Source organism: Marinobacterium zhoushanense (genome assembly GCF_014641945.1).
Taxonomy (GTDB): Bacteria; Pseudomonadota; Gammaproteobacteria; order Pseudomonadales; family Balneatricaceae; genus Marinobacterium_D; species Marinobacterium_D zhoushanense.
Map to the genome: position 1 here is coordinate 230,687 of NZ_BMIJ01000008.1, position 57,671 is coordinate 288,357.

The 57,671-nt window shown below is 59.5% G+C and carries 55 protein-coding genes, 4 tRNA genes and 1 pseudogene (2 of these 60 running past the window's edge); 14 read left to right on the plus strand and 46 right to left on the minus strand.

Annotated features, from left to right (window positions below):
* The 11 genes and pseudogenes from thiI to pncC all read right to left on the minus strand — a co-directional run.
* Nucleotides 1-536: the beginning of a tRNA uracil 4-sulfurtransferase ThiI gene (thiI, locus tag IEX40_RS19040; RefSeq protein WP_188751200.1), read on the minus strand. The gene continues 940 nt to the left of window position 1, outside the view; 536 of the gene's 1,476 nt are visible here — the first part of the coding sequence; its start codon is at nucleotides 534-536; its stop codon lies beyond the left edge, outside the window.
* Nucleotides 537-562: 26 nt separating this feature from the next.
* Nucleotides 563-639: transfer RNA gene (locus IEX40_RS19045), tRNA-Arg, on the minus strand.
* A 27-nt stretch (nucleotides 640-666) separates the two neighbouring features.
* Nucleotides 667-743: transfer RNA gene (locus tag IEX40_RS19050), tRNA-Arg, on the minus strand.
* Nucleotides 744-778: 35 nt separating this feature from the next.
* Nucleotides 779-855: transfer RNA gene (locus IEX40_RS19055), tRNA-Arg, on the minus strand.
* A gap of 4 nt (nucleotides 856-859) precedes the next feature.
* A tRNA-Ser gene (locus IEX40_RS19060) sits at nucleotides 860-948 on the minus strand.
* A gap of 61 nt (nucleotides 949-1,009) precedes the next feature.
* A complete protein-coding gene (csrA, locus tag IEX40_RS19065) occupies nucleotides 1,010-1,198 on the minus strand; it encodes a carbon storage regulator CsrA (protein ID WP_188751202.1) in 189 nt (62 codons plus the stop codon).
* A gap of 172 nt (nucleotides 1,199-1,370) precedes the next feature.
* Nucleotides 1,371-2,606 (minus strand): aspartate kinase, encoded by a 1,236-nt coding sequence (locus tag IEX40_RS19070; protein WP_188751204.1) that lies wholly within the window; start codon nucleotides 2,604-2,606, stop codon nucleotides 1,371-1,373.
* Nucleotides 2,607-2,654: 48 nt separating this feature from the next.
* On the minus strand, nucleotides 2,655-5,249 hold the full coding sequence (gene alaS / locus IEX40_RS19075; protein WP_188751400.1) for an alanine--tRNA ligase: 2,595 nt from the start codon (nucleotides 5,247-5,249) through the stop codon (nucleotides 2,655-2,657).
* Between the two features lie 250 nt (nucleotides 5,250-5,499).
* On the minus strand, nucleotides 5,500-5,979 hold the full coding sequence (locus IEX40_RS19080) for a regulatory protein RecX (RefSeq protein WP_188751206.1): 480 nt from the start codon (nucleotides 5,977-5,979) through the stop codon (nucleotides 5,500-5,502).
* 82 nt (nucleotides 5,980-6,061) lie between these two features.
* A pseudogene (locus tag IEX40_RS19085) lies at nucleotides 6,062-6,961 on the minus strand (recombinase RecA).
* A 94-nt stretch (nucleotides 6,962-7,055) separates the two neighbouring features.
* Nucleotides 7,056-7,532 (minus strand): nicotinamide-nucleotide amidase, encoded by a 477-nt coding sequence (pncC, locus tag IEX40_RS19090; RefSeq protein ID WP_188751208.1) that lies wholly within the window; start codon nucleotides 7,530-7,532, stop codon nucleotides 7,056-7,058.
* 147 nt (nucleotides 7,533-7,679) lie between these two features.
* Here pncC and mutS point away from each other — a divergent pair, with 147 nt between their 5' ends.
* Together mutS and fdxA are read left to right on the plus strand one after the other, a co-directional pair.
* Entirely contained in the window at nucleotides 7,680-10,280 is a 2,601-nt protein-coding gene (gene mutS, locus IEX40_RS19095; RefSeq protein WP_229680842.1) for a DNA mismatch repair protein MutS, read from the plus strand.
* 62 nt (nucleotides 10,281-10,342) lie between these two features.
* Nucleotides 10,343-10,666, plus strand: a complete 324-nt coding sequence (gene fdxA / locus IEX40_RS19100) for a ferredoxin FdxA (RefSeq protein WP_188751210.1) — start codon at nucleotides 10,343-10,345, stop codon at nucleotides 10,664-10,666.
* A 53-nt stretch (nucleotides 10,667-10,719) separates the two neighbouring features.
* Here fdxA and rpoS read toward each other — a convergent pair whose 3' ends face one another.
* The 26 genes from rpoS to rpsB all read right to left on the minus strand — a co-directional run bounded on the left by rpoS (nucleotide 10,720) and on the right by rpsB (nucleotide 38,485).
* Entirely contained in the window at nucleotides 10,720-11,757 is a 1,038-nt protein-coding gene (rpoS, locus tag IEX40_RS19105; protein ID WP_229680843.1) for an RNA polymerase sigma factor RpoS, read from the minus strand.
* A gap of 51 nt (nucleotides 11,758-11,808) precedes the next feature.
* Nucleotides 11,809-12,579, minus strand: coding sequence for a peptidoglycan DD-metalloendopeptidase family protein (locus IEX40_RS19110; protein WP_188751212.1), 771 nt, complete (start codon nucleotides 12,577-12,579; stop codon nucleotides 11,809-11,811).
* Nucleotides 12,580-12,609: 30 nt separating this feature from the next.
* Nucleotides 12,610-13,530 (minus strand): polyprenyl-phosphate transporter, encoded by a 921-nt coding sequence (locus IEX40_RS19115; RefSeq protein ID WP_229680844.1) that lies wholly within the window; start codon nucleotides 13,528-13,530, stop codon nucleotides 12,610-12,612.
* A gap of 17 nt (nucleotides 13,531-13,547) precedes the next feature.
* Entirely contained in the window at nucleotides 13,548-14,186 is a 639-nt protein-coding gene (locus tag IEX40_RS19120) for a protein-L-isoaspartate(D-aspartate) O-methyltransferase (RefSeq protein ID WP_188751216.1), read from the minus strand.
* Between the two features lie 26 nt (nucleotides 14,187-14,212).
* Nucleotides 14,213-14,971 (minus strand): 5'/3'-nucleotidase SurE, encoded by a 759-nt coding sequence (gene surE / locus IEX40_RS19125; RefSeq protein ID WP_188751218.1) that lies wholly within the window; start codon nucleotides 14,969-14,971, stop codon nucleotides 14,213-14,215.
* 106 nt (nucleotides 14,972-15,077) lie between these two features.
* Nucleotides 15,078-16,115, minus strand: coding sequence for a tRNA pseudouridine(13) synthase TruD (gene truD, locus IEX40_RS19130; RefSeq protein WP_308421614.1), 1,038 nt, complete (start codon nucleotides 16,113-16,115; stop codon nucleotides 15,078-15,080).
* Nucleotides 16,116-16,121: 6 nt separating this feature from the next.
* On the minus strand, nucleotides 16,122-16,430 hold the full coding sequence (gene ftsB, locus IEX40_RS19135; RefSeq protein ID WP_268235819.1) for a cell division protein FtsB: 309 nt from the start codon (nucleotides 16,428-16,430) through the stop codon (nucleotides 16,122-16,124).
* 129 nt (nucleotides 16,431-16,559) lie between these two features.
* Nucleotides 16,560-17,855 (minus strand): phosphopyruvate hydratase, encoded by a 1,296-nt coding sequence (gene eno, locus IEX40_RS19140; RefSeq protein ID WP_188751222.1) that lies wholly within the window; start codon nucleotides 17,853-17,855, stop codon nucleotides 16,560-16,562.
* Nucleotides 17,856-17,889: 34 nt separating this feature from the next.
* Nucleotides 17,890-19,521, minus strand: a complete 1,632-nt coding sequence (gene pyrG / locus IEX40_RS19145) for a CTP synthase (RefSeq protein WP_188751224.1) — start codon at nucleotides 19,519-19,521, stop codon at nucleotides 17,890-17,892.
* 52 nt (nucleotides 19,522-19,573) lie between these two features.
* On the minus strand, nucleotides 19,574-20,884 hold the full coding sequence (tilS, locus tag IEX40_RS19150; protein ID WP_188751226.1) for a tRNA lysidine(34) synthetase TilS: 1,311 nt from the start codon (nucleotides 20,882-20,884) through the stop codon (nucleotides 19,574-19,576).
* A 20-nt stretch (nucleotides 20,885-20,904) separates the two neighbouring features.
* Nucleotides 20,905-21,864 (minus strand): acetyl-CoA carboxylase carboxyl transferase subunit alpha, encoded by a 960-nt coding sequence (accA, locus tag IEX40_RS19155; protein WP_188751228.1) that lies wholly within the window; start codon nucleotides 21,862-21,864, stop codon nucleotides 20,905-20,907.
* Nucleotides 21,865-21,993: 129 nt separating this feature from the next.
* Complete coding sequence (gene dnaE / locus IEX40_RS19160) at nucleotides 21,994-25,494, minus strand: DNA polymerase III subunit alpha (protein ID WP_188751230.1); 3,501 nt, start codon at nucleotides 25,492-25,494, stop codon at nucleotides 21,994-21,996.
* A gap of 3 nt (nucleotides 25,495-25,497) precedes the next feature.
* Nucleotides 25,498-26,115 (minus strand): ribonuclease HII, encoded by a 618-nt coding sequence (gene rnhB / locus IEX40_RS19165; protein ID WP_229680846.1) that lies wholly within the window; start codon nucleotides 26,113-26,115, stop codon nucleotides 25,498-25,500.
* A complete protein-coding gene (gene lpxB / locus IEX40_RS19170; protein WP_188751235.1) occupies nucleotides 26,096-27,265 on the minus strand; it encodes a lipid-A-disaccharide synthase in 1,170 nt (389 codons plus the stop codon). Before lpxB ends, rnhB begins: the two co-directional genes overlap by 20 nt.
* Before the next feature lie 7 nt (nucleotides 27,266-27,272).
* On the minus strand, nucleotides 27,273-28,043 hold the full coding sequence (gene lpxA, locus IEX40_RS19175) for an acyl-ACP--UDP-N-acetylglucosamine O-acyltransferase (RefSeq protein ID WP_188751237.1): 771 nt from the start codon (nucleotides 28,041-28,043) through the stop codon (nucleotides 27,273-27,275).
* A complete protein-coding gene (fabZ, locus tag IEX40_RS19180) occupies nucleotides 28,044-28,484 on the minus strand; it encodes a 3-hydroxyacyl-ACP dehydratase FabZ (RefSeq protein WP_229680847.1) in 441 nt (146 codons plus the stop codon).
* Nucleotides 28,468-29,529 carry a UDP-3-O-(3-hydroxymyristoyl)glucosamine N-acyltransferase gene (gene lpxD, locus IEX40_RS19185; protein ID WP_188751239.1) on the minus strand — a complete coding sequence of 354 codons (1,062 nt, stop codon included), beginning with the start codon at nucleotides 29,527-29,529 and terminating at the stop codon, nucleotides 28,468-28,470. Before lpxD ends, fabZ begins: the two co-directional genes overlap by 17 nt.
* Nucleotides 29,530-29,535: 6 nt before the next feature.
* Nucleotides 29,536-30,030, minus strand: coding sequence for an OmpH/Skp family outer membrane protein (locus IEX40_RS19190; RefSeq protein ID WP_188751241.1), 495 nt, complete (start codon nucleotides 30,028-30,030; stop codon nucleotides 29,536-29,538).
* Between the two features lie 9 nt (nucleotides 30,031-30,039).
* Nucleotides 30,040-32,355, minus strand: a complete 2,316-nt coding sequence (gene bamA / locus IEX40_RS19195; protein ID WP_188751243.1) for an outer membrane protein assembly factor BamA — start codon at nucleotides 32,353-32,355, stop codon at nucleotides 30,040-30,042.
* Nucleotides 32,356-32,400: 45 nt separating this feature from the next.
* Entirely contained in the window at nucleotides 32,401-33,756 is a 1,356-nt protein-coding gene (rseP, locus tag IEX40_RS19200) for a sigma E protease regulator RseP (RefSeq protein WP_188751245.1), read from the minus strand.
* Between the two features lie 19 nt (nucleotides 33,757-33,775).
* Nucleotides 33,776-34,585: a phosphatidate cytidylyltransferase gene (locus IEX40_RS19205; RefSeq protein WP_188751247.1), complete on the minus strand. Its 810-nt coding sequence runs from the start codon at nucleotides 34,583-34,585 to the stop codon at nucleotides 33,776-33,778.
* Complete coding sequence (gene uppS, locus IEX40_RS19210) at nucleotides 34,582-35,343, minus strand: polyprenyl diphosphate synthase (protein ID WP_188751248.1); 762 nt, start codon at nucleotides 35,341-35,343, stop codon at nucleotides 34,582-34,584. The genes IEX40_RS19205 and uppS overlap by 4 nt, the downstream gene beginning before the upstream one ends.
* 48 nt (nucleotides 35,344-35,391) lie before the next feature.
* On the minus strand, nucleotides 35,392-35,949 hold the full coding sequence (gene frr / locus IEX40_RS19215) for a ribosome recycling factor (protein ID WP_188751250.1): 558 nt from the start codon (nucleotides 35,947-35,949) through the stop codon (nucleotides 35,392-35,394).
* Between the two features lies 1 nt (nucleotide 35,950).
* Nucleotides 35,951-36,697 (minus strand): UMP kinase, encoded by a 747-nt coding sequence (pyrH, locus tag IEX40_RS19220; protein ID WP_188751252.1) that lies wholly within the window; start codon nucleotides 36,695-36,697, stop codon nucleotides 35,951-35,953.
* A gap of 82 nt (nucleotides 36,698-36,779) precedes the next feature.
* Nucleotides 36,780-37,640: a translation elongation factor Ts gene (gene tsf, locus IEX40_RS19225; protein ID WP_188751254.1), complete on the minus strand. Its 861-nt coding sequence runs from the start codon at nucleotides 37,638-37,640 to the stop codon at nucleotides 36,780-36,782.
* A gap of 107 nt (nucleotides 37,641-37,747) precedes the next feature.
* Nucleotides 37,748-38,485 carry a 30S ribosomal protein S2 gene (gene rpsB / locus IEX40_RS19230; protein WP_188751255.1) on the minus strand — a complete coding sequence of 246 codons (738 nt, stop codon included), beginning with the start codon at nucleotides 38,483-38,485 and terminating at the stop codon, nucleotides 37,748-37,750.
* A 190-nt stretch (nucleotides 38,486-38,675) separates the two neighbouring features.
* Here rpsB and map point away from each other — a divergent pair, with 190 nt between their 5' ends.
* Genes map through IEX40_RS19245 form a run of 3 tightly spaced genes read left to right on the plus strand, consistent with a single transcriptional unit; the run spans nucleotide 38,676 to nucleotide 42,565 of the window.
* Entirely contained in the window at nucleotides 38,676-39,521 is an 846-nt protein-coding gene (map, locus tag IEX40_RS19235) for a type I methionyl aminopeptidase (protein WP_505712068.1), read from the plus strand.
* Between the two features lie 38 nt (nucleotides 39,522-39,559).
* Nucleotides 39,560-42,256, plus strand: coding sequence for a [protein-PII] uridylyltransferase (locus IEX40_RS19240; protein ID WP_188751278.1), 2,697 nt, complete (start codon nucleotides 39,560-39,562; stop codon nucleotides 42,254-42,256).
* Nucleotides 42,257-42,268: 12 nt separating this feature from the next.
* Nucleotides 42,269-42,565, plus strand: coding sequence for a DUF1244 domain-containing protein (locus IEX40_RS19245; RefSeq protein ID WP_188751280.1), 297 nt, complete (start codon nucleotides 42,269-42,271; stop codon nucleotides 42,563-42,565).
* Nucleotides 42,566-42,581: 16 nt separating this feature from the next.
* Here IEX40_RS19245 and IEX40_RS19250 read toward each other — a convergent pair whose 3' ends face one another.
* Complete coding sequence (locus IEX40_RS19250) at nucleotides 42,582-43,049, minus strand: LPP20 family lipoprotein (RefSeq protein ID WP_229680848.1); 468 nt, start codon at nucleotides 43,047-43,049, stop codon at nucleotides 42,582-42,584.
* A gap of 28 nt (nucleotides 43,050-43,077) precedes the next feature.
* Entirely contained in the window at nucleotides 43,078-43,791 is a 714-nt protein-coding gene (locus tag IEX40_RS19255; protein WP_188751282.1) for a FlgO family outer membrane protein, read from the minus strand.
* Nucleotides 43,792-43,940: 149 nt separating this feature from the next.
* Here IEX40_RS19255 and IEX40_RS19260 point away from each other — a divergent pair, with 149 nt between their 5' ends.
* From IEX40_RS19260 to IEX40_RS19270, 3 genes are all read left to right on the plus strand, one after another.
* On the plus strand, nucleotides 43,941-45,155 hold the full coding sequence (locus IEX40_RS19260; protein ID WP_188751284.1) for a flagellar assembly protein T N-terminal domain-containing protein: 1,215 nt from the start codon (nucleotides 43,941-43,943) through the stop codon (nucleotides 45,153-45,155).
* 77 nt (nucleotides 45,156-45,232) lie between these two features.
* Nucleotides 45,233-45,427 (plus strand): cell division protein ZapB, encoded by a 195-nt coding sequence (zapB, locus tag IEX40_RS19265; RefSeq protein WP_188751285.1) that lies wholly within the window; start codon nucleotides 45,233-45,235, stop codon nucleotides 45,425-45,427.
* 47 nt (nucleotides 45,428-45,474) lie between these two features.
* Nucleotides 45,475-46,200, plus strand: coding sequence for a hypothetical protein (locus tag IEX40_RS19270; protein ID WP_188751287.1), 726 nt, complete (start codon nucleotides 45,475-45,477; stop codon nucleotides 46,198-46,200).
* Nucleotides 46,201-46,226: 26 nt separating this feature from the next.
* Here the strand turns inward: IEX40_RS19270 and IEX40_RS19275 are convergent, their stop codons facing one another.
* Nucleotides 46,227-46,889: a YiaD family glycine zipper/OmpA-like lipoprotein gene (locus tag IEX40_RS19275; protein ID WP_188751290.1), complete on the minus strand. Its 663-nt coding sequence runs from the start codon at nucleotides 46,887-46,889 to the stop codon at nucleotides 46,227-46,229.
* Nucleotides 46,890-47,119: 230 nt separating this feature from the next.
* On the opposite strand from IEX40_RS19275, the gene IEX40_RS19280 reads away from it, so the two are divergent.
* Together IEX40_RS19280 and IEX40_RS19285 are read left to right on the plus strand one after the other, a co-directional pair.
* A complete protein-coding gene (locus tag IEX40_RS19280) occupies nucleotides 47,120-49,030 on the plus strand; it encodes a beta-ketoacyl synthase (RefSeq protein WP_188751291.1) in 1,911 nt (636 codons plus the stop codon).
* A 29-nt stretch (nucleotides 49,031-49,059) separates the two neighbouring features.
* On the plus strand, nucleotides 49,060-49,464 hold the full coding sequence (locus IEX40_RS19285; RefSeq protein WP_188751293.1) for a hypothetical protein: 405 nt from the start codon (nucleotides 49,060-49,062) through the stop codon (nucleotides 49,462-49,464).
* On the opposite strand, the gene IEX40_RS19290 is transcribed toward IEX40_RS19285, so the two are convergent.
* From IEX40_RS19290 to IEX40_RS19300, 3 genes are all read right to left on the minus strand, one after another.
* Nucleotides 49,455-50,240, minus strand: a complete 786-nt coding sequence (locus IEX40_RS19290) for a TatD family hydrolase (protein ID WP_188751295.1) — start codon at nucleotides 50,238-50,240, stop codon at nucleotides 49,455-49,457. The two genes, IEX40_RS19285 and IEX40_RS19290, sit on opposite strands and share 10 nt — an antisense overlap.
* Nucleotides 50,241-50,300: 60 nt before the next feature.
* Complete coding sequence (locus IEX40_RS19295; RefSeq protein WP_188751297.1) at nucleotides 50,301-51,884, minus strand: peptide chain release factor 3; 1,584 nt, start codon at nucleotides 51,882-51,884, stop codon at nucleotides 50,301-50,303.
* A 90-nt stretch (nucleotides 51,885-51,974) separates the two neighbouring features.
* Nucleotides 51,975-52,154: a hypothetical protein gene (locus tag IEX40_RS19300; protein ID WP_188751300.1), complete on the minus strand. Its 180-nt coding sequence runs from the start codon at nucleotides 52,152-52,154 to the stop codon at nucleotides 51,975-51,977.
* A gap of 70 nt (nucleotides 52,155-52,224) precedes the next feature.
* On the opposite strand from IEX40_RS19300, the gene IEX40_RS19305 reads away from it, so the two are divergent.
* The 4 genes from IEX40_RS19305 to IEX40_RS19320 all read left to right on the plus strand — a co-directional run bounded on the left by IEX40_RS19305 (nucleotide 52,225) and on the right by IEX40_RS19320 (nucleotide 56,147).
* Nucleotides 52,225-52,854, plus strand: coding sequence for an isochorismatase family protein (locus tag IEX40_RS19305; RefSeq protein WP_188751301.1), 630 nt, complete (start codon nucleotides 52,225-52,227; stop codon nucleotides 52,852-52,854).
* Nucleotides 52,841-54,232: a nicotinate phosphoribosyltransferase gene (locus IEX40_RS19310; RefSeq protein WP_188751303.1), complete on the plus strand. Its 1,392-nt coding sequence runs from the start codon at nucleotides 52,841-52,843 to the stop codon at nucleotides 54,230-54,232. The genes IEX40_RS19305 and IEX40_RS19310 overlap by 14 nt, the downstream gene beginning before the upstream one ends.
* Before the next feature lie 110 nt (nucleotides 54,233-54,342).
* Entirely contained in the window at nucleotides 54,343-55,620 is a 1,278-nt protein-coding gene (locus IEX40_RS19315; RefSeq protein WP_229680849.1) for an ATP-binding protein, read from the plus strand.
* On the plus strand, nucleotides 55,617-56,147 hold the full coding sequence (locus IEX40_RS19320; RefSeq protein ID WP_188751307.1) for a response regulator transcription factor: 531 nt from the start codon (nucleotides 55,617-55,619) through the stop codon (nucleotides 56,145-56,147). The genes IEX40_RS19315 and IEX40_RS19320 overlap by 4 nt, the downstream gene beginning before the upstream one ends.
* A gap of 12 nt (nucleotides 56,148-56,159) precedes the next feature.
* Here IEX40_RS19320 and IEX40_RS19325 read toward each other — a convergent pair whose 3' ends face one another.
* The 3 genes from IEX40_RS19325 to IEX40_RS19335 all read right to left on the minus strand — a co-directional run.
* Nucleotides 56,160-56,828, minus strand: a complete 669-nt coding sequence (locus tag IEX40_RS19325) for an energy-coupling factor ABC transporter permease (RefSeq protein ID WP_188751309.1) — start codon at nucleotides 56,826-56,828, stop codon at nucleotides 56,160-56,162.
* A gap of 85 nt (nucleotides 56,829-56,913) precedes the next feature.
* Nucleotides 56,914-57,366 (minus strand): ribosomal protein S18-alanine N-acetyltransferase, encoded by a 453-nt coding sequence (gene rimI, locus IEX40_RS19330; RefSeq protein WP_188751311.1) that lies wholly within the window; start codon nucleotides 57,364-57,366, stop codon nucleotides 56,914-56,916.
* A 19-nt stretch (nucleotides 57,367-57,385) separates the two neighbouring features.
* Nucleotides 57,386-57,671, minus strand: the final stretch of a protein-coding gene (locus tag IEX40_RS19335) for a uracil-DNA glycosylase family protein (RefSeq protein ID WP_188751313.1). Its footprint extends 584 nt past the window's final position; the window shows 286 of its 870 coding nt (coding positions 585-870); the start codon falls outside the window, past its right edge — the gene reads right to left on this strand; the stop codon is at nucleotides 57,386-57,388.

The following is a 57,671-nucleotide window of genomic DNA, read 5'->3' on the forward strand; positions in this document are numbered from 1 at the left end:
GGATAGCCGCCAATCCCCTTATGAATCTGCGATATGATAAACAGCCGATCATCCCGTACCTCGAGATCAACCCAGACCTCAGGCTTATGCACATCGACGCCCGCCGCCTCGGTATGCTGACGCAGGCCTCCGCCGACGTAACGCTCAAGCTCTACGGAGGTAAATTCATGCTTTCCGGAGCGACGCACACGTACCTTGAAGGTCTTGCCCTTGATCCGCTCGGCATACGCCTGCCGGGTCAACTCGTAAACCTGATGAAAATCGCCCAGGGGGTACTGCTCCACCTCTAGAAAGGTCTGGATGCCGGGGATTCGTGCCATGGCTTCGACCAACTCATCACGAACACCGTTATCGCCCTGAACAGCTTCAGGGTCGACAGCGACTTCCAGCTTGTCCCAAAAACTGCTGACCTTCGCGCTAGGCTCGATACGCGCAAGAATGATCTGAATATTGGTTTGCAGGCGTGCAATCAGCCGCTTGCGAACCGGACGGCTCTTGATCGTAATCTCTGGAAACAGCTTGATAATGAATTTCATGAGAAATGTACGCGGGGAGAAGTGAGTGGCGCGCCCGAGAGGATTCGAACCTCTGACCGCCTGGTTCGTAGCCAGGTACTCTATCCAGCTGAGCTACGGGCGCATGCCTGAAAACGGAACGATCAAAGGATGGCGCGCCCGAGAGGATTCGAACCTCTGACCGCCTGGTTCGTAGCCAGGTACTCTATCCAGCTGAGCTACGGGCGCACTCTAAAAAAGATCTTACCGCGTGTTGTCGTCGTTGGCGCGCCCGGCACGATTCGAACGTGCGACCGCCTGGTTCGTAGCCAGGTACTCTATCCAGCTGAGCTACGGGCGCTAAATGGCGGTGAGAGAGGGATTCGAACCCTCGATACCCAGGAGGTATACACCCTTAGCAGGGGTGCGCCTTCAGCCACTCGGCCATCTCACCTCGACAACGGCGCGTATACTACAAGACTGATTTTCAAAATAAAAGCATTAATTTGAAAATCTCAGTCTTCGCTCTCCTGGCCACTCTTTTCGCGCTGAATACGCTGGTAAATCTCTTCGCGGTGTACCGATACATCCTTGGGTGCATTTACACCGATACGAACCTGATTACCTTTTACACCCAGCACAGTCACGGTGACATCATCACCAACCATCAGTGTTTCGCCTACGCGGCGGGTAAGAATCAGCATGGGTGGATCTCCTCAATTACATCCTTTAGGGGCGCTGACCTTGGGCACAACCAGACTTCACCACAGCAGCCTTTTCATAAAAATCCTAACTGTCACTAAAGTCAAGTCAAAGCCGTGCCAAGCTGTTGCCTGACACATACAGAGTATGTGCCAGAATCAACTTATTCGCAGACTATTCGCAGACGGTATCCGCCTTATCCAGGTTGAATGCCGTGTGCAGGGCACGCACTGCGAGTTCCATATACTTCTCCGCGATGACTACAGAGACCTTGATCTCCGACGTCGAGATCATCTGGATATTGATGTTCTCGTTAGCCAGCGCATCGAACATCTTGCTTGCCACACCGGCATGGGAGCGCATCCCCACCCCGACGATAGACACCTTGGCGATCTTGGCGTTACCGGAACAACCGCGAGCCCCCAGCTCGGTCACCACCTGCTCAAGGATGCTTTGCGCACGCTCGAAATCGTTGCGGTGTACGGTGAAGGTAAAGTCGGTTGTCTGGTCGCCACCCACGTTCTGTACGATCATGTCAACTTCAATATTTTCACGACTGATCGGACCCAGAATACGCGACGCCACACCCGGAATATCGGGCACGCCCATAACCGTCAGTTTAGCTTCATCGCGGTTGAACGCTATGCCGGAGATAACGGGTTTTTCCACGGTTTCTTCATCCTCTATGGTAATCAGGGTTCCAGGACCGTCCTGGAAACTGGACAAGACACGTAGCGGTACATGGTACTTGCCAGCAAATTCAACTGAACGTATCTGCAATACCTTCGAGCCGAGGCTCGCCATCTCCAGCATCTCTTCGAAGGTAATCTTATCCAGACGCTGGGCACCCGCAACCACACGTGGATCGGTTGTGTATACGCCATCTACATCAGTATAGATCTGACATTCGTCGGCTTTCAGTGCTGCAGCCAACGCAACACCGGTAGTATCGGATCCACCGCGACCCAGGGTCGTGATACTGCCGTGCTCATCCACACCCTGGAAACCTGCGACGATGACGACCCGCCCCGCCTCCAGGTCAGCCCGCATGCGACTGGTTTCGATATCCTGGATACGCGCCTTGGTATGGGCACTGTCGGTCAAAATGCGCACCTGACCACCGGTATAGGAGCGCGCGTCAACACCGCGTTTTTTCAGCGCCATCGCCAGTAAGGCGATCGTCACTTGTTCACCGGTGGATACCAGCACGTCCATTTCACGACGATCGGGCTGCTCCTGAATTTCATTCGCCAGCCCGATCAACCGATTGGTCTCACCGCTCATCGCAGAGACGACTACGACAATATCGTCACCGCGCTCACGGAAACCCTTCACCTTCTCCGCAACCGCTTCAATGCGCTCTACCGAGCCCACCGAGGTGCCACCGTACTTCTGAACGTATAACGCCATTTCGACTGTTTCCCTAAAACCCCCGCCTCAGGGGCATGATCCGCTAACTTAGAGCGCCTGAGCTACCAGCTCCTGCACCGATGCCAGAGCCGCCGGCATGGCGGCCAGATCGGAGCCCCCGCCCTGTGCCATATCCGGACGTCCACCGCCTTTACCGCCCAACTTCGCAGCCAGCTCCCGCACCAGATCACCGGCCTTGACACGGTCGGTCAGATCCTTGGTTACGCCGGCAGCAACGCTTACCTTGTCGTCCTGAGCCGTCATCAGTACCACGACGCCGCTGCCCAGCTTGTTTTTCAATTGATCGATACTGTCACGCAGGGACTTGGCTTCCACGCCCTCCAGCTGAGCCGCCAACACCTTGACGCCTGCCACTTCGACCACCTGACTGAGCAGGTCGCCGCTGGCGGCTGACGCCAGCTTGGCGGTCAGACGCTCGATCTCCTTCTCCAGCTGACGGTTACGCTCATTGAGGCCTTTAACCTTTTCAACGACCGATTCACGGGTCCCCTTCACCAGCATCGACAGATCACCAACCACCGACTCGCTGTCACGGAACCAGCGCAGCGCGCCGACACCGGTTACCGCTTCGATACGGCGCACGCCGGCGGCAATTCCGCTCTCGGATACGATCTTCATCAAGCCGATGTCACCGGTACGGCCAGCGTGAGTCCCCCCGCACAGTTCGACGGAGAAGCCATCCCCCATGGTCAGCACTCGCACCACATCGTCGTACTTCTCACCAAACAGCGCCGCCGCACCCTTTGCCTTGGCGTCGTCGATCGGCATGATTTCGGTTACTACCGGGCTATTGGCACGAATCTGGGCATTGACGATATCTTCGACCCGCTGTACCTCTTCGGCGCTCATCGCCTCGAAGTGGGAGAAGTCAAAACGCAGGCGCTCGGCATCGACCAGCGAGCCCTTCTGCAGCACATGATTGCCCAGCACTTCACGCAGTGCGGCATGCAGCAGGTGGGTCGCCGAATGGTTCAGCGCAGCGCCACGACGCTTCTCCACATCGATCTGGGTGGAAACGGTATCGCCCAGCTCCAGCACACCCTCGGCAACCTCCCCCTGATGCAGGTGCACCTTGCCCTCTTTGGTACAACCGCTCACCGAGAACAGGCCGCGATCCCAGCGGATTACACCGGTATCACCCACCTGACCACCCGACTCCGCGTAGAAGGAGGTATTGGCCAATACGACAATACCGCGCTCTCCCGCCGACAGCTGCTTGACCGGCTCGCCGTCGCGGAACAGACCGACAACCTCGGCACGATCTTCAAACGCCTCATAGCCGGAAAAACGCGTCTCGCCTTCCACCTTGATACGGGCGTTGTAGTCGACGGAGAACTGGCCGGAGGCGCGAGCCCGCTGGCGCTGCTGCTCCATTTCGGCCTCGAATCCATCCATGTCCAGACTCAGGTCGTGCTCACGGGCCACATCGGCGGTCAGATCGACCGGAAAACCATAGGTATCATACAGACGGAAAACGGTTTCACCGGGCAGCACCTTGCCATCGAGATCAGCGATCGCCTGTTCCAGCAGCGCCATGCCATTATCTAGAGTGCGGGCGAACTGCTCCTCCTCTTTCAGGATCACGCGCTCAACCTGCCCCTGCAGCTCAGCCAGTTCCGGATAGGCCTCACCCATCTCACTGACCAAGGGTGCAACCAGCTTGTGGAAGAAGGTGCCCTTGGCGCCCAGCTTGTTGCCGTGACGTACCGCACGACGCAGAATGCGACGCAGCACATAGCCACGCCCCTCGTTGGAGGGCAGCACGCCGTCCACGATCAGGAAGGCACAGGAACGGATATGGTCGGCGATAACACGCAGCGATTTTGCCGTGGTGTCGGTGACCCCCAACTCCCTGGCGGCAGCGCTCAGCAGATTTTGGAACAGATCGATCTCATAGTTGCTGTGCACGTTCTGCATCACCGCCGAGATACGCTCCAGCCCCATACCCGTATCGATGGAGGGTGCCTCGAGCGGAGTCATCTGACCATCGGCGGCACGGTTGTACTGCATGAATACGATGTTCCAGATTTCGATATAACGGTCGCCATCGTCATCCGGGCTGCCCGGAGGGCCACCGGCCACTTCCGGGCCATGGTCGTAAAAGATCTCGGAACAGGGGCCGCAAGGACCGGTATCGCCCATCGCCCAGAAGTTGTCTTCGTCCAGTTTGGAGAAACGCTCGGGGTCGGCGCCGATCTCCTCTTTCCAGATCTTTTCCGCCTCATCATCGCTGTGGTGTACCGTGACCCACAACTTCTCCTTTGGCAGACCAAGTACTTCGGTCAGGAAGGTCCAGGCGAAACGGATCGCGTCGCGCTTGAAGTAATCGCCGAAGCTGAAGTTACCCAGCATCTCGAAAAAGGTGTGGTGACGCGCGGTGTAACCGACGTTTTCCAGGTCATTGTGCTTACCGCCCGCGCGTACGCAACGCTGCGAGGTGGTGGCGCGGCTGTAGTTGCGCTTGTCGCTACCCAGGAACACATCCTTGAACTGAACCATGCCGGCGTTGGTGAACAGCAGGGTCGCGTCATTGCCCGGAATAAGGGGGCTGGACGGCACAATCTCATGCCCCTGCTCGTGAAAATAATCCAGAAAAGCCTGGCGAATCTCGGCACTCGTCATGTATTTCATCTGAATAAACCGTTTTCCTAGTGTCCTGTTGCCACGTGCAGATCAGTCTGGTGTACGGACCGGGCTTCATCGTTTCAGCCCTGCCGACCAGACGCTACTGCTGACGCGCTCGGATAATGCTTACCGCAAGCGCAAAATCGCCGCAAAAAATGGCGGGACAGTATATAACGTGTGTAAATTTTGTTCGACAATTTTTGCTGAGCCAACAGTGCCCAGATGGCGATTACAACAGACCGATCCGTCAGGAATTTTCGCTCTCCAATGCATACCTGATCTCGTCGTAACCGAACCCCCGCCCGAGCAGGTAGCGTGACCGTCGGGCACGCTCTTTGGCATCATCTGCTATCGATTCACCGTACTTGCGCACGGCCTGACAGCGCGCCAGCTCATACCAGTCGATTGCGAGTTCGCTGAGCGTGCTGTCGATCAACACCGCGGACACTCCCTTCTGTTGCAGGTCATAGCGGATACGCCTTTCACCATAGCCCTGTGCACTGCGCTGCCGCGCCTGACTCATGGCGAAACGGCTGTCGCTTTGATACCCCTCGGTTTCCATTCGATCCAGCACTGCCTGCAACATCTCGCCATCATCGACGCGCGGCGCGAGGCGACCGATCAGCTCGCCACGGCTGTATTCTCGGCGCGCCAGCAACTGAATCACCGCCGCCACCAGCGCAGCTTCATCCTCAAGTTTCTTCGCCGAAGGCTTGCCGTTGAACATTCCCACCACTCCAGAAACACCCGTAATGGATAACAAAAAAGGCCCCAAAGGGCCTTTCAGAACTATAGCATCGGTGACGCAATCAGAACTCCAGTTCGGCGTTCTTCTCCGCTTCGGCGGCAGCCTCACTCTCTTTCGCCTTGGGTACATTGAGCAGCTCGCTGCGGACCGCGGCTTCGATCTCCGCGGCGACTTCCGGATGCTCCTCCAGGTAACGCGCGGCGTTGGCCTTGCCCTGGCCGATCTTGTCACCCTTGTACGCATACCAGGCACCGGATTTGTCGATCAGTTTCTGCTGCACGCCCAGATCGATCACCTCGCCCATATGGTAGATACCGGCACCGTACATGATCTGGAACTCAGCCTGACGAAACGGCGGTGACACCTTGTTCTTGACCACTTTGACGCGGGTCTCGTTACCGACCACCTCTTCGCCCTGCTTGACCGCACCGGTACGACGAATATCCAGACGCACGCACCAGCAGGCAGTTGGCCTGCTTGACGCTGCCGGTCAGCTTACGCAGCGCCTGGGACATCAGGCGCGCCTGCAGACCGACATGGGAATCGCCCATCTCACCTTCGATCTCGGCTTTGGGCACCAGCGCCGCCACCGAGTCAACGATGATCACGTCAACCGCGCCTGAGCGCACCAGCATGTCGGTGATTTCCAGCGCCTGCTCGCCGGTATCCGGCTGGGACACCAGCAGGGAGTCGACGTTGACGCCCAGTTTTTCAGCATAGATAGGATCGAGCGCATGCTCGGCATCGACGAAGGCACAGGTTTTACCCTGTTTCTGCGCCTAACGCGACCATAGGGCAGACCGCCTATGCCCAGCGCGATATCCAAACCGAGCGAGCCAGTCGAGACAGCAGGAATCGCTTCGCGCGGCTGGTCACCCATGCGCATGACCGCCCCCTTACCGAACTGACGTTCAATCTGCGACAGAGCCGCATCAAGCGCTTTCTTTCTGTTATCGTCCATCTCTCAACCTTCAGCTGGGTCCGAATGAGTACTGTATGCTTAAACAGTATTATTCCAGAACCGGATCGATTTGCAAGCCTGGATTACAACCAAATTAACTGGGCAGATAGGCGAGCAAACCCTCCAGCGCCTGTTCCACCGCCTGCCGACGTACCGACTCACGATCACCATGAAAAAAACTCAGGCAGCTAACGGTCGGCCGCCCCTTGACCGCCCAGGCAAACCAGACCGTGCCGACCGGTTTATCTTCACTACCACCCTCGGGGCCGGCGATGCCACTGATCGACACACTGATATCGGCATCGGCGTTACGCAACGCCCCCTCAGCCATCTCCACCACTACCGCTTCACTGACCGCACCCCAGCGTGCCAGTGTCTGCGCCTGAACACCCAACATCCGCTGCTTAGCCGCATCGGCGTAGCTGACATAGCCGCCGACAAACCAGGCCGAGCTGCCGGGCACCGAGGTTATCGCCTGTGCCACCCAGCCCCCTGTGCACGACTCCGCCGTCACCGCAGTCAGTCCGCGCTCTTTCAGCGCCTCTCCCACCCTTAGTGCCAACGCTTCCATTTCCCCCCCTTGCAACCGGTTGCCAGTCACGGGTTACCTCCCCCCGATCGATCGCGTAGAATCGTCACCGGATCTTTTTCAGCCATTAGAACGCCGCCACCTTCACGATTCAATCCCCGGAAGCGGGGTCTGCAGATAACCCAACCTATGACAGCACAAGCCAACCCAACCGCCGCCCACCACACGCCGATGATGCAGCAGTATCTGAGGATCAAGGCTGAGCATCCTAATCAGTTGCTGTTTTACCGCATGGGCGATTTTTATGAGCTGTTCTACGACGACGCCAAGCGTGCGGCCAAACTGCTCGATATCTCGCTGACCGCGCGCGGCAAATCCGCCGGTGAGCCGATCCCGATGGCAGGCATCCCCTACCATTCCGCCGAGACCTATATCGCCAAGATCGTCCGCGCCGGCGAGTCGGTGGTAATCTGCGAACAGGTGGGTGATCCGGCCACCAGCAAAGGTCCGGTTGAGCGTCAGGTAGCGCGTATTGTCACCCCCGGCACACTCAGCGATGAAGCGCTGCTCGATGAGAGCCGCGACAATCTGCTGACCGCAATCGATGGCGACCAGGGCCGTTTCGGCATTGCGCTGGTGGATATCAGCAGCGGACGCTTCAGTCTACTCGAGGTGGAATCGGAAGAGGGACTGCTGGCGGAGCTTGAGCGCCTGCGCCCGGCGGAGCTGCTGTACCCCGAACACAGCGCCATCAGCAGCCTGTTGCAGGGGCGTCGCGGCCTGCGGCCTCAGGCGCCCTGGCATTTCGAACGCGATACCGCGCGCCGCCTGCTGTGCCAGCAGTTCAATACCCAGGACCTGTCCGGCTTCGGCTGCGACCATCTCCCCCTGGCTATCGGCGCCGCCGGCTGCCTGCTGCAATACGCCAAGGATACGCAGCGCAGCGCGCTGCCGCATATTCGCCGCATCCAGATCGAACAGCGCTCCGAAGCCGTGCTGCTCGACGCCTCCACACGACGCAACCTGGAGCTGGATCTGAACCTCTCCGGCGGCACCGACAACACCCTGGCCGCGGTGCTGGACAAAACCCGTACCCCGATGGGCGGGCGTATGCTGCGGCGCTGGCTGCACCGCCCACTGCGGGATCGCCACACGCTGCTGGCACGCCAGGGTGCCATCGGCTGGCTGCAGCAGGAGTTTCGTTTCGAAACCATCGCCGAGACGCTGCGCCCGGTGGGGGATATGGAACGCATCCTGTCCCGCGTAGCACTGCGCTCGGCGCGGCCTCGAGACCTGGAGCGACTGAAGCTGGCGCTTGCCAACCTGCCGACACTGCAGGAGCATATGGCGGACAGTGACACATCTCGCATCGATGAACTGCGCCTGCAGATCGGCACTTTCCCGACACTGGCCGAATTGCTCGAGAGGGCGATCATCGAATCGCCGCCGATGCTGATTCGTGACGGCGGTGTGATCGCCGAAGGCTATGATGCCGAACTGGATGAGCTGCGCGGCATGAGCGAGAACGCCGGCGATTACCTGTTGGAGCTGGAAGCGCGCGAGCGCCAACGCACCGGCATCAGCACCCTGAAGGTGGGCTACAATCGCGTCCACGGCTACTACATCGAGGTCAGCAAGGCACAAGCGGTCGATATGCCGGTGGAGTATCAGCGTCGGCAGACGTTGAAAAACGCCGAGCGCTATATCACACCGGAGCTGAAAACTTTCGAAGACAAGGCGCTGAGCGCCAAGGGCCGCTCGCTGGCGCGCGAGAAGCAGCTCTATGAAGCGCTTCTGGAGACGCTGGCCGAAGCGCTGGCCGAACTGCAGGACTGCGCCAACGCCCTGGCAGAGCTGGATGTACTGCAGAACCTGGCCGAGCGCGCGGAAACCCTGGACTATGCGCCACCCAACCTGGTCGAGCACGCCTGCATCGAGATCGAGGGCGGCCGCCACCCGGTAGTCGAAGCGGTGCTCGACACCCCGTTCGTCTGCAATGACCTGCATCTGGACCCGGAACGGCGCATGCTGATCATCACCGGTCCCAACATGGGCGGTAAATCCACCTACATGCGCCAGGCCGCGCTGATCACTCTGCTGGCCCACATCGGCAGCTATGTGCCGGCAGCGTCCGCGACCATCGGCATTGTCGATCGCATCTTCACCCGCATGGGGTCTTCGGACGACCTGGCCGGTGGACGCTCCACGTTCATGGTCGAGATGACCGAAACCGCCAACATACTGCACAACGCAAGCGATCGAAGCCTGGTGCTGATGGATGAAGTGGGCCGCGGCACAAGCACCTTCGACGGCCTGTCACTAGCCTGGTCCTGCGCCGAATTCCTGGCCCGCGAAGTGCGCGCCTTCACCCTCTTTGCCACCCACTACTTCGAGCTGACCACCCTGCCAGAGCAGTGCGAAGGGGTGCAGAACGTGCACCTGACCGCCGTCGAACACAACGACCATATCGTGTTCATGCATGAGGTGCAGCAGGGGCCGGCCAGCCAGAGCTACGGCCTGCAGGTCGCCCAACTGGCAGGCGTTCCGCCGCATGTCATCGCCCAGGCCCGGGAGAAACTGATTCAGCTGGAGCAGGACACCCGCGCCGCCGACCTGCGGCCGGCGCCGACACGGCAAGCGATTGCAAAAGACAATCCAATCCAGAGCGACCTGTTTATCGCCCCGATCCCCTCGGAAGCCGAGCAAAGGCTGGCGCAGATCGACCCGGACGAGCTGACACCCCGGGCGGCACTGGAGTTGCTGTACGAGCTGAAAAAGTTGGCGCGCTAGGAACCCTTTCGCGTTGATCTGGCTATACTGCCAGCAACACGCCACAACTGGGAGCACCAGCGATGACCTATGTCGTGACCGAGAACTGCATCCGCTGCAAGTACACCGACTGTGTCGACGTCTGTCCGGTCGACTGTTTCTACGAGGGACCGAATTTTCTGGTCATCCACCCGGATGAATGCATCGACTGCGGCCTGTGCGAACCTGAGTGCCCGGCTGAAGCGATACTGTCCGAAGACGATCTACGCGATGAGCAGCAACCCTACGTAGCGTTGAACGCGGAACTGGCGGAGCTCTGGCCCAATATCAATGAACGCAAGGCGCCCCTGGCGGATGCAGAGGAGTGGAACGGCGTCGCCGATAAGCTCAAATACCTCGAACGCTGAATACAAAACGGGGCCCTGCTGGCCCCGTTTTCGATCGCGTCGTCAGCGCAAAGTTACTGCAGCAGATCCTCACCACTCAAACCGTTCTTCTCTACTATCTCGCGTAGCTTGCGCAGTGCTTCCACCTGAATCTGGCGTACCCGCTCGCGAGTCAGGCCGATCTCCTTACCCACCTGCTCCAGCGTCGACATCTCATGTCCACGCAGACCGAAACGGCGTGACAATACATCCGCGTGCTTCTCCGGCAGCATGTCCAGCCACTTGTTCAGGTTGCCGCTGATATTGGTGTTCTGCAGCAGGGTCTCCGGATCGCCGGCTTCCTGATCGGCGATGGTATCGAGCAACGATTTATCCGAACCGCCGCCGACCGGTGTATCCACCGAGCTGATCCGCTCATTGAGCCCCAGCATCCGCTCCACGTCCGCCACCGGCTTGTCGACCAGATTGGCGATCTCTTCCGGCGACGGCTCATGATCCAGCTTCTGTGCCAGCTCACGGGATGCTCTCAGGTATACGTTAAGCTCTTTTACCACATGGATAGGCAGACGGATGGTGCGCGTTTGGTTCATGATCGCGCGCTCTATGGTCTGGCGTATCCACCAGGTGGCATAGGTGGAGAAACGGAAACCACGCTCGGGATCGAACTTTTCCACCGCACGGATCAGCCCAAGGTTTCCCTCTTCGATCAGGTCCAGCAGGGACAGTCCACGATTTATGTAGCGTCTGGCAATCTTAACCACCAGGCGCAGGTTGCTCTCGATCATGCGCTTACGCGCCGCCCCATCACCTTTGAGTGCCAGGCGAGAGAAGTAAACCTCCTCCTCGGCGGTCAGCAGCGGCGAGAAGCCGATCTCGTTGAGATACAGCTGAGTGGCATCCAGCGTTTTGGCATTGACCAGATCCTTATGCGCCATGCTGCCACGCCCACGACCGCTGTTGATGAACTCCGGCACGCTGTCGTCGCCCGACGCATCATCAGTGTCGTCATCGCTATCATCAACATCGTCGAGTTCCATCTCCTCATCGGATTCGATGTCAGGATCTCGACCGGCATTCATCGATTCGTACTCTTTGGTACTCACGTTTTCCATCTGATTACCCCCATGCGTGTTTAACGTTACGCTATCCTGCTTATTATTTTTTTATTGTTTTTCGGGTAGATACTTCAGCGGATCTACGGGCTTACCATCGCGCCTTATCTCAAAATGCAACATTGGACGGCTGGTTCCGGTATTGCCCAATTCAGCGATTTTATCGCCTTTCTTCACACTATCACTTTCTTTCACAAGAATGCGACTGTTATGTGCGTACGCGCTCAGGTACTGGCGGTTGTGATTCACGATTACCAAATTGCCGTAACCCAACAGGCCGCTGCCCGCATAAACCACCCGTCCAGCGGCCGCCGCATAGACCGGATCACCTACCTTACCCGCCAGGTCGATCCCCTTGTTTGGGCTAGCGCCGTTGGAATAGCGCCCGATGAGCGCCCCCTTACTCGGCCACTGCCAATCGACGGGACCGACCGAGGCGTGACTCGCCACCCTCTCAGCAGGTGCCGACTGAGCACTCTGTTTTGGCTGGCTTCTTGATGATGTTTGAGTCTGGGAAGCGACTTTGGTTCCGGATGAGGTTCCGGATGATTCTCCAGTTGCGCCGCTTGCGCCTTTCAGTCGCAGCTTCTGCCCGGGGTAGATGATGTAGCGTCTATCGATACCGTTGATTGCCGCCAACTCGCGAAAATCCATGCCGTAACGCCAGGCGATGGAGTACAGGGTATCCCCCTGTCGCACTGTGTAGCGGGCCGGAGCAGGGCCGCTGGGGCGCCCACCCAACGACTGCTCGGTCACAGGAGCGTAACCACCGGAGCAGGCAGACAGTGCGAACACAGCAAGTAGAATAACAAGCTTCTGCAATCCGCTCGCTCCCTCCGGCACGCAACCTCCCTAGCCGTTGTGTCGATCCAGCAGTACAACCAGCAGTACGCCCACCGCCATCAGCACCAGAGCGGGCCAGAGCAACGCACCCTGACCGGTTAGCTGGGTGAACACATCAGGCAACACGTTACGCTGCAGCAGGGGAATCGAATCCCCGTGTCGGTCGATGGTATAGGACAGGGTGTATTTCCACGGCCAGACCTTATTCAACGAGCCAAGCATGAACCCACCCAGCAGAGCCAGGATCAACTTCCGCTGGTGATGAAACGCCCAGCTTAGCAGGTGTGAAAAACTGAGCAAGCCGACAGCACAGCCGGCGGCGAACAGGCCGAGGTGATAGAGTTCAAAATGTTTGACCGCGCTCAGAACCGGCGCATACATGCCCATCAAGAGCAGGATGAAACTGCCGGAGATCCCCGGCAGGATCATCGCACAGATGGCGACCATCCCCGAGCCGAACAGGGTTACGGGCGATACCACCAGCGTGCCGGGGGTCAACGAGGTGATCAGATACGCCAGCAGCGCGCCGGTAAAGAAGATTAAACTGGTACTCAGGTCCCAGCCTTTGACGTGACGCATCAGGCTCCACACCGAAGCCAGTATCAGGCCGAAGAAGAATGCCCAGAGCAGCACCGGATAGTGGTTTAGCATGAACAGGACCGCCCGCGACAGCGTCACCAGGCTAAACAGTATGCCCGCCAGCAGCGTCACCAGGAAGGTGCCGTTGACATGGCGCCAGCACGCCGCAAACCCGTCGCGGTAGAGGACGGATAACGCCTTAAGATCAAAACTGCGCAGGGTTTCGATCAGCTCTTCATAGATACCGGTAATAAACGCGATGGTACCGCCGGACACGCCGGGTACCGCATCTGCCGCGCCCATCATCATCCCTTTTCCGGCCAAGGCCAGATATTCCTTGGGTGTACGCACTTTAGTTTCCATCTGACTCAACGAATAACCCCTGCCAACAGCGGCACAAAACGGACCGGTTCGAGCACCTTGCGTTCGTACTGATCTTCGGCGACGCGGCGGATCTTCATCAGCACCTGGCCCTGACCATCACCGACCGGGATCACCAGGACCCCACCGACAGCGAGCTGATCCAACAGTTCCTGGGGCACATTCTCCGGCGCGGCGGTGACCATGATGCCATCGAACGGGCCCTTGTCCGGCCACCCCATGCCGCCATCGGTGTGCCGGAACATGACGTTGCGCAAACGCAACTGCTGCATCCGCTTACGCGCCTTCTCTTGCAATCCGCGTATCCGCTCGACACTGAACACCTGCCCCACTAACTGGGCCAGAATGGCGGTCTGGTAACCGGAACCGGTACCCACCTCCAGCACATTCTGTCGCGGACCATCTTCCAGCAGCAGCTCGGTCATCCGCGCCACGATATAGGGCTGGGATATGGTCTGGTTAAAGCCGATCGGCAACGCCGTATCTTCATAGGCGCGATGAGACAGTGCCTCATCAATAAAGATGTGGCGTGGCGTATCCCGAATAACGTTCAACACCTTCTCGTTCTGTATCCCCTGCTCGCGAAGACGGTTGATGAGGCGATCGCGAGTTCGCTTAGAGGTCATACCGATGCCTTGAAAATGCACCTCGTTCAATTCAGCTCCTCCAACCAGAGCGCGAGACTCTCCATACCCGAGTAGTGGCTCATATCGATCTGCAGCGGTGTCACCGACACAAACCCCTGCTCCACCGCATAGAAGTCAGTGCCGGGCTCGGCATCCGCCGCATCGCCGGTACCGGCAATCCAGTAGCGGGTACGACCGCGTGGATCCAACACCTTCACCGGAGGCTCGCCGGCAAAACGGTGTCCCAGACGCGTCACGTGGATGCCACGGATCCGCTCCAACGGCAGATCGGGAACATTGACGTTAAGCACCGTACGCGGCGCGACAACCAGCGACTCGAGCTTGCTCACCAGCACCCGCACGATCTCGGCCGCCGTATCAAAATGCTGCGGATGGAAACTGCACAGCGACACCGCAATCGGCGGCAGGCGACAGTTACGCCCCTCCATCGCGGCGGCTACGGTACCGGAATACAACACATCGTCGCCAAGGTTGGCACCTGCATTGATCCCGGACACCACAAGATCCGGCCTGCGCTCGTCGCTGAACAGCCCCGAAACGCCCAGATGCACACAGTCGGTCGGTGTACCGTTGATACTGATGAAACCCGACTCGTGGGCATAGGCCTCAAGTGGACGATCCAGGGTCAGCGAATTGCTGGCGCCGCTGCGGTTACGATCTGGCGCCACGACGCAAATCGATTGCGCATCCTGCCCCAGTGCCGAGGCCAGGGCGGCCAGACCCGGCGCGTACACGCCATCATCGTTTGAAATCAATATATGCATCGGGTGGGAATACTCCGCTCGACCTCCAGCCCCCATCAGGCTTCGGGCCCTGGGCTCGGCCTATCCTTGTCTGCACCGATGCCCTGTTTCTTATCGTCTCTCGCTCTTAGTCTTGCCCGGCACCGTTCCAACGACAAAGCTCGCGCAGCACGCTGGTTGCAAACGCCCCCGCCGGCAGATCGAACGCCAGCCGCCATTGTCCGTCACTCTCAGGTTCAATCGCAAGCTCGGCGGGCATAAGCCTGAGCGCACGGCGCTCCTGATTCAGCCCTAGCGCGGCCAACTGTTCGCCGACCTCGGCCAGCTCGGCCAGCGCCTGGATCTCAAACTCCCGCGCGGCACCCTGGGTCATCAACTCGCCCCGCCCCCACAACGGTCCGGTCAGGTGCAGCTCACCCGCTTCGATGCGTCTTGCGACCTCCGGAGCACCATCATATAAAAAACAGCTCTGGCTACCATTGATCATCAGCACGTCGCCGTCGAGAATCTGGCTCCACAAACCCCGGTCGATGCGCTCCGACAGCAGGCGGTTGAACAACCAGGAGCGCACGGCAGAGATATAGAGTCCCTTCTTGTGCCGTTGGCGCTCCTTGAAACGTCCGGCGATCAACGCCAAGCCCTTGTCGATATTGCCAAAGTTGTGCCCGAAGCGTTGCTCGCCAAAGTAGTTCGGTACGCCGCCCTTGAGCTTGTCGAAGCGCTGCAACAGCTCGTCGGCGTCCGATACCTCACGCAGGCGCAACTCGAACCTATTGCCCTTGAGCGCCCCCAGGCGCAGCTTACGGCTGTGGCGTTCGGCACGCAGCACTTCGATGCTGTCACCGCCAAACAGCTTCCAGTTCAGGCTCGCCCGGTGCCCCGGCATATGCACGCTGAACCACTGTTCGGTGACTGCATGACGATCCTTCTTGCCGGCATAGCTGACATCGCGGGGGCTGATCTGACAGAAATGGGCCAGTTGGCGCGCCACCCAGTCGGTATTCTCGCCCCGCTTGCGGATATAGAGGAACTGATGTTCTCCCTCGCCATCCGGTTCGAAGCCCAACTGTTCGACGACCTGGAAATCCTCCGGCACCGAGCGCAGCACTGCGCTCACGCTGGGCTCGCCATAGAGATAAACGGGGGGTTGCTGGTACAGATTCAACGCGGGTTACTCTCCATTCGGGCCATTCGGGGCGTCCGGTTCGGGTTCGATCAGCTGAAAGAAGGTCTCCCCCTCCTGCACCATGCCCATATCGCTGCGCGCCCGCTCCTCCAGTGCCGCCATCCCCTGCTTGAGATCGCGCACTTCGGCCTCCAGGCGCTGATTGCGCTCGGTCAGGGTCTCATTCTCGATCTGTTGTTGCTTGATCTGCTCCTCCAGGCTCCAGACCTGGCGCAGATTGGCCTCACCGAACCAGAGCCTGTACTGCAGACCGATAATCATGAGCAACAGTATCAGTAGCAGAGCGCGATACACGGACGCCTCATATCCATTTCCAACTTGTACGTATCGGAACTCCATTCGGAGGTGGAGAACCCGGACTATCGTACATCGTGCACACAAAAAAGGGGCTGCTCATCAGCCCCTTTTTTTACCCACCAGTTATCAGCCTTGACCCTTGATCTCTTTCAGGCCGTTGTAGACCGCCTTGTCGCCCAGCTCCTCGGCGATGCGCAGCAGGCGGTTGTACTTGGATACGCGGTCGGAGCGGCACAGCGAACCGGTTTTGATCTGGCCGGCGGCGGTGCCCACCGCCAGGTCGGCGATGGTAGTGTCTTCGGTCTCGCCTGAGCGGTGCGAGATCACCGCGGTGTAACCAGCGTCCTTGGCCATCTTGATCGCATCCAGGGTCTCGGACAGGGAGCCGATCTGGTTGAACTTGATCAGGATGGAGTTGGCGATCCCCTTGTCGATCCCTTCCTTCAGGATCTTGGTGTTGGTCACGAACAGGTCGTCGCCGACCAGCTGCACCTTGTCGCCGATCTTCTTGGTCAGGTAGGCCCAGCCGGCCCAATCGGACTCATCCAGGCCGTCCTCGATAGAGACGATCGGGTAGTTTTCGGTCAGCTCGGCGAGGAAATCGCTGAAGCCCTCGGCATCGAACACCTTGCCTTCGCCGGACAGGTCGTACTGGCCATTCTTGTAGAACTCGGAGGCCGCGCAGTCCAGCGCCAGGGTCACGTCCTTGCCCAGCTCGTAGCCGGCGTTGGCGATCGCTTCCTTAATCACCACCAGTGCTTCTTCATTGGAGCCCAGGTTCGGTGCGAAACCACCCTCATCACCCACGGCCGTGTTCAGGCCACGAGCCTTGAGCACCGCCTTCAGCGCATGGAAGATCTCGGCGCCGCAACGCAGGGCATCGGCGAAGTTGTCCACACCCACCGGCTGCACCATGAACTCCTGGATGTCGACGTTGTTGTCGGCGTGCTCGCCGCCGTTGAGGATGTTCATCATCGGCACCGGCATGGAGTACTGACCGGCGGTGCCGTTCAGCTCGGCGATATGGGCGTAGAGCGGAATGCCTTTCTCGGTCGCCGCCGCCTTGGCCGCAGCCAGTGACACCGCGAGGATGGCGTTGGCGCCCAAAGTAGCCTTGTTGTCGGTACCGTCGAGCTCCAGCATCTTGTTATCCAGAGCACGCTGGTCAGCCGCATCCATCCCGATCAGGGCATCGCGAATGGTGCCATTAACCGCCGCCACCGCTTTCAGAACGCCTTTACCCAGGTAGCGCGACTTGTCTCCGTCACGCAGCTCCAGCGCCTCGCGCGAGCCTGTGGACGCACCCGAAGGTGCACAGGCGCTGCCGACAACACCTGAAGTCAGAATAACGTCGGCTTCGACGGTGGGGTTACCGCGGGAATCGAGCACTTCGCGTGCCTTGATATCAGCGATCTGAGCCATTACACATTTCTCCAGTGTTCACAAATCCAGAAAGTTATTGCTGCTGCGCCTGACGTGCCAGCGCGGCCTTGATAAAGCCGGTAAACAGGCCGTGACCGTCACGTGGCGTCGACGTGAATTCGGGGTGGAACTGGCAAGCCACAAACCAGGGATGATCCGGTACCTCGACCACCTCGACCAGCTCGCCATCTTCGGAGCGACCGGAGATGACCAGACCTGCGGCCTGCAGCTGTTCAACATAGTTGTTGTTGACTTCGTAACGGTGACGATGGCGCTCCGTAATATCGATGCGGCCGTATGCTTCAGCCACCTTCGAACCAGGCTTGAGGTGGCAGATCTGCGCACCAAGACGCATGGTGCCGCCCAGGTCGGAGCTTTCGCTGCGCTCCTCCTTCTCGCCGCTGGCATCAAGCCATTCGGTGATCAGGCCGATCACCGGATGCGGACAATCCTGTTCAAACTCGGTGGAGTTGGCGTCTTCGAGTTTGGCCACATGACGGGCATACTCGATCACCGCCACCTGCATACCCAGACAGATGCCCAGATAGGGGATCTTGTTCTCGCGGGCGTAACGTACGGCCTCGATTTTGCCCTCGACACCACGCTCGCCGAAGCCGCCCGGCACCAGGATGGCGCTGACATCCTTCAGGATCTCGACGCCTTCACGCTCGACACGCTCGGAGTCGATATACTCGATCCTGACCTTTTTACGCAGTGTGATACCGGCATGGGAGACCGCCTCGATCAACGACTTGTAGGCATCGAGCAGCTCCATATACTTGCCGACCATGGCGATACGTACCTCACCCTCCGGATGCAGGAAGGCATCGGCAACACGGTCCCACTCGCGCAGGTCCGCGGGCGGGCAGTCGAGACGGAAGCGGTCGACCACGATATCGTCCAGCCCCTGATCGCTAAGCATGCGCGGGATGTTATAGATGGTATCGGCATCCGGCAGCGACACCACAGCACGCTCCTCGACGTTGGTGAACATCGACAGCTTACGCAGAGACGACTCGGGGATCGGCTGCTCCGAACGGCACACCAGAATATCCGGCTGAATACCGATGGAGCGCAGCTCTTTGACCGAGTGCTGAGAGGGCTTGGTCTTGGTTTCACCGGCGGTGGCGATATAGGGCACCAGGGTCAGGTGCATGAACAATGCCCGGTTGGAGCCCAGCTCCACCTTTAACTGGCGCACCGCTTCCAGGAACGGCAGGGATTCGATATCGCCGACGGTACCGCCGATCTCGACCAACGCGATATCGGCATCGCCCGCGCCTTCGATGACGCGGCGCTTGATCTCGTCGGTGATGTGCGGGATCACCTGCACGGTGCCGCCCAGATAATCACCGCGGCGCTCTTTACGCAGCACATGCTGGTACACGCGGCCGGAGGTGAAGTTGTTGCGCTTGGTCATCGTGGTGCGGATGAAGCGCTCGTAGTGACCGAGATCGAGATCGGTCTCGGCGCCATCTTCGGTGACAAACACCTCACCGTGCTGGAACGGGCTCATGGTGCCCGGGTCCACGTTGATATACGGGTCCAGCTTGAGCATTGTGACTTTGAGACCTCGGGCCTCAAGAATAGCCGCCAGAGAAGCAGATGCGATGCCTTTGCCCAATGAGGACACAACACCGCCGGTGACGAAAATATAACGCGTCATGCGGAACCTGTAAGATCGAAAGTTTTGGAGGGAAAACGTACTCAAGATGGGGCTACAGTCTACCAAAGCCCCCGCCATCAGACAAACCCAAAGGCTGCCATTGAGGCGTTAATCCGCTCTCGCTAACGGCGCCTTCGCACAGGCAGATGCCGGGCACGGCAACAATCTCCCCATCCCGACACAGCAGCGGCCAGTCGGCACGCCACCAGGGCGGTACGCCGGCCTCCTGCAGCAGCTGCTTGAGCCCGACAGAACCACCCCGTCCCAAGGGGCGCAGCCGTTCACCGCCCTGTCGGTAGACCAGGGATAAGTGAGTACCCACTGCGATACCGGGAGCGTCTCCAGACTCAAAGCTCAGTCGGCCCTGGGCCAGGGCCCAATGCCGCGGTTCGACCACCAGGTCGAAAGGCGGCTGCGGATCCGGCGGCGCCGGCAGCAGATAGAGCCGCTGCCGGTAGCGACGCAGCCAATAATTTCCCAACTGCAATTCGGGAGTACGATCCTCGCCGGCGGCGATCACCTGCAACTGCAGATGGCGAAGCTCGTCATAACTCAACCAGTGGCCGCTGATGCGATGCACCCAATAGCGCAGTAGATTGCGGGTGCGCGCCTCGGACAGGCTACCCAGCCCCTCGAGCACCAGACATTCGGCTCCCCGTTGAAACTGCGCCAGGTCGGCAGCGGCCACCTCATCCAGCAGCGCGTAGGCCTCGGCCAGTTGCGCCGTCGTCGTGGTTACCCGCTGATGCAGACGGGGCCAGCGAGCGCGCAGCTGCGGCAACAGATTCAGTCTCAGCCAATTGCGGTCGTAGCCCTCATCGGCATTGCTCGGATCCTCCACCCACTCCAACTGCTGCGACCGGGCCCACTGCTCGAGCCGTTCCCGCGGCTGGTCCAGCAGCGGTCGCAACAGCAAGGCAGGGCCCAGGGCTCGCTGCCGCGGCATCGCTGCCAGGCCGCGCACACCGGCACCACGCAGCAGCCGCAGCAGCAGCGTTTCGGCCTGGTCATCCGCGTGCTGTGCCAGCAAGAGACAGTCTCCCTCACGCAACACGGACAGAAATGCCGCGTAGCGTGCATCACGCAGATCCGCTTCGGAGGGCGATGAAGGATTGACCGCAAGAGTTTGAAAAGGCACCCCAAGCCCGGCACATATCGCGCCACATTGCGCAGCCCACTGGCCGGAGCTGGCCTGCACCTGATGATCGACGTGCAGCGCCAGCAGGCGCTCGGCGGGAAGCAGCCGGGCACAGAGTTCCAGCAGCACCCTGGAATCGACACCGCCGCTGAATGCAATCACCCAGCGGCGGATCTGAGGCAGGCGTTCGAGACGCCCGGCGAGCAGCGCCGGCAAATCAGCCATGCGCAGGCCCGAGAGGGAGATCAGTCGGTAAGACGACCATAGGACATCAATCGAGAGTAACGCCGTTCAAGCAGCTCATCGATCGGCAGCTGCTGCATGCGATCCAGAGTCTCGACCAGGGTCTGCTGCAGGCTCGCCGCCATCAATGCCGGATCACGATGCGCACCACCCAGCGGTTCCGGAATCACCTGGTCGACCAGGCCCAGCTCCTTCAGCCGTCCGGAGGTGATACCCATCGCCTTGGCCGCATCCGCTGCACGCTCAGCGCTCTTCCACAGGATAGAGGCACAGCCCTCCGGTGAGATCACCGAATAGGTCGCGTACTGCAACATCAGCAGTTCATCGCAGACGCCGATCGCCAACGCGCCGCCGGAACCACCCTCACCGATTACGGTGGAGATGATCGGGGTGCGCAGCTGCGACATCTTGGCCAGGTTGAAAGCGATCGCTTCGGACTGCCCGCGTTCCTCGGCATCGATGCCGGGATAGGCCCCCGGGGTGTCGATAAAGGTCAGTACCGGCAGCTTGAAACGCTCGGCCATCTCCATGATGCGCAGCGCCTTGCGGTAACCCTCGGGACGCGGCATACCGAAGTTGCGTTTTACCTTCTCCTTGACCTCACGCCCCTTTTGGTGACCGACGATCATCACCGGCTTGTCATCCAGACGGGCGATACCGCCTACCAACGCCTGGTCGTCGGCGAAATGCCGATCGCCGTGGATCTCCTCAAACTCCTCGAATGCGTGCTTGACGTAATCGAAGGTATAGGGACGCTTGGGATGACGCGCCAGCTGGGAAATCTGCCAGGCTGACAGGTCGGCGAAGATGGTTTGAGTCAGACTGCGACTTTTATCCTGCAGACGACCGATCTCATCACTGAGGTTCAGGTCCGCATTGTCTTCGCCCACCAGGCGTAGTTCGTTGATTTTGGCTTCCAGCTCGGCGATCGGCTGTTCAAAATCCAGGTAGTTAGGATTCATGCGCGTCTGCTTCTGCTCTTGTCAGGTGTGTTGGGGCAAGTCCGTGCTTCGGCTCGCCAAAAATTTTGGCCAATTCTACCGGTTGCCGGGGGGAGACTCCACCCCGAAACCGGACAGCTGAGCGGCCACTCAGCGTTCGAAACGCAGTTGGACCCTGTCGTTACCGAACTGTTCCTTGAGTGCCAGGATCAGCTCATCGCTGGCACGTATACGCCAGTCGTCGCCGAACTTCAGCGGACCTTCGGCATCCCCCCGGCGGTAGCGCATCACCACCGGCAGGCCACCCTCGGCCAGTTTCTCGCGCCTGAGCGTCTCCGCCAGCTGTTTTAGGGTTTGCCGGCCGAACTCATCCTGGGCGCAGCTGATCTCGACGCTGCTGGCATACTGGGCACGGGCATCGGCGATACTGAGCACCTTGCTGCCACGTACCTTGACCCCACCGTTATAGTCGTCCGTCGCGATCTCGCCCTCGACGATCAGCACTACGTCCTTGGCGATCAGGTTACGTGCGTTATCGTAGGCTTCGCCAAACAGGGTCACCTCCATGCGGGCGCTGCGATCATCCAGTGTAATAAAGCAGAGCGGATCGCCTTTCTTGGTCTTCTTCATGCGCAGATCGACCACCAGACCGACCATCTTTTGCTGCCGCCCCCGAGCCGGCTGCAGCTCGACCAGCTTCTTGCTGACGAAGTGCTTGAGCTCCGCCTCGTACTCGTCGATCGGATGGCCGGTAACGTAGAGGCCCAGCGTCTCCTTCTCCCCCTGCAGACGCTCCTTGTCGGTCCACTCACGGGCGCGACGAAAGTTCTCGTAGGGATCGGTCTCGGTCTGCGCCTCCATCTCGCCGAACAGGTCGAAGATGCCGGCATCCTGATTACGGGCATCCTGATCCGCTGCCTGCAGCGCTGCCGATATCGCATCCCACAAAATCGCGCGGTGGGCCCCCAGGCTGTCCAGTGCACCACAGCGGATCAGCGCCTCAAGTACGCGCTTGTTCAAACGCTTGGTACCGACGCGCTTGCAGAAGTCGAACAGGTCGCTGAACGGACCGCCCTCGGCCCTGGCCTGGACGATCGCCTCCACCGGGCCCTCTCCCACCCCTTTGATGGCACCCAGTCCGTAGATGATCTCGTCCTTGTCATTGACCGCAAACTTGTACTCGCCGTCATTGACGTCGGGCAGTCGCACGGTCAGCTTCATCTGCCGGCACTCCTCGATGAAGATCACCACCTTGTCGGTGTTCTGCATATCGGAGGACATTACCGCCGCCATGAACGGCGCCGGGTAGTGCTGCTTCAGCCAAGCGGTCTGATAGGAGACCAGGGCATAGGCGGCGGAGTGCGACTTGTTGAAACCGTATCCGGCGAACTTCTCCACCAGATCGAATATGTTACCGGCCAGATTGGCATCGATGCCGTTTTGCTGGCTGCCCTCGAGGAATGAGCTGCGCTGCTTGGCCATCTCCTCGGGCTTTTTCTTACCCATGGCGCGGCGCAGCATGTCCGCACCGCCGAGGGTATACCCGGCCATCACCTGGGCGATCTGCATCACCTGCTCCTGATACAGGATAATGCCGTAGGTGGGTTCGAGCACCGGCTGCAGCGAGTCGAGCTGATAATCCGGGTGCGGCCAGGCCATCTCGGCACGGCCATGCTTACGGTTGATGAAGTCATCCACCATGCCCGACTGCAGCGGCCCCGGACGGAACAGGGCCACCAGGGCGACGATATCCTCGAACCGCGAGGGCTGCAGGCGGCGGATCAGATCCTTCATGCCGCTGGATTCAAGCTGGAACACTGCGGTGGTCGCCGCACTCTGCAGCAGTTTGAAGGTGGGCGGATCCTCCAGGTCGATGGTTTCGATCCGTAGGTCCTCTTCACCACGCCGCTTGCGCTGGGCATTGATCATCTCCAGCGCCCAGTCGATGATGGTCAGCGTACGCAGGCCGAGGAAGTCGAATTTAACGAGGCCCGCTTCTTCGACATCGTTCTTGTCGAACTGGGTGACCAGGCCGTGGCCCTCTTCGTCACAGTAGGTGGCGGCGAAGTCGGTCAACTTGGTCGGCGCGATCACCACGCCACCGGCGTGCTTGCCGACGTTACGGGTAACGCCCTCAAGCTTGTACGCCATCTCCATGATCTCCTGCGCTTCCTCGCTCGACTCGACGAATTCGCGCAGTTGAGGCTCCTGCTCCCAGGCCTTGCTCAGCGTCATACCCACTTCGAACGGGATCAGTTTGGACAGGCGGTCGGCGAGACCGAATGGCTTGCCCTGAACACGCGCCACATCACGCACCACCGCCTTGGCCGCCATGGTGCCGTAGGTGATGATCTGGGATACGGCGTCGCGGCCATATTTTTGCGCCACGTAGTCGATGACACGGTCGCGGTTATCCATGCAGAAATCGATATCGAAGTCGGGCATGGACACACGTTCCGGGTTCAGGAAGCGTTCGAACAGCAGGTCATATTCGAGCGGATCCAGATCGGTGATCTTCAACGCGTAGGCTACCAGAGAGCCGGCACCCGAGCCTCGTCCCGGACCCACAGGGATGCCGTTCTCCTTGCCCCACTTGATGAAGTCCATCACGATCAGGAAGTAGCCGGGGAAGCCCATCTGGATGATGATGTCGAGTTCGAAATCGAGTCGCTCATCATAGGGTTTACGGATCTCGGCAAAATCCGGTGAACTGGCGTCGTATAGAAATGCCAGGCGCTCCTCCAGCCCCTGACGGGAGACGAAACGGAAATAGTCATCCATCAGGATCCCTTCCGGGATCGGGAAGCGTGGCAGGTAGTAGGTGCCCAGCTCGATCTCGATATTGCAGCGCTTGGCGATCTCCACGCTATTCGCCAATGCGCTGGGGATATCGGCGAACAGCTCGACCATCTCCTGCTGGGTGCGGAAATACTGCTGCGCGGAGTAGTTGCGCGGCCGTGTCGGATCCTCCAGCGTACGACTCATGTTGATGCAGGTCCGCGCCTCGTGGGCCTCGAAGTCATCGGCCTTGATGAACATCACTTCGTTGGTCGCTACCAGCGGGCAACCCGTTTCGCGGGCCAGCGCCACGCTGGCGTGCACCAGGGTTTCATCACCAGGACGCCCGGTACGCTGAATCTCCAGGTAGAAGCTGTTGGGAAATACGGCCATCCACTCATCGAGCATTGTCGTTGTCTGGTCGCTCTCGGCCAGTAGGGCCCGCCCCACCTCACCGAGGCGGGCACCGGACAGCGCGATCAGCCCCTCGGCCTTCTCCTTGACCCACTCCCGCTTGACCAAGGCCCGCTCCGGATCGATCCCCTGCCCTTCGGCATAAGCACGGGAGACCAGCTCCATCAGGTTGCGATAGCCCTTGCCGGTGCGCACCAACAGGGTCAACCGGAACGGCTCCCCCTCCGGATCCAGCTCGTTCTGCACCCAGAGATCGACACCGCAGACCGGCTTGACGCCGGCGCCCAGTGCCGCCTTGTAGAACTTGACCAGCGCGAACAGGTTGGTCTGGTCGGTCATGCCGACGGCGGGCATGCCATCTGCGGCGGCTGCCTTGACCAGCTCTTTGATCCGCACCAAACCATCGAACAGGGAATATTCAGTATGCACCCGCAGGTGTACGAAATTGGCAGCTGTCATCTGTTACTCCGTGCTCTGTATTGGTTTTGCGTCTAACACACGCTTTACCGGAGCAAAGCTGCGTCGATGCTCCGGCAGCACACCGTGCACCCTCAGCGCTTCGAAATGGGCTTGGGTCGGATAGCCCTTATGGCTGGCGAAACCGTATTGCGGATAGCGCTGATGCAGCGCCTGCATCTCCCGATCGCGGTACACCTTGGCCAGAATGGAAGCGGCACTGATCGCCTCCACCAGCAGGTCGCCCTTGATCACCGGCTCCGACGGGCAAGGTAGCTCCGGACAGCGGTTACCATCGATCAACGCATATTCGGGCTGCGGGTCGAGCGCCAACACCGCACGTCGCATGGCCAGCATGCTGGCGTGCAAAATGTTCAATTCATCGATCTCTTCAGGCGAGGCACTGGCGATCGCCCAGGCGATAGCCCTGTCCTGAATCTCGCTGTACAGCCGCTCACGCCGCGCCGCGCTCAGTTTCTTCGAGTCGGTCAATCCAACAATCGGCCGGGCGGGATCCAGTATAACGGCCGCCGCCACTACATTACCGACCAGCGGCCCCCTGCCCACCTCATCGACACCAGCAACCAGCCCGGCGGGACGAAAATCAAACCCCAGCGTCGACACGTTGCGCCTCCAATAACTCTGCCACCGCGTCCGCTGCGCGCTCACTGGCATTCTGCCGCAGCTGCTCGCCTATAGCACCGAACACCTCACCCAACCGCTCGCGGTAGTCGCTATCCTCCAGCGCCCTTAGCACCAACGGCCCCAGCACCTCGGGCGTCACCTGCTGCTGCAAAATCTCGGGCACCATCTCCTCACCGGCAAGTACGTTGGGCAGGGAGATCCAGCGGCTTTTGATCATGCGCGAATAGATCGCATAGGTCAGCCCCGCCATGCGGTAGGCCACCACCATCGGCTTTTTCAGTAAACAGGCCTCCAGCGTTGCCGTGCCTGATGCGATCAAGATGGCATCGGCAACCGCCATCACTTCGCGAGAGCCCTGGAGCACCAGCTGCAGTTTCAGGTCGCCATACTCCTGCGCGATCAGCGTCTGCAACTGGGTGTAGCGCCTCTGGTTGGCCGCCGGCAGTATGAAATGCAGCTCGGCCCGCTGGTTCTGCAGCCAGCGCGCGGTGTCCAGGAAGGGGCGCGCCAGATACTTAATCTCGCTGCCGCGACTGCCCGGCAGTAACGCGACCAACGACGCCCGCTCAGGCAGCTGCGCCCGATATTCCGCCTGTGCCGCAGCCAGATCGATCTGCGCCGGGATCAGCTCGGCCAGCGGATGGCCGACATAGCGCAGGTTCTGCCGGGTCGGCGCGTAGACCTTGGCCTCGAACGGAAACAGGGTCAGCAGCAGGTCGGTGCTCTGCTTGATCTTGAAGATCCGCTTGCGCTTCCAGGCCCAGACCGAGGGACTGACGTAGTGCACAGTGGGAATCCCGGCGGCTTTGAGCTGACGCTCCATACCGAGGGTAAAATCCGGGGCGTCGATACCGATGAACAGGTCAGGGGGATGCTGAATGAAATGGCGCACCAGGCGTTTGCGCTCACGCAGTAGCTCCGGTACACGTCCCAGCACCTCGACCAGCCCCATCACCGACAATCGCTCCATCGGGTAGAGAGAACGACAGCCGGCGGCGATCATCAGCTCGCCGCCGATGCCTTCGAACGCTATCTGCGGGTATCGCGCCTGCAGCGCGCGCATCAGGCCAGCGCCCAGAATATCCCCGGACGCTTCCCCTGCCACTATGCCAATGCGCACCGACCGCATAGCGCGATTAGCGAATGATGCCGCGATTAGAGCTGCTCAGCGAGTCGATCAGTGGCTGCACGGCAGGCTCAGAGGCTGCCAGTTGAGCCAACTGCTCCAGCGCCTCAGCAACGGTCAAATTCTTGCGGTAGATGATCTTGTACGCCTGACGCAGGGTGCGCAAGGCTTCCGGACTGAACCCGCGCCGACGCAAGCCTTCCAGGTTGATACCATGGGGTTCGGCCGTATTGCCGTTGGCCATGACATAGGCGGGGATATCCTTCAACACCACGGTACCGGCGCCGCACATCACGTGGGGGCCGATCTGGCAGAATTGATGTACCGCGGTGAAACCGCCGAGTATCGCGTAATCGCCAAGCTTGACGTGTCCCGCCAGGGCCGTGCTGTTGGCCAGGATGCAGTGATCGCCGACGATACAATCATGGGCCACATGAACGTAAGCCATCAGCAGGTTGTCGCTGCCGATGCGGGTGATCCCCTCGTCCTGTACCGTACCGCGGTGAATGGTACAGCCCTCGCGGATCACATTGCGGTCGCCAATCACGAGCTGGGTCGGTTCGCCGTTGTACTTCTTGTCCTGACACTCCTCACCAACACTGGCAAACTGGAAAATCCGGTTGCCAGCCCCGATCTTGGTGGGGCCCTTGATCACGACATGGGACGCGATGCTGGTACCCGGGCCTATCTCGACATCCGCACCGATGTAGCTCCAGGGGCCGACCTCGACATCCTCGGCCAGCTTCGCTCCGGGTTCAACGATAGCCTGTGGATGAATCACTTACACCTTCCTGTCCGCACAAAGGATGGTGGCAGAACTGACCGTTTCGCCATCAACACTGGATTGAACTTCGAACTTCCAGATACCACGACGTTCGGAGACAATCCTGGCCTCCAGCTGCAGTCGGTCGCCCGGCACCACCGGTCGTTTGAATCTGACGTTATCCGCACCTACAAAATAGTAGATAGATCCGTCTTGTGGCGTTTTATCCATGGTTTTAAAACCCAGGATACCGGCTGCCTGGGCCATTGCTTCAATGATCAGCACGCCGGGCATCACCGGATGATCAGGAAAATGACCGTTAAAGAAGGGCTCATTCACCGTGACATTCTTATACGCCACAATCGATTCACCGGGGCTCAACTCCACCACCCGATCCACCAACAGAAACGGGTAGCGGTGGGGTAAGTATTCCCGGATTTCTTTAACATCCATCATCATCTTGACCTTCAGTAGAGATATGCTCTAGAGCCTGTTCGAGTTTTCGTACGCGCCGGGCCAACTCATCCAGCTGCCGGAAACGCACCACATTGCGCTTCCACTGCTGGTGGGGCTCCAGGCCAGTTCCCGATGAGTAAGCACCTGGGCGGCTGATCGAGCGGCTTACCAGCGACATGGCGGTAATATGGGTACCATCGGCGATATCAAGGTGGCCGGTAATACCGCTCATACCGGCCACCGTACAGCGGCGGCCAATTCTAGTGCTTCCGGCTATGGCGGTACAGCCCGCGATGGCGGTGTCTTCACCGATCTGGACATTGTGCGCGACCTGAATCTGGTTATCGAGCTTAACTCCCCGCTCGATACGGGTATCATTCAACGCACCACGATCGATCGTGGTATTGGCGCCGATCTCAACATCATCGCCGATTTCGACGCCACCAAGCTGGCAGATTTTGACCCAGCGTTCGCTGCTCTTTGCGAAACCAAATCCATCCGCGCCCAGCACGGCGCCACTGTGCACCAGTACCCGCTGGCCGATTCTAACGTTGGGATACAGAGTGACATTCGCCTCCAGCCGGCTGTCGACTCCGATGACCGAGTCGGAACCAATCACCGAGTTGGCGCCGATGCTGGCTCCGGCGTCGATCCTGACATTGTCGCCAACCACGACGCCAGGACCGATCTCGGCCTCCGGGGATACCTCAGCCCTATCGGACACTTGAGCACTGGGATGGATACCTGGCCTTATGGCACTGCGCCAGTCGAACAGTTGCGTCAGTTCGGCAAAGGCGAGATAGGGATCTGCCACAACCAGCGCATTTCCTTTAACTTCCGCTTCAAACGCCTGCGTAACCAGTACCGCTTCCGCGACACTGTCACGCAACTGTTTCAGATACCGGCCGTTCGCAAAAAAGGACAGCTGGCCAGGGCCAGCTGTCTGCAGGGTCGCCAGGGAGTGGATTACGCAAGCCGGGTCGCCGGATACACGCCCCCCAACTCGCGCTGCCAGATCGGACAGTCTGTACCCCTGGTTATAATGCATCTATTACTACTTATTCAGTTGCTCAACGACGCTCTGGGTAATGTCGAGCGATGGTACAACATAGATGGCGGCCTGCTTATTAACGATAAGGTCGATATCCTGCGCCTTGATCAGCCCCTGAATAATCTCATCCAGTCGCGGCTTCATCTCGCCAATAAACACCTGCTCTCTCTGCGCACGCTGCTGCTGCAGCTCCTGTCCGCGTCGCTGGTACTCTCCGAACGCTTTTTGGAACTGCAAACGCAGCTGTTTCACTTCCTCATCGGAGCTCAGCCCTGCATTTTTCTGCAGTTTCTCCTGCAGTACGCGAGCCTGCTTCTCAAGATCTACCAGCTGCTTTTCATCATCAGCAAACTCTTCCTGCAACTGCTTGCGAAAGTCACTGGCCGCGTTGGAGCTAAGCAGCGCACGCTGTACATCCAGTACAACGATCTTACCTGCATTGGCCTGCACACTGACCAGCAGGGCCGCAGCTGCCAGCAGGGTCGTGAGTCGTCTCATAATCTCTCCTTAGAAAGTCTGGCCCAGCGCAAACTGGAATATCTCGGTATCGTCGTCGGGACCATCATTCAGTGGCATTGCAAGCGCAATCGACAGCGGTCCTATGGGTGTCAGCCAACTGAGTCCCAAGCCTGTGGAGTAGCGCAGCTCACCAAGATCGACGCCATCGGCACAGTTTTTCTGACCGGTTTTGCAGTCGGTAGAGAACACGTTACCGGCATCCAGAAACACCAGTGTGCGCCAGGCACTCTTGTCACCAACGAACGGCGTCGGGAAGATAAACTCAGCGCTGCCGGTCAACAGCACGTTGCCGCCGAATGGATCGTCGTCGGAGCCGCCGTCGGTGGGACCAAGCGAGTTGTTGCTGTAACCACGCACGCTCTTCAAGCCACCGGCGTAGAAGTGGCGATAAAAGGGGTACTCATTGTCGCCCAGACTGTCACCGAAGCCAGCCCGACCCCTGAGACTCGCGATCCAGACCTCATTGTCATCGATCGGCTGATACCACTTCACGTTGTAGTTGGTACGGTAGTAGGTCAGGTCGCTGCCCGGTACCGCCAGATCAAAACTGACGCCCTGCGCATAACCCCTAGAGGGGAAGAACCCCCTGTTGAGGTGGTTATCGCTCCAGCCGACGTTCAGGTTGTAGGTGAGATAGTTATCCCCCTCGTCCGCCACAAAGTCCTTGATCAGATCGGCAGTATCCGCATAAAGATTAATTTCGGTCAGATCCACCCCCAGACCGAAGCTGAGGCGTTGATAATCATTGATCGGGTAACCGAAGTTCACCCCACCACCGATCTCGTTGGTAGTGTAGGAGCTGACATCATCCTCATCGAAATCCCGCTCACGGTAGTAGGCGTTGAACCCGCGGCTCACCCCATCGACGGTGTAATAGGGATTGGTGTAGTTAAAACTATATTCGGTCAGTGTAGAGCTGTTGGACAGATTGAAACCGAACTTACGCCCCGTACCCAGGAAGTTGTCCTGTTCGATACCCAACTGGAAGATAATACCTTCACTATCGGAGAATCCGATACTGGCCGTGAACTGACCTGACGGTTGCTCCTCAATGGTATACTCCAGATCGACCTGGTCGTCGGTTCCCGGTACCGGTCGCGTCTCCACATTGACGCTCTTGAAATAGCCGGTTTTCTCCAGCCGAGCCTTGGAGCGCTCGATCTCTTCAGTTGTGGCGATCCCCGCTTCCATCTGTTCCAGTTCGCGACGTACCACCTCATCTGAGGTCAGCGTATTGCCGCGAATACTGATCCGGCGAACATAGGTCCGTTTTCCCGGCTCAATGTAATAGCGCACGGACAGAGTGCCATCATCGTGTACCTCGGGCACAGGGCTTACGTTGGCAAACATATAGCCTTCATCACCAAGCCGACGGACCAAGTTTTCCTGGGTCTGCGTCATTGCCTGGCGGGAGAAGGTATCACCACTCTTAAGCCTGAACAGTGCCTCCAACTCCTCACGTGGCACCACCAGATCACCGGCCACGCTGACGTCGGCGACACTGAACCGTTCACCCTCGTGGATATTGATAGTGATATACACATGCTTCTTATCCGGTGTAATGGAAACCTGGGCCGACTCAATGTCGAAATTGATATAGCCGCGATCCATGTAGTGGGAGCGCAGGCGTTCCAGGTCACCCGACATCTTTTCGCGCGAATAGCGATCGCTCTTGGTGTAGAAGGTCCAGAAGTTGGGCAACTTCAGCGAGAACAGTTCGGTCAATTCGTCATCCGAAAACCGGGTGTTGCCAACAATATTGATATGCTGAATCGTCGCCTCTCGCCCTTCGGTAATGTTGACGTTGAGCGCCACACGGTTACCGGACAGAGACTCCACTTCGGTTTTAATATCGGCGCCGTAGCGACCCTGGCCGACATAAACACGCAGCAGGTCGAGACGGATCTGGTCCACCGCGGAGCGGCGAAACACGTCACCCTCCTGAACGCCTGACTGTTTGAGACCGTCGCGCAGCGCCTCTTCCTTGATGAACTTGTTGCCCTCAATCCGAATCAGTGCCAGGGAGGGTCGCTCATGCAGGCTCAGAATCAGGTCATCGCCGTCACGGAGAATATCCACATCGTCAAAATAGCCAGACGCGAACAGCTCCCGTGTCGCATCGGACAGGCGCTGCTGAGTCAGGCGATCACCGACATTGACGGGAAAGTAACGAAACACCAGACCGGGCTCAACTCTCTGCAACCCCTCTAGGCGTATGTCGTTGACTGTGAACGGAAATTCAGCCGCGTATGCTTGAACCACCCATAGAACAGATACAAGTAACAATCCCAGCTTACGTTTCATGCTGCAGGTCTTAATTTCCGTATAATGAATTCGGGTTGGGGGCGATCAGAGCCTGGCGATGTCATTGATAATGGCCAGCGCCATCAGACTCAGCAACATTGCCATGCCCAGACGCAAGCCCAGCATCTGTACTCTTTCGCTTACCGGCCGTCCGCGCACCAGCTCTATGAACTGATACAGCAAGTGTCCGCCATCGAGCATCGGGATCGGCAGCAGGTTCAACACGCCGAGGCTAATACTCAGATAGGCGAGGAAACTGACGAAAGACTCAAGGCCGGAGGCCGCCGAAGCCCCCGCCACTTTAGCAATGGTTATCGGGCCACTCAAGTTTTTTACCGAGATGGCACCGGCAATCATCTTGCCGATGGAATCAAGAATCAGACCGATCATCTGCCCGGTTTTTTGCAGCCCAACCCAAGCCGCTTCGACTGGGCCATATTGCAGATCACGGATCATCTCTGGCGGCCACTCGACAGCTTCCACACCGGCGCCGATAAAACCGTATCGCTGGCCACTGTCGTCGACGCGTTCAGCCGGTGTCATGTCAAGCACCTGCGCCTGCTCTTCGCGCAGCACCTCAAACGTCAGGCTGCGGTGAGGAGAACTGCGGATCACCTCGACCAGCTCGACCCAGTCACCAACAGGCTCACCATCTATGGCCACGACCCTGTCACCGACCCTCAAACCCGACGCTTCTGCCACCCCGCCCTCAGATAGGGAACCGATGATGGCTGGCACCTCAGGCCGGTAGGGCCGAATGCCGAATGCCGAGATCGGCGACTCCTTTTCCAGATCCACGGTCCATTGATCGAGTCTGGCCTGATAGCTTTGTGCCAATCCTCGTTTCGGTTCACCCGCCACCAACTGCAGAGTTCCGCTCTCGCCGACCCGGGCGGCCAGGCGCAGATTAACCTCATCCCAGGATTGCACACTATGGCCGTCGACCTCCAGCAGCTCGACACCGGCGGGCAGCCCCGCCTGAGCCGCCAACGAGTCGCTCTGCACCGAGCCGACCACTGGCACAACCGAGGTCACGCCCCAAACGAACAGGAACCAGTATGCCAATACAGCAAACAGCAGGTTGACCACGGGGCCCGCGGCAACAATCGCCATCCGCTGCAAGATCGGCTTATTATTGAACGCCTGGTGGCGAAGCGCCTCCGGCACCTCCCCCTCACGCTCATCCAGCATGCGCACATAGCCACCCAGAGGGATGGCCGCCACCACATACTCGGTGCCGTCGCGCCCCTTGCGCAGCCACAGCGGCTTACCAAAACCGACAGAAAACCGCAGCACACGCACACCGCAGCGTCTGGCAACCCAGAAATGGCCCCACTCATGAATCGTGACCAGCAGACCAAGGGTCACAATTGTTGCTAGCAGCGTCTGCACTATGCCCATAACAACCCACCTCGGGGAATCAGATAGCCGGCGCCCAATATAGACCCAACATAAAAATCGGCGCCGCGGCAGTCAGACTATCGATACGATCGAGAATCCCACCATGCCCCGGCAGCAATCGTCCGCTATCCTTGATACCGCGCTCTCGCTTGAACATACTCTCAAACAGATCGCCAAATACGGCAGCAAGACAGGTCAGCAAGGACAATGCCATCAGGTAGACCAGCGCTGGGGCCGGAAGTTCGCGCCACACACCGGCAATCGCACCGATCAACAGGCAGGTCAGCACCCCACCTGCCAACCCTTCGATAGTCTTTCCAGGACTGACTTCGGGGATCAACTTGTGTCGGCCGAACAGCTTGCCGGCGCAATAAGCCCCGGTGTCGGCCCCCCACACCAGCAACAGCAGCATCAGCAACGCGAAGTTCCCTTGCGGCAGCGCCTTCAACGCCACCAACGCTACCCAGGTGGGCACAACGACGGCAACACCGATCAGCAGCTTGGCTGGGCGAGCAGAAAAGCCCAGGCGCGAAGGATAGCTCAGGATCAGATAACAACCCCACAGCCAGAACCCCCCCGCTCCCGCAAGCAACCAGACATCCAGCGCTTCGGGCAGTAGAAAGTAGACAAGCGCGATCAGCCCCACGATAGCGAAAGCGTAAAGCCATTTTGCAGCGCCATTCAAGGTACCGAGATTGGCCCATTCCAACGCCGCCAGCAGCATGACAAAAGCACAGCCCAGGGCGAACCCCTGTAGCGGCAGCAGAAACACTCCGACAAGCACGATCACACCGAGTACCAGCGCCGTCAGCAGTCGCTGTTTGATCATCCCTTTTCCGCCTCCAACTGCTCACTGGTCTTACCAAAGCGACGCTCGCGGGTACAGAAGCTCAGGATCGCTTCCTGCACCTGAACCTTGCCGAAATCGGGCCAGTACAGCGGCGAAAAGTAGAATTCGGTATAGGCAAACTGCCAGATCAGGAAGTTACTGATGCGCTGTTCGCCAGCAGTACGGATGCAGAGATCTGGCTTGGGCAGGTCGGCAAGGCAGGTATAGCGATCGAACAAATCAGCATCGATCTGTTCCGGCGCCAGATCGCCGCGCACACACGCCTCTGCGATCCGACGTGCGGCCTGGGCGATATCCCATTGCCCGCCATAGTTCGCGGCCACGTTCAACTGCAGCCCGGTGCAAGCAGCGGTCAGCTCCTCGGCCTTGGCGATGCGCTTCTGCAGATCCTCGCTGAATCGACTGCGATCACCGACAATGCGAAGTCGGATATTATTTTTCAGCAGCTTGGTTGTTTCGCGATCGAGTGCGATTCGAAACAACTCCATCAGGCCGCGCACTTCCAGAGCTGGACGCCGCCAGTTTTCGCTGCTGAATGCAAACAGCGTCAGCACTTCGACACCGCTCTCGATACAGCCTTCGATCACCTGACGGACGCTATTGACCCCCGCCTTATGGCCGGAGAGCGCCGCCTTGCGTCGCTCTTTCGCCCAGCGGTTGTTGCCATCCATGATGATGGCGATATGGCGCGGCGGTGTTTTCCCCTCAGGGAGGATAAGCCTAGTGGTTTCAGACATGGGCAGGCCGAACAGACGGGCGACACCTGCGTGCCGCCCGATGCTGCGTCAGATTTCCATCAGATCGGTTTCTTTCTGCGCCAGCAGCGCATCGACTTCACCCACAAATTTATCGGTGAGCTTCTGAATCTGATCTTCACCGCGACGATTTTCGTCTTCAGTGATCTCCTTCTCCTTGAGCAGATCCTTGAAGTCACCATTGGCATCACGACGGATGTTACGGATCGCGACGCGCGCATTCTCCGCCTCCAGACGAGCCTGGCGAATATACCCCTTACGGGTTTCTTCGGTCAGCGCCGGCATCGGCACACGAATCACATCACCACTGGTGGCCGGATTCAAACCGAGGTCGGACTTCATGATCGCCTTCTCAATCTCCGGGACCATCTTCTTCTCCCAGGGATTGATCATCAGCGTGCGTGCATCTTCAACCGTGATATTGGCCACCTGCTGAATCGGCACCAACGAGCCATAGTAGGAGACCTGAACGGCATCCAGAATCGCCGGAGTCGCACGTCCGGTGCGGATCTTTTTGAACTGTTCGGTCAGCGACTCAATACTTTTCTTCATACGCACTTCGGCGTCTGACACTATCTCACGGATCATCTTATTCTCCAGCGGCCGGGCCACAGTCAATCAGGGTACCCTCGTTCCCGCCAACCACGAGATTCACAAGCGCCCCATGCTTATTCATGTTAAATACGCGAACCGGCATATTATGGTCGCGCGTCAAACAGATAGCCGTCATATCCATGACGCCGAGCTGCTTTTCCAACACCTCGTCAAAGCTCAGGTGGGTATATCGCTCCGCCTTGGGATCCTTCATCGGATCAGCGGTGAACACACCATCCACCTTGGTTGCCTTGAGCACCACATCCGCTTCAACCTCGATGCCACGCAAACAGGCGGCGGAGTCGGTGGTAAAGAAGGGATTTCCGGTTCCGGCGGCAAAGATTACCACATCTCCCTGGCTAAGGTAGCGCATCGCATTACGGCGATCGTAATGATCCACCACACCGCTCATCGGGATTGCCGACATAACGCGGGTAGCAATATTGCACCGCTCAAGCGCCTCACGCATGGCCAATGCATTCATCACCGTGGCCAGCATCCCCATATGATCACCGGTTACGCGATCCAGCCCCGCTGCACTCAGCGCGGCGCCGCGAAACAGGTTGCCACCACCGATCACCATCCCCACCTGCACACCGATACCGACCAGCTGCCCGATTTCCAGCGCGACGCGGTTGAGCACCTTCGGATCGATACCGAAGTTTTCCTCGCCCATCAGCGCTTCGCCACTGAGCTTCAGCAGGATACGTTTATATTTTGCGTGTTTATCGGTAGGAGGCATGGGTGGATTCTCCAAAGAGGGGATGTAACAGAGTGTAAAACATGAACGCAGGCTGCGCGATGCGCAGCCTGCCAGTTGCCGATCAGCCCTTGAGCTGTTCAGCAACCTCTGCAGCGAAGTCTTTCTTCTCGACTTCGATACCTTCGCCGACTTCGACACGTACGAAGGAAACCAGATCAGCACCGGCAGCTTTCACCAGCTGACCAACGGTCTGCTCCGGGTTCTTGACGAACGGCTGCTCGACCAGGCTGTTCTCGGACAGGAACTTCTTCAGACGACCGCCCGCCATCTTTTCCTTGATCTCCTGCGGCTTACCGTCCATATCCGGCTGAGCCATGATGATCTCTTTTTCACGATCCATCTCTTCCTGCGGCATATCTTCCGGCTTGGCCACACGCGGGTTAACCGCGGCAACGTGCATGGAAATATCACGCGCCAGCTCGGCCTCACCGCCGGTCAGGGCCACCAGAGATACGATGCGCTTGTTGCTGTGGACGTAGCCATCGACAACCGGAGCTTCAACCAGCAGCGCGCGACGAACGGAGATGTTTTCTCCGATCTTCTGCACCAGCGCTTCACGGGCAGATTCCAGATCACCGGCCATCAGCGCGGCAACGTCGGTCTGCTTGTCGGCGAACGCCTTTGCCAGCACTTTGTCGACGAAGCCCAGGAAGTTGTCATCACGAGCGACGAAGTCGGTCTCGGAGTTCACTTCGACCACAACGGCGTAGCTGTTGTCGTCAGACACCTTGAATGCAACCACACCATCAGCAGCAACACGGCTGGCTTTTTTGGCAGCTTTCATACCGGATGATTTACGCAGATCATCGATCGCTTTTTCGATATCACCCTCGGCTTCGACCAGTGCTTTTTTGCACTCCATCATGCCAAGACCTGTGCGCTCGCGCAGTTCTTTCACCATTGCTGCGGAGATGTTCGCCATGTCGGTTACCCCTCAAAAATAATCGCGTTTAATCTGAATCCAAAAAAGGGGAGCCAGGCTCCCCTTTACGAATCGCTCAAGCTTAGTAACAGCGTTTGACAGCCCGATTACTCGGCCGCGTTCTGCTCTTCAACTTCTACAAATTCGCTCTTGTCGCTAGCGCCATCACCAGCGCCTTCGACGCAGGCATCCGCCACGGACTGAGCGTAGATCTGAATCGCACGCAGCGCATCGTCGTTACCCGGGATAACGTAATCGATGCCGTCCGGGTTGCTGTTGGTATCAACGATACCGATAACAGGGATACCCAGCTTGTTGGCTTCGTTGACAGCGATACGCTCGTGATCAACATCGATCACGAACAGCGCGTCCGGCAGGCCGCCCATCTCTTTGATACCACCGATAGACAGTTCCAGCTTTTCCATTTCACGAGTGCGCATCAGCGCCTCTTTCTTGGTCAGCTTGTCAAAGGTGCCATCCTGAGACTGAGTTTCCAGCTCACGCAGACGACGAATAGACTGACGAATAGTCTTGTAGTTGGTCAGCATGCCGCCGAGCCAGCGGTGGTTGACGTAAGGCATGCCAGCGCGAACCGCTTCCTCTTTGATCACTTTGGAAGCCGCACGCTTGGTACCAACAAACAGAACCTTGTTCTTGTTCGAAGCCATACCCTTCACAACATCCAGCGCAGAGTTCATTGCCGGCAGGGTGTGCTCGAGGTTGATGATATGGATCTTGTTGCGCGCACCAAAGATGTACTGAGACATCTTGGGGTTCCAGTAGCGAGTCTGGTGACCGAAATGAACACCTGCCTTGAGCAGGTCACGCATATTTACTTTAGCCATTTATAAAGTTCCTCTGAACGGGTTTAAACCTCCACATCCCCCACCGTCCAACCGCAATACGCGGCACCCAGGAGCGGCGTGTCGGAATGTGTGTGTTGTATTAATGCCCTAGACTAAGTCCAAGGCGGATTTTTGGGAGCGCTTTTATACCACAAACCATGCGGGGATTGAAGTCACCTTTCTCAGCCGAGTGTTTTTTGGCTACAATCTATCGTCCCCGTGCGGCGAAAGCCGCCGCCGACACAACCGGAATCAGCGGAGCCCTATGAGTATCACCATCAAGACCCCGGACGAGATTGAAAAGATGCGCGTTGCAGGCCGCCTGGCCGCCGAAGTGCTGGAGATGATCGCGCCCAGCGTCGTTCCCGGAGTCACCACCAACGAACTGGATCGAATCTGCCACAACTATATAGTCAATGAGCAGAAAGCGATCCCCGCCCCGCTGAACTATCACGGATTTCCCAAGTCGATCTGCACCTCGATCAACCAGGTTGTCTGCCACGGCATCCCCGGCGACAAGAAGCTCAAGTCGGGCGATATCGTCAACCTGGATATCACGGTGATCAAAGATGGTTACCACGGCGATACCAGCATGATGTTTTACGTCGGCGATGTCGCCCCGCATGCTCAACGCCTGTGCGAAATCACTCAGGAGTGCCTGTACATGGGGATAAAGCTGGTACGCCCAGGCGCACGTCTCGGCGATATCGGCCAGGTGATTCAGCAGTACGCCGAGTCCAATCATTATTCGGTGGTACGCGAGTACTGCGGCCACGGCATCGGTCGCGAGTTCCATGAGGACCCTCAGGTACTGCACTACGGCCGCGCCGGCACCGGCGAGGTGCTCGAAGAGGGGATGTGTTTCACCATCGAACCGATGATCAACGCCGGTAAGCGCCATGTGAAATTGAACAAGCGTGACGGCTGGACCGTCGAAACCGCCGACCGTCGCCTGTCGGCACAGTATGAACACACCATTCTGGTGACCGCTGACGGCTATGAGGTCCTGACGCTACGCGCCGACGAGACGATCTGATCCTCAGCCCCAGCCGAAAACATAGAGAACCCAGTCGCATGTCCACCAGCTTTCTGTCCACCGAGCATTTTTCCCGTTACCTCGATGTCGATAATCTGCATCGAACGCTTGCGCAGGAAGCGACCATCAAGACGCTGAAAACCGCCCTGCGCAGCTCGATGGCGGCAATGAACGAGGCGTTTCGCAACGGCGAGGATATCCGCCATCTGGTGTATGGCCGCGCCTGGGTGCTCGACCAGATCCTGACCCAGGCCTGGACCCGCTTCGACTGGCCGGATCAAGACCGGGTCGCACTGGTGGCGGTCGGCGGCTATGGCCGCGGCGAGCTACACCCCTACTCGGACGTGGATATCCTGATCCTGATCGACGGTGTCGAGCCAACCAGTTTCGAAGAGAGTATCAGCCGTTTTCTGACTCTGCTCTGGGATATCGGTCTGGAGATAGGCTCCAGCGTGCGTACCATTGAGGAGTGCTACCAGGAGGCGCGCAACGATATCACCATCGCCACCAATCTGATCGAGTCCCGCACCCTTATCGGCAATCCACAGCTGCAGGAGACGATGTATGAACGGGTCACCTCGGAGGGCGCCTGGACCGACAAGGAGTTTTTCCGCGCCAAGCTCGCCGAGCAGGCCGAACGCCACGAACGCACCAACAACACCGAGTACAACCTGGAACCCAACCTGAAAACCTCCCCCGGCGGACTGCGCGACCTGCAGACCATCGGCTGGGTCGCCAAACGCCACTTCGGCGCCACCTATATTCGTGACCTGGTGGATCACGGTTTCCTGACCGAGTCGGAGCTGGAGGCACTGAACAACGGCGAACTCTACCTCTGGACGGTGCGCTATGCACTGCACATGATAAGCAACCGCCGGGAAGACCGTTTGCTGTTCGACCACCAGCGCTCACTGGCCGAGTTCTTCAAGTACGAAGACGACAAGGGCGCACTGGCCGTCGAACAGTTCATGAGCAAGTACTATCGCGTCGCCAAGGCGATGTCAGAGTTCAATGACATGCTGCTGCAGTACTTCGACGAGGTGATCCTGCGCGCCGAAGAGCAGCAGCATATACGACCGATCAACAGCCGCTTTCAGGTCCACAACGACTATCTGGAGGTTACGCACGACAAGGTGTTCGAGCACCACCCCTTCGCACTAATGGAGCTGTTCGTGATCATGGCGCAGCACCGCGACATCAAAGGGGTACGTGCCTCCACCATCCGCCTGATCCGCGACCATCGCCACCTGGTCGATGACAATTTCCGTAACGATATCCGCAACACCTCGCTGTTTATGGAGTTGCTGCGTTCGGAAGACGGGGTATCCACGGAACTCAAGCGAATGAACCGCTATGGCATACTCGGGCGCTACCTGCCGGAGTTCGGCCGCATCGTCGGCCAGATGCAGCACGACCTGTTCCACATCTACACCGTCGATGCGCACACGCTGAAGGTGATCCAGAAGATGCGCCAGTTCCGCCACCGCGACCATCGCGACACCTTCCCGGTGGCGCATCGGGTGGTCAACCACCTGCCGAAGATCGAGCTGCTCTATATCGCCGGCCTCTACCACGATATCGCCAAGGGGCGCGGCGGGGATCACTCGGAGCTGGGATCGGACGACGTCATCGCCTTCTGCGAACGCCACCATATCGGCAAATGGGACACCCAGTTGGTCGCCTGGCTGGTGCGCAACCACCTGAAGATGTCGATGACCGCCCAGCGGCGGGACCTCTCAGACCCACAGGTGATCCATACTTTCGCCGAGCAGGTGGGCGATATTATCCATCTGGACTACCTGTACGTGCTCACCGTGGCCGACATCAACGCCACCAACCATACGCTGTGGAACAGCTGGCGCGCCAGTCTGCTGCGCCAGCTCTATATGGAGACCAAGCGAGCCTTGCGACGCGGGCTGGAGAATCCGCTGAATAAGGCGGAACGGATCGAACAGGCTCAGCATGAAGCGCTGCAAGCACTGTCTCGGAAAGGAGTGAATGCCGAATCGACACATGCGCTCTGGGAAGGGCTGGGCGACGACTATTTTCTGCGCGAAGACCCGCGTTCGATCGCCAACCATACCCAGGCCATTCTCGAGCACCGCGAGACCAACACTCCGCTGATCACGCTGGAGAAAACCTCCTTCCGCAGCCATGAAGGTGCTACCGAGATCTTCATCTATACACATGACGAACCGCACCTGTTCGCGGCCACCGTATCAACCCTCGACCAGCTGCACCTGAGCGTGCAGGACGCTCGCATCATCGTCAGCGACAACGGCTATGCACTGAATAACTATACCGTGCTGACCGAAGACAACCTGCCCCTGTCGGACAACCCGGACTACCTGAACACTATCCGCCAGCGGCTGATCGAAGAGCTGAGCCACCCGGAAGACTACCCCGATATCGTGCAGCGACGGGTGCCGCGACAGCTCAAGGCTTTTGCCACCAAGACCCGGGTGCTGATCAGCAACGATCCCACCCTGCAGCAGACCGTACTCGAAGTGATCACCGCCGACCGCCCCGGCCTGTTGGCGCGCATCGGCCAGATTTTCGTCGAATTCGGCATTACCCTGCGCAAAGCCAAGATCGCCAACGTCGGCGAACGGGTAGAGGACTTTTTCTTCATCACCGACCGTAACGATCAGCCGATCAGCGATCCGGAACTGTGCCAGAAACTGCAGCAGGCGATCTGCCATCAGCTCGACCAGCACGTGCAGCACAGCCAATAAGAGGAATCCGATATGGATAACCAGACCCGTACCGAAATCGAAGCAGCCGTGCTGCGTCGCCTGCTGGCCCATCTGGATGCGCGCAAGGATGTGCAGAACATCGACCTGATGAACCTGGCCGGCTTCTGCCGTAACTGCCTGTCGAAGTGGTACTCGGCCGAAGCCGCCGAGCGTGGTGAGTCCGTCGATTACGAGCAGGCGCGGGAGATCGTCTATGGCGAACCCTACGCACAGTGGAAAGAGAAATACCAACGGGAAGCCACAGCGGAGCAGCTAGCGGCGTTCGAACAAAACCAACCCAAAGAGTAAGCGAAAGCGGCAGGGCTTAGTCGTTGCTGATCACCCAAGCGCGCTGAACCCTGTTCAGGTCTACTTCCAGTACGGTGGCATACACATCATCCTGCACCGGGTAGCTTTTGACTACCCGCGCACCGCGCACGATACCGGCCACAGAACTCCTGAAACGGTCATTCTGCAGTACCATCTCCTCGACCTGAGTGGTACCGAACAGGTACTGGCCATGGATGATGCCGGCCAACTCCTGGTACGCCCGCAGCTTCGATGCCCGCATCGCCATCAGCATCTTCTGCTGCTGGGTCTCTCCAGGCTGCAGACTGATCGGCGCATAACCGGTGGCACTGACCCAGTTCGGCTCAACGTTCTCCTCGACTCTGGGCGTACGTTTCACGTCAGGCAGCGCATCCACCGTAGCGGTAAAGGTATGCGCCACCGTCTCGCAGCCCGAGAGCAGACCAAGACAGATCAGCAGCAGTAGTGGTTTCAGCGTTTTCAAAGACCTTCTCTTCCCGATCCAATGGCGATTACATGCCGGCCGGCCCCTGGCGGTTCTCAATGATCATCCCCGTATCGGCGGCACGCAGCGGATCATAGCCGGGCCAGGCGCCCTCCAGCCGATTCAACGGAATATGCGACTGCGCCGAAGCGAGCACCTGACGGGTCGTGGTATCCAGCACCCGGGCGTTGACCACCAACCCCTCCGGCTGCACCGCGTAAGTACCGGTCAACACGAAATAGATCCGGTTACGACTGCGCAGCAGGGAGAGGGAACCGGGGTCCGGCTCCTGCTTGGCCGTCGTGGTCAGGCTGACCGCGCGATAGTCGACCAAGTTATACCCGAGGTGCTCCAATTGGAAGATAAATCCGTCACTCAAGCGCTCGCCCAGGGAACCTACCCGCTCACGCTCAACCAATTCGTGAAACTGCAGGATCGCCATCGGCAGCCGCCGTACGCGATTCTCATCCAACCCCTGCGCCAGTTGATCCGCCATCTGCCGTACCGCTTCGCTCACAGGATCGAAACCATTGGGTTGCGCCCCGACCTGCGCGAGGTCGGCGGGATACCCCGCGCGCTCGGCACGACTGCCGGTCTGCCCCGCAGCAGCGATCAAGGCTTCCACCTGCTGCACCGCCACGGGTCCCAGACTTTCAACCTGCACAGCTTGCGGCTCATCGCGGTTTGCCGCACATCCTGCAATAGCGGCCAACAGCAGCGAGACAAGCAGAGTTCTCTTCATCAACGTCAATTCCCCTGTTTCACCCGCGCCAATCTATCACGGCAACCCGCGCACCCCCAAGCCCCGAAGATCACTGACGACCACTGCGCACAGCGCCGGGGTATGCTACATTCCTGAACTTCTGTATGTGTATCGGTCGATTGCCCTTTATGTTGAGCACTCTTCGCCACCTTCTGCTTCTAACCCTGTTCTTCATTGCGCTGCCCGCACACGCGCTTCAAGTTGTAGCCGAGGGTAGTGCTGCCATCGTCAACGGAGATGTCGAGAGCGCCCGCCGCAAGGCGATAGCCGACGCCAGCCAGGCCGCGGCTCTGCAGAGCGCTGCCTATATATCGGCAACCCAGGAGATCGCTAATGGCGTCCTGGATGTCGACACGATAGAGCTTCGGGCACTGGGCGATGTCCGCAACGTCAAGACGCTCGATGAGTGGATACAGGGCCAGCTGCTGTTCGTGCGTATTCAGGCCGATGTGTACGTAGAGCAGGGCTGCGAGTCGGGGCTGGCACCGCTGAGTTACCGCAAGAGCCTTGCCCTGACCAGCTTCCCTCTGCTCACGCCGAGCCAGGCCAGCGCCGGCGACCTAGGGACGATCCAGTCGCAACTGCCGGGTCTGATCGCCGATCTGCTGGAGAACGAGAAAGCGCTTGAAACGCTCAAGCTCACCTCACTGAATCTGGTTGCCAACCCGGCCACCGCCCCAGCCACACGGCTCCCCGAGGGCCGGGTAAGCAACGCGCTGCAGAACAGCGAACTGCTGCGCAGCCAGTTTATCCTGGCCGGCGTAATCCGCGACATGTCGATGCGCAGCCCAGTCGGCCCCCGAGAGCCCAACATCCTCGCCGACCTGTACAACCAGGCCGACTACGCCAGCCAGCGCCACCTGCGCAACCTGAGCCTGGATCTCTTCCTCTACGATGGACTCAGCGGTGAACTGCTGGAGCAGAAGGCATTCTCCACCGAGGGGCGCTGGACCCGCCCGCGCGAGGAGCGCACCGGCTTTGCCACCGCCCTGTTCTGGCAGCAGGATTACGGCCAGAGTACCCGTAAACTGGCGCAGGAGATCAGTGCCTGGCTCGGCTCGCGCCTGCGCTGCGAACCCTTCGCCACCCGCATCACACGTACCCAGGGTGACCAGATCTGGATCGATGCCGGCAGTCGTCAAGGTTTCAAAAAAGGCGACCAACTGAGCATCTATCGACGCCTGACCCACTACGACGACCAGATGCGCGCCTACTCGGAACTCAGCGATACCTATGAAGTCCTGACCCTGGATCTGGTACAGCCCGGCATGGCTCGCGGTCGCATGGCCGGCGACAGTCTGACCCACAATATACAGCGCGACGACATCGTCATCTCCCGCTAGGTGCGCGCGCCATTGACAGTGAGCACGACCGCTCTTAGGCTGCGTCCGCCAATCTGTCCGCTGTAAAAGGAAACACCATGTCGAACGAAATCTTTGCCGAGCTGGAAAACAAACTGGACTCGCTGATTGAGGAGGTTGAAACCCTGCGCCTTGAGATCAGCGATTTGCGTCAGATACGCGATGGGCTCAAGCAGGAAGCCGCTGAGACCGACGAGCGCCTGCAAAAACTGTTGGGTATGTTTGATCGACTCGAGGAGAGCGCTGCGCTATAAATCATAGGATTGCCGGCAACCGCCGGCAGTCCTACCCAGGAGACAGTATGACAGAGCGATCCCTCCTACTGCTGTCAGCCGACATTGCCGGCTCCACGGAATATAAACAGGCACACAGCAACGGGGGCTCGACTCCTGAGTGGCTGGAGCCTTTCGTGGCGTTTTTTCGCGAAGTGCCACTGGTGCTCATGGGCAAGCTGGCCCTTGCCTTCGCCGAGGCCGAACATATCCCGGAACTGAGGGTTTGGCGGGTAGCCGGAGATGAGATCATTTTCCTGGCTGAGCCTGCAACAGCCGAGGAAGCCTTGGGCATCGTCGAAGCCTTTGTCGCCATGCTCAGCGACTACAACGCCCGGTTAGACAAGCATTACAACTTGCATCTGAGAGGCGGTGCCTGGGCAGCCCCGCTGGGCACGGACAACATCGGCATCGAGATTCTGGAGATGCACTCCGCCGCCGCTGCATCCGGGCCGTACAGGGATTATCTGGGACCAGACGTGGACAGCGGTTTCCGCCTGTTGAAATACGCGCCACATGGACACGCGGTCATCTCACTGAAGCTCGCCTCGGCGCTGGCCGCGGGGGACGCGCTGGGACAGCTGTCACTGGATCACGCGGACGATCAACCCCTTCGCGGTCTGTTTGGTGGCAAGCCCTATCCGGTGCTGATCACCGGACAGGGCAAGTTGACGGCGACCGATATCCTGTCGCTGGAGGAGCGCTTTTTAACGCAGTTCGAACACCCATCGATATGGCGCTTCACCGCTGACTAAGACTCCCCCTGCAGCGCTGTCGGCGGCTAGCGTTGGGTACCGCGAATCCGTACCTCGACACGCCGGTTGACGGCACGTCCGGCAGCACTGCTGTTATCGGCGATGGGGTTGCGCTCACCATACCCGCGAGCGTTTAAACGCAACCGATCCACACCGACCGACATAAGATATTGAGCCACGGCAGCAGCACGACGTTCGGACAACTGCTGGTTATATTCGAACGAGCCTGTCGAATCGGTGTAGCCCTCGACATCGATCTGGGTCTTATCGAACTTGATCAGCACCTTGCCGACGGAATCGAGTACCGGATAGAAACCGGTATCTATGCGGTCGCTGTCGGTGGCAAAGGTGATATTGCCTGGCATGATCAGGCGGATATCATCACCGACACGCTCAACACGCACCCCGGTACCCTCAAGTTCCTGGCGCAAGCGCATCTCTTGCTGATCCTGGTAGTAGCCGATGCCACCACCCACGGCTCCACCGATCAGCGCACCGGCCAGGGCCCCTTCGTTACGATCCCCTTTCCCGGCCACCGCTGCACCCAGAATCGCCCCACCCAGTGCGCCTATACCCGCGCCCTTGGTGGCCTGAGAGGTTTTCTGCTCCTGGGTGTAGGGGTCCAGCGTCGTACATCCAGAGAGCAGCGCGACCGATAGCGCCGATGCCACTGCGGTTTTGTACTTCATGAGGTTACTCCTTCAAGTGTTTCTAAAAGACCTGTAGCTGACCGACGAAGCCAACCCAGGTTCCGATGAATTCTATTTAGTCCAGCTTAGCTTAACCGGCGATTAAGCGGACCTAATTAGGGTATAGGGCGCTCTGTATGCTGGCCAGTGCGACCTTCACCCGATAAAATATGGTCTGCTCAGTTTTATCTAACATCTGCATCCGCTTTTCCAGTCCGAGGAGTCAACTCTTGTCCCAGCTTCCTGTCATCGTCGGTTTCGGTGGTATCAGCCCGGCCGGCCGAGCATCCTTTCATCACGGCTATCGGCGCCTGATTCTGGACCAGCTCGACAGTGACTCGCGACGGGAGACCCTACTGGACCTTGCTGTGCTGATGGGGCTGACCAGTTTCAGCGATGGCAGTTATCTCAACGCCGACGGAGACAAGATCAGCGCGGAAGAGCTGGCTACTGCAATCGAACCGGCCGTGCGCGATAACACCCTGATCCGCCGCATCCATAAGGACTGGTTCGATGTGCACGCCGTGACCTTCAACCGTCCGGCGAGCATCGAAGGCAGCGATGGTCAGCTGCGCTTCCGCCTGCGTCGCCGCCAGTTGCCGGCGCAACTGCCCGATAACTGGCAGATCAGCGAAGTGGAGGGTGGACAGTACGAAGTGGTTGTGCAGGGCTCCTGCGACCTGATCTTCCATGACACCAAGGAGGCCCAGGTCCAGAGCGCCGGCATGCTGCCCACCGGTTTCGAACCGGGCCGACTGTACCAGTCACGTAACCACCCCCGCGGACTGCAGATGGCGATCTACGCGGCGTCCGATGCGCTGAGTTCGGTCGGTATCGCCTACGATGAGATTCTCAAACATCTGGCACCGGACCAGATTGCGGTATTTGCCAGCAACTCCATCGGCCAGTTGGACGACTTCGGCTTTGGCGGGCTGACCAAGTTTCCCGCCCTCGGCAAGCGCACCACCTCCAAGCAGATGCCGCTGGGGTACGCGCAGATGCCGGCCGACTTCATCAACGCCTACCTGCTGGGCAACGTGGGCACCACCGGTGGCGCGCTGGGTGCCTGTGCTACCTTCCTGTACAACCTGAAGAGCGGTGTCGACGCTATTCGCAGCGGCCAGTGCAAACTGGCGATGATCGGCGGCTCCGATGCGCCGGTAACCCCGGAAGTGATCGAAGGTTTCCGCGCCATGGGCGCCCTTGCCGAAGACAAGCAGTTGGCGGCACTGGATGGACTGGACAGTCTGAGCGACGACGACTATCGCCGCGCCTGCCGCCCGTTCGGCGAAAACTGCGGCTTCACCATCGGCGAATCCAGCCAGTACCTGGTACTGATGAGCGACGATCTGGCGCTGGAGCTGGGCGCCGATATTCATGGCTGCGTACCCGATGTATTTGTCCACGCCGATGGTCACAAAAAGTCGATCTCGGCACCCGGCATCGGCAACTACATGACACTGGGTAAGTCGGCCGCACTGGTACGCAGCATGCTCGGAGAAGAATCCCTGCGCCAGCGCAGCTATGTACAGGCCCATGGTACCAGCACACCGCAGAATCGGGTCACCGAGTCCCATGTCATCAACGAGATCGCACGCGCGTTCGATATTCGCGACTGGACGGTTTCCGCGGTCAAGGCCTACCTCGGCCATTCACAGGGCACCGCCGGTGGCGACCAGATCATGTCCGCGCTGGGCACCTGGCGCTACGGTTATATTCCGGGCCTGACCACCACCCCGGCGATTGCCGATGATGTACACCGGAGCCACCTCAACTTTTCGCTCGCGCACCAACAGGTCGGTAGCAGTGGAATGGACTCGGTGATGATCAATGCCAAGGGCTTCGGCGGCAACAACGCCACCGCCTGCGTTCTGGCCCCACATATCGGCGAACAGCTGCTCGAGCGCCGCCATGGCAAGGCGGTCATGCAGGCCTGGCGCGAGCGCCGCGAAGCGGTGCGCGAGCGCGCCGCCATCTACGATCAACAGTCGATTCGCGGCCTGTCACGCCCCACCTACCTGTACGATCACCAGGTACTGGCGGGCGAAGATCTTACGATCAACGAGCATCAGATAGAGCTGCCGGGCTATGCTAATCCGATCAGCCTGGATCTGGACAATCCATACAAGGACATGTGCTGAGCGACGGCACGGTAACAGAGGGAAGCGCAATGAACAGGGCCCGACGTTGGACATTACCACTGCTGCTGGCACTAGCACTGGGCGGCTGTATCGACAGCCAGCTGCTGCAGCGCGATCCCACCATCGGCCAGTTCTATACCCTGGATACCGAGCGACTGCGACTCTGTCAGGGCAGTTCAGTGCTGTGCCATGACTTGGTCATTGTTGCCTATTCGCGGACGGTGCTGCCCGAAGTCGAAAAAATTTACGGCGCCGAGGTTAGGGGACCTAACTACCCGCTCAGCTTTGCCCGACTGCTGATGAACCCTCCCGGTGGTGAGTACCAACCCAGCGCCGTCGGCAGCGATAGCCGCTACCTGCGCCTGCCTGCAAACGAGCTGACCGATACGGCCTGGCGCGCGTTGGAACGTACCCGCAAGCAGCCTTACGAGTGATTCAGCTGTAACAGCTTCCGTGCGGTCGCGGAGGTCTGCTGTGCAACCTGCTCAACCGTCGTTGCCCTTAGTTCGGCAATAATGTGCGCCACCTCGACCACACGCAGCGGCTGGTTTGGCTCATCGCGCCATCGGCTGAGCGGCATATCCGGGGCATCAGTCTCCAATACCAACCACTCCAGCGGCAACTCGGCCGCCAGGCGGCGCAGCTTGGTCGCCCTCGGATAACTGATCGCGCCGCCGAAACCGAGCTTGAAGCCGAGCTTCGCGTACTCCCGCGCCTGCTGCTCGCTGCCGGAAAAGGCGTGCACGATACCGGCCCGCGGCAGGCGCAGCTGGCGCAGCAGTTTTAACACCTGATCATGCGCCTTGCGCACATGCAGCAGCACCGGCAACGCGGCCTCGCGCGCGATGAGAAGCTGAGCCTGCAGCAGCTCGGTCTGTGCTCGTGCATCGTAGTGCTCGAGCTGAAAGTCGAGACCGATCTCGCCGATGGCCACCAGCCGGTCACGATGCTCCACAACGGTTGTCCGCAGTTGATCGAGATGTTCGGGGCGGTGTTCGGACATAAAGCAGGGGTGAAGCCCGAGCGCTGGATAGAGGCGAACAGCGCTGCTGTTGCCACAGGTCAGGTCAAGCACCCTGACCCAGTGCCGCGCGGTAACGCCCGGCACAACGATGGCGCCGATACTGGCGATGCAGGCCTGGCGCAACGCCTGGTCGCGCCAGCTGTCAAAGATGGGAAAATCCAGATGGCAGTGGGTATCGATCAGCATAGTGGCAGTATGGCACTCGGCGATCGTTACTCAACCATCGAACTCAACCCGCGATCCTCCTCAGTGTTCCCGGGTGGCGCGGAACTCGATATCGGGCCAGCGCTCCTCGGTCAGCGACAGGTTTACGCGGGTCGGCGCCAGATAGGTGAGTAGTCCGGCACCGTCATAGGCCAGGTTGTCGTACGCCTTGCGCTCGAACTCGGACAGCATCTTGTTATCCCTGCACTCCACCCAACGAGCTGTCGCCACGCTGACACCCTCGTAGACACACTCCACCTTGTACTCATCCTTGAGGCGGAATACCACCACCTCAAACTGCAGCTGGCCGACAGCCCCGAGGATCAGATCGTTGTTTTTCATCGGCTGGAACAACTGCACCGCGCCCTCCTCCGACAGCTGCTGCAGACCTTTCTGCAACTGTTTCATTTTCAGCGGGTCGGTCGGTCGCACGCGGCGGAACATCTCCGGCGCGAAGTGCGGAATACCGGTGAACTTCAACTCTTCCCCTTCGGTGAAGGTGTCGCCGATCTGAATGGTGCCGTGGTTGTGCAGGCCGATGATATCGCCGGACCAGGCGGTCTCCACGTTTTCGCGATCACCGGCGAGGAAGGTCACCGCATCGGCGATCTTCACATCCTTGCCGATCCGCACATGCTTCATCTTCATGCCACGGCTATAGGAGCCGGAGCAGATACGCATGAAGGCGATGCGGTCACGGTGTTTCGGATCCATGTTGGCCTGAATCTTGAAGACGAAACCGGAGAACTTCTCCTCATTGGATTCCACCGCACGGGTTTCGGTGCCACGCGCCGGCGGTGCCGGTGCCCAGTCGACAAAATCGTCGAGCATCTCGCGCACACCGAAGTTGCCCAGAGCAGTACCGAAATAGACCGGTGTCAGCCTGCCCTCGAGGTAGGCCTGCTGATCCCACTCGTGGGTGGCACCGCGCACCAGCTCGATCTCGTCGGCGAAATCCTCGTATTCGTCATCCAGTAGCGTCCGCGCCTCGTCCGAATCCAGCCCCCGAATCAGCTTTTCCTCGGCCAGGGTATGCCCCATGCCCGGGGTGAACAGGTGCAGGGTATCGGTATAGAGGTTATACACACCCTTGAAGCGCTTGCCGGAGGCGATCGGCCAGTTGATCGGTGCCGCTTCGATCTTCAGCACCTCCTCGATCTCGTCCAACAGTTCGATCGGATCACGGATATCCCGGTCCAGCTTGTTGACGAAGGAGAAGATCGGTGTGTCGCGCAGCCGGCACACCTCCATCAGCTTGATCGTGCGCTCCTCGACACCCTTGGCGCCATCGACCACCATCAATGCGGAATCCACCGCGGTCAGTGTGCGGTAGGTGTCCTCGGAGAAGTCTTCGTGTCCCGGGGTATCGAGCAGATTGACGATCCGCTCCTTGTAGGGGAACTGCATCACCGACGAGGTGATTGAGATACCACGCTCCTGCTCCATGCTCATCCAGTCGGAGGTGGCGTGCCGGTCACTACCACGCCCTTTGACAGTACCGGCCACCTGGATCAACTGCCCAATCAACAGCAGTTTCTCGGTAATGGTGGTTTTACCGGCGTCGGGGTGGGAGATGATGGCAAAGGTGCGCCGCTTGGCGACTTCTCGCTGAACAGGATGTGACATCGGTTCGGGTCTTCCAGATTGGCAAAGCTGGCCGGCCAGCAAGCTGCTGACCGGCACGGGATCGGTTAGAAAGTGCGCTATTCTCGCCGATCAGAGGACGATGAACAATCGATCAGATTCGAAAACGTCCACCGACTCGTTAATCGGCCAGGAAAACTCGCGAATCACCACCGCCAGCGACTCACCCATCCTGGCCGAGGACGGCTCCCTATCACCCTCTACACCTAGACCGACATGACGGATCACCCCTCCCGGAACGGTGAGATGCACTACGCTTACAGGCAGGAGGGTTCAATGCCGCCCATCCAATCTGTCGGCCCAGCCTTCCGGGAGGTAGCACATGTACACCACCGATGGACTTCACCTGGACAATACCGATGCGCTGCGCCTGAACCACAGAGACGCATTGCTGCTGGTCGATCTCCAGCGTGACTTTCTGCCCGGCGGCGCGCTTGGTGTAGCCGACGGTGACCAGGTCATTCCGGTGGTGAGTGATCTGATCGCGCTTTTCAAAGCCCGCAAGCGGCCGATTTTGGCAACTCGGGACTGGCATCCACCCAAGCACTGTTCTTTTCAGCCCCAGGGCGGCCCCTGGCCTCCACACTGCATCCAGCAGACCCCCGGCTCAGGCTGGGCACCCGGACTGAATCTGCCGCCATCGACGCTGATCGTCTCCAAAGGCACGGCGATCTCACCGGACGCCTATTCCGGCTTCCAGGGCACCGACCTGGCTCAGCAGCTAAGCGAACTGAACTGCCAACGGCTGTTCGTTGCCGGACTTGCCACCGACTACTGTGTATTGCAGACCGTACTCGATGCCCGCAAGCTGGGCTTTGAGGTACAGGTCGTCGAAGACGCCATCCGCGCCGTCAACGTCAACCCGGGAGATGGTATACGGGCGCTCGACCAGATACTGGACAGCGGCGCAGAGTTGATCACCCTGCAGGATCTGATCGATGCCAACCCCTGACGCCCATCCACAGGCAGAGAATCTGCTGACGGAGAATCGACTGGAGGAGAGCCCGCTACTGACCGACCTCTACCAGCTCACCATGCTGCAGACATACCTCGACCAAGGGATGCACAACGAGGCGGTGTTCGAGTTTTTTGTGCGCAAGATACCGGAGAACCGCAACTTCCTGATCTTCGCCGGTCTTGAGCAGCTGCTGGCCTTTCTGGAACGCACCCGCTTCTCCCGGAGCGAGCTGGCGTACCTGTCTCAGACCGGCCTGTTCCGACAAAACCTGATCGACTACCTGGCCAGCTTTCGCTTCTCCGGCAGTGTCCACGCCTTGGCCGAGGGCACGCTCTGCTTCAGCAACGAGCCGGTGGTCAGGATCACCGCACCGCTGCCACAGGCCCAGTTGATCGAAACCCGCCTGATCAACCTGCTCCAGCTGCAGATCCTGATCGCCACCAAGGCGGCACGCTGCCGTATCCAGGCTCCGGATGCCAAACTGGTCGACTTCGGCCTGCGCCGTGCCCATGGTGCCGAGGCCGGCTTACTGGCCGCACGTGCCTGTTTTCTGGGCGGTTTTGATGGTACCGCCAATGTTTTGGCCGGGCAGCGCTACGGTATCCCAATCCTCGGCACGATGGCACACGCCTATATCCAGGCTCATGACAACGAGATGGATGCGTTCCGCCACTTTGCCGACAGCCAGCCGAACAACCTGATCCTGCTGATCGATACCTACGACACCGATCGTGGCGCACGACGCGCAGCGGAGCTGGCCGATGCCCTGCTGCCCAGGGGCATCGTGGTCAAGGGGGTACGCATCGATAGCGGTGAGCTGGGCGAGGAGGCGCTCAGGGTGCGCCGTATCCTGGACCAGGCAGGCCATCCCGAGATCACCATCTTCGCCAGTTCCAGCATCGATGAGCGGCTGCTACGGGACCTTGTCCGGCGGCACGCCCCGATCGACGGTTACGGCATAGGGACCAGCCTGACCACCTCATCCGACGCCCCTTTCCTCAACTGCGCATACAAGCTGCAGGAGTACGCCGGCATACCGAGACGCAAGCGCTCCAGCGGCAAAGCGACCTGGCCGGGACGTAAACAGCTATTCCGTCACTTGGATAACCACGGCAAGCTCGCCTACGACCGGCTCTGCTGCGACACCGAGACGGTACACGACGGCATCGCACTGCTTGAGCCGGTCATGCACAACGGCTGCTGCCTGGCGCCGGCCGAGCCGTTGGCCGATATACGCTGTCGCGTGCAGCAGCAGATCGCCCTGTTGCCCGACGCCCTGCTCAGCCTGGAACCGGGCCCGCCGCTGCCGTTACGCGTATCGGACCGGCTGCAGCGAATGGCTCAGGAGACCGATCGCCGTTTCAACCGGTAACCAGCCTCACCACGCATCCGGCATGCGACCTTATGCCCCATGCCAGCGTAATCGGCACGGGTTATACTGCGGCGCTGGCCCTATCCGTGAGACTTTCCGTGAGAGTAAGCGTGTCCAACACCAGCCCATCCAGGCCCGGCTACCATGCACACCTGCTGCAACTGACCTATATCCGCGTCGTCACCCTGTTCGGTATCGCGGTCGCCGTGCTGTTTGCCGTGTACATGCTGAATCTGCAGATCAATGTCTGGCTGATTGCCGGTACGCTGGGCATCGTCGCACTGGTCAATCTGTTCACCTATGCCCGACTGCACTCGCACTGGCCGGTCACCGAAACCGAGCTGTTCAGCCAGCTCACTGCCGATGCCGTGCTCTACGGTGCGCTGATCTACCAGACCGGCGGTGCCACCAACCCGTTCATCTTCCTGCTGCTGATACCGCTGCTGATCGCCGCGGCCACGTTATCCTGGCGGTTCACCTTTCTGACCGCTCTGCTGGTGGTGCTGCTGTACAGTTCGCTGATGCACTATTACCTGCCGGTAATGCCCCTCGCTAGCGGACATCGCCACAGCCTGGTCGCCCTGTTCGATCTCCACATCACCGGCATGTGGTTCAACTTCCTGTTCACTGTCCTGCTGATCAGCTGGTTCATCGTGCGTCTACAGCAGACCATGCGCCAGCAAGAGCGGCGCCTGGTGCAGGAGCGCGAGCGCCGGCTGCAGGATCAACAGCTGCTGTCGCTGGCAACGCTGGCAGCGGGCACCGCCCATGAGCTGGGTACCCCACTGTCGACCATGAGTGTGGTGCTGCACGATATGGCCCTGGATCACCCCGACGGCGAGCTGGCAGAGGATATCGCCCTACTACAACAACAGGTGACTGCCTGCTCCGAGCGCCTGCAGGCGATGGCGCAAAGCGCCCAACAGGCGGGCCGCAGTGAACTGACACCGGTCACCAAAATGCTGGACGAGCTGCTGGACCAGTGGCAGTTGATGCGCCCTGAGGCCGGTTACAGGGTGCAGCTACCCGACACACAGAGTCCCCCGCTGGTAAACAGCTCGACCCAGCTGGTGCAGGCGCTGACCAACCTGCTCAACAACGCCGCTGATGCCTGCCCGCAGGATATCGGGATCACGCTGAGCTGGGATACCGAGCAGATCTGGCTGCGTATCCATGACCGGGGTCCCGGCTTGCCCCTGGCCACTGCCGCGGACCTGGGCAAGCCCTTTGTCACCACCAAGGGTAAGGGGCTGGGTATCGGCCTGTTCCTGACCGCGACCACCCTGGCCCAGCAGGACGGCGAGGTTCGCCTGTATAACCACCCGCAAGGCGGCACGCTGACCGAGGTCCGGCTGCCCATTCCCGCCACTGAAGAGAACCCGCGATGAGCAGAGAGTTTCTGGTCGTCGATGACGACCCCACCTTCACCCGCGTACTGGCCCGCGCCCTGACCCGGCGCGGGTTTAACGTCAGCGTCGCGCGCAGTGTGCCCGAGGCACTGGAGCGTGCACAGGAGACCCCGCCGGAGCTGGCCAGTGTCGACCTGAAGATGGAGGGACCATCGGGACTGGAGTTGATCGAAGGACTCAGGGGGATCAATCCCGAGGTCAGGATCCTGATCCTGACCGGCTACGCCAGCATCGCTACCGCCGTGGATGCGATCAAGCTCGGCGCCGTGAACTACCTGCCGAAACCGGCCGACGCCGACCAGATCCTCGCGGCGCTGCAGCAGGTCGCAGCGGATGCCGAACGACCGATATCCGCCGACCCGATGTCGGTGGACCGGCTGGAGTGGGAGCATATCCAGAAGGTGCTCTCCGCCCACGACGGCAACATCTCCGCGACAGCACGCGCACTGGGCATGCATCGGCGCACCCTGCAGCGCAAGCTGCAGAAACGGCCGGTCAGGCGGTAGACGACTCCGGCATCACTGCTCATCGATATAACGGCGGGCATCGAAGGTGCGGATCCAGTCCGGATGAAACACCATCATGCCGGTCATGATGATGCCGTTGACCAGCCCCTCCGGGAACATGATCAGCGGCAGATAGCGCACATATTCGTGGTAGATCTTGCTCCAGGGGTAGGTATCGGACAGCCAGAGCAGAGCACCCATGGTCATGCCGCCGCTCATGGCGGCGATACCGCCACCGAGAAAGGCGCAGAGAAACAGGTAGATAAAGAAGTTCTTCGGAAACCGCCACTCCACCAACCGCCAGATGGCATAGCTGACCAGCGTCGGGATCACCACGAAACAGAGCGCGTTGGGCAGGAACTCCGTCCAGCTTTCACGCCCCATCAGGGTCAAACCGATCAGCGCGGCAGTGCCGGCGCAGATCGCCAGATCCCAGCCGAAGATCAGCGTCAACGTGGTCATGCCGACAAAGTGGATCGACAGCCCCGGGGAGATACCGGCGCGCAGCGTCCACATCAGCATCATCACCACGGCGGCGCCGAACAGCAGGTGCTGAATGCCGCGTTCGCGCACCAGCACAGCCCAGGGCAAACACCGCAGCGCCACGCCAAGGGCGACCAGATACAGCACCGCGCTAACCGTCAGCCAGCCGACACCGACCAGCCCTTCACTCGGATTCATCAGCCCCATCTCGCTCAGGTTAAACTCGCATCTGTAGTGTATCGGAACAGCTCATCCGCCGCTTAGCCCGGCGTGCTGATCCCGGTCAATCCAGCGTGCGATTGAACAGCAGCGCATCCTCGGTGCCATCCTCGGTGGAGTAGTACCCCCGGCGCCGACCGTTCTTCTGCCAACCGCAGCTACGGTACAGCTGCTGGGCCGCGCTATTGGAGTCCCTCACCTCGAGATAGAATGCGCTCACGCCGCGCTGCTCCAAAACCGCCTGCGCCTCCAACAACATCGCCCGCGCCAGCCCTTCGCCGCGGCGCTGTGAATGTACACCGATGCGGATCAGCTCCGCCTCGTCGAGAATATGGCTGAACAGCACGAATCCGAGCGGACGATCCGCCACCAGCAGCCAGCACAGATAGCGCTTGGTATTGCCGAGCATCTGCTGCCAGAGCTTGGCCGACCAGGAGTCATCGAAACAGCTGTCATCAAGCTTCAGCAACAGATCCAGATCGTCCGCTGTTGCGCGACGCAGTTCGGGTGTAGTCAAGTGAGGTCTCGATAGCGATTCAGCTGGGATGGGTCAATAACGGTTGCAGGTCACGCCAAAGCTCCGCTTTCAGCTCCGGTAGCTGCAATGCCTGACTGAGACTGACACTGGCAATGCAGTGCAGCTCCGGCCTCAGGGTAAAGCGTATGCCACGCAGAGCATCGAGGGTCTCTTCCCGTTCCAACACCCATTGCGCGGCGCTCTCGCCCAGCAACACCGCCCGTTTGACACTGCGCAGCGCCAGCGTCAGCTCCAGCTTGCGCCGAACCGCTTTCGCCAGCTCCTGCGGTCCCTGGTCGAGAGTC

Bases quoted from the DNA above. Each gene is read 5' to 3' on its own strand.
- IEX40_RS19320 (WP_188751307.1), top strand. From the start codon at position 55,617: ATGAGCAGAGAGTTTCTGGTCGTCGATGACGACCCCACCTTCACCCGC.
- frr (WP_188751250.1), bottom strand. From the start codon at position 35,949: ATGATCCGTGAGATAGTGTCAGACGCCGAAGTGCGTATGAAGAAAAGT.
- IEX40_RS19255 (WP_188751282.1), bottom strand. From the start codon at position 43,791: ATGAAGAGAACTCTGCTTGTCTCGCTGCTGTTGGCCGCTATTGCAGGA.
- fdxA (WP_188751210.1), top strand. From the start codon at position 10,343: ATGACCTATGTCGTGACCGAGAACTGCATCCGCTGCAAGTACACCGAC.
- IEX40_RS19290 (WP_188751295.1), bottom strand. From the start codon at position 50,240: ATGCTGATCGATACCCACTGCCATCTGGATTTTCCCATCTTTGACAGC.
- zapB (WP_188751285.1), top strand. From the start codon at position 45,233: ATGTCGAACGAAATCTTTGCCGAGCTGGAAAACAAACTGGACTCGCTG.
- IEX40_RS19285 (WP_188751293.1), top strand. From the start codon at position 49,060: ATGAACAGGGCCCGACGTTGGACATTACCACTGCTGCTGGCACTAGCA.
- alaS (WP_188751400.1), bottom strand. From the start codon at position 5,249: ATGACGAGTGCCGAGATTCGCCAGGCTTTTCTGGATTATTTTCACGAG.
- mutS (WP_229680842.1), top strand. From the start codon at position 7,680: ATGACAGCACAAGCCAACCCAACCGCCGCCCACCACACGCCGATGATG.
- rpsB (WP_188751255.1), bottom strand. From the start codon at position 38,485: ATGGCTAAAGTAAATATGCGTGACCTGCTCAAGGCAGGTGTTCATTTC.
- lpxD (WP_188751239.1), bottom strand. From the start codon at position 29,529: ATGCATTATAACCAGGGGTACAGACTGTCCGATCTGGCAGCGCGAGTT.
- IEX40_RS19275 (WP_188751290.1), bottom strand. From the start codon at position 46,889: ATGAAGTACAAAACCGCAGTGGCATCGGCGCTATCGGTCGCGCTGCTC.
- dnaE (WP_188751230.1), bottom strand. From the start codon at position 25,494: ATGACAGCTGCCAATTTCGTACACCTGCGGGTGCATACTGAATATTCC.
- fabZ (WP_229680847.1), bottom strand. From the start codon at position 28,484: ATGATGATGGATGTTAAAGAAATCCGGGAATACTTACCCCACCGCTAC.
- pyrH (WP_188751252.1), bottom strand. From the start codon at position 36,697: ATGCCTCCTACCGATAAACACGCAAAATATAAACGTATCCTGCTGAAG.
- uppS (WP_188751248.1), bottom strand. From the start codon at position 35,343: ATGTCTGAAACCACTAGGCTTATCCTCCCTGAGGGGAAAACACCGCCG.
- IEX40_RS19325 (WP_188751309.1), bottom strand. From the start codon at position 56,828: ATGAATCCGAGTGAAGGGCTGGTCGGTGTCGGCTGGCTGACGGTTAGC.
- tilS (WP_188751226.1), bottom strand. From the start codon at position 20,884: ATGGCTGATTTGCCGGCGCTGCTCGCCGGGCGTCTCGAACGCCTGCCT.
- IEX40_RS19270 (WP_188751287.1), top strand. From the start codon at position 45,475: ATGACAGAGCGATCCCTCCTACTGCTGTCAGCCGACATTGCCGGCTCC.
- pncC (WP_188751208.1), bottom strand. From the start codon at position 7,532: ATGGAAGCGTTGGCACTAAGGGTGGGAGAGGCGCTGAAAGAGCGCGGA.
- surE (WP_188751218.1), bottom strand. From the start codon at position 14,971: ATGCATATATTGATTTCAAACGATGATGGCGTGTACGCGCCGGGTCTG.
- IEX40_RS19260 (WP_188751284.1), top strand. From the start codon at position 43,941: ATGTTGAGCACTCTTCGCCACCTTCTGCTTCTAACCCTGTTCTTCATT.
- IEX40_RS19070 (WP_188751204.1), bottom strand. From the start codon at position 2,606: ATGGCGTTATACGTTCAGAAGTACGGTGGCACCTCGGTGGGCTCGGTA.
- IEX40_RS19310 (WP_188751303.1), top strand. From the start codon at position 52,841: ATGCCAACCCCTGACGCCCATCCACAGGCAGAGAATCTGCTGACGGAG.
- rpoS (WP_229680843.1), bottom strand. From the start codon at position 11,757: ATGGAAAACGTGAGTACCAAAGAGTACGAATCGATGAATGCCGGTCGA.
- lpxB (WP_188751235.1), bottom strand. From the start codon at position 27,265: ATGCGGTCGGTGCGCATTGGCATAGTGGCAGGGGAAGCGTCCGGGGAT.
- accA (WP_188751228.1), bottom strand. From the start codon at position 21,864: ATGAATCCTAACTACCTGGATTTTGAACAGCCGATCGCCGAGCTGGAA.
- IEX40_RS19295 (WP_188751297.1), bottom strand. From the start codon at position 51,884: ATGTCACATCCTGTTCAGCGAGAAGTCGCCAAGCGGCGCACCTTTGCC.
- IEX40_RS19245 (WP_188751280.1), top strand. From the start codon at position 42,269: ATGGATAACCAGACCCGTACCGAAATCGAAGCAGCCGTGCTGCGTCGC.
- pyrG (WP_188751224.1), bottom strand. From the start codon at position 19,521: ATGACGCGTTATATTTTCGTCACCGGCGGTGTTGTGTCCTCATTGGGC.
- IEX40_RS19240 (WP_188751278.1), top strand. From the start codon at position 39,560: ATGTCCACCAGCTTTCTGTCCACCGAGCATTTTTCCCGTTACCTCGAT.
- IEX40_RS19080 (WP_188751206.1), bottom strand. From the start codon at position 5,979: ATGTTCAACGGCAAGCCTTCGGCGAAGAAACTTGAGGATGAAGCTGCG.
- rseP (WP_188751245.1), bottom strand. From the start codon at position 33,756: ATGGGCATAGTGCAGACGCTGCTAGCAACAATTGTGACCCTTGGTCTG.
- csrA (WP_188751202.1), bottom strand. From the start codon at position 1,198: ATGCTGATTCTTACCCGCCGCGTAGGCGAAACACTGATGGTTGGTGAT.
- IEX40_RS19305 (WP_188751301.1), top strand. From the start codon at position 52,225: ATGTACACCACCGATGGACTTCACCTGGACAATACCGATGCGCTGCGC.
- tsf (WP_188751254.1), bottom strand. From the start codon at position 37,640: ATGGCGAACATCTCCGCAGCAATGGTGAAAGAACTGCGCGAGCGCACA.
- IEX40_RS19120 (WP_188751216.1), bottom strand. From the start codon at position 14,186: ATGACCTCTAAGCGAACTCGCGATCGCCTCATCAACCGTCTTCGCGAG.
- eno (WP_188751222.1), bottom strand. From the start codon at position 17,855: ATGGCTCAGATCGCTGATATCAAGGCACGCGAAGTGCTCGATTCCCGC.
- bamA (WP_188751243.1), bottom strand. From the start codon at position 32,355: ATGAAACGTAAGCTGGGATTGTTACTTGTATCTGTTCTATGGGTGGTT.
- IEX40_RS19190 (WP_188751241.1), bottom strand. From the start codon at position 30,030: ATGAGACGACTCACGACCCTGCTGGCAGCTGCGGCCCTGCTGGTCAGT.
- IEX40_RS19205 (WP_188751247.1), bottom strand. From the start codon at position 34,585: ATGATCAAACAGCGACTGCTGACGGCGCTGGTACTCGGTGTGATCGTG.